This window comes from Methylobacterium gossipiicola (assembly GCF_900113485.1).
GTDB lineage: Bacteria > Pseudomonadota > Alphaproteobacteria > Rhizobiales > Beijerinckiaceae > Methylobacterium > Methylobacterium gossipiicola.
In genome coordinates this window covers 56250-112439 of sequence record NZ_FOPM01000013.1, presented here as the reverse complement: position 1 = coordinate 112439, position 56190 = coordinate 56250, and the positions used below count along the sequence as shown (strand labels likewise).

Below are 56190 nucleotides of genomic sequence, written 5' to 3'. Positions count from 1 at the left end.
TAGGGATCGCGCAGGTCGAGGGGAATCGACACGAAGCCCGTGCGGCGCTCCCCCCGGTTCAAGCCGAGGATCACCTTGGCGACGTCGATGTTGGACCGCACCACGTCGACCAGGACCGTCCCGGCGAGGCGGAGGATCACGCCCGGCGCGCGGGCGCGAACGGCGTCGGGCCGCAGGGCCAGCATGACGAAAGGCACGAGCCAGCCGACGAGGCCCGCGAGGAGGAGCGTCGCCGGGGTCACGGGGGCGTTCAGGAGCAGCCACATCACCGCGAGGGCGAGGGACAGCAGGGGGTGGGGCAGGAGCCGGCTCATGGCGTGCCCTCCCCGAGGACGGCGTGGATGTAGCCGGCGGCGTTCGACAGCCCCTCGACGGCCCGGTCGGTGTAGGCGAGCCCCGTCCCGCCCCACAGGCTGAGGCCAAGACAGATTCCGAGAAGTCCCGCGAGGGCGGTGAATTCCAGGGGGCCGATCACCGGATCGGGATCGTCGTGCGGCACCCAGAACCCCAGGATGCCGAGGCGCACGAGGGGCACCAGGGTGCCGAGGCTGGAGACGGTGAGAAGAAAAATGAAGGCCCAGGCTGAGCCCGGCATCGCCCCGGCGGCGAGGCCGGAGAACATCGCGAGCTTGCCGATGAAGCCGGCCAGAGGCGGCAGGCCGGCGAGCATCAGGGTGCAGAGCAGGAAGGCGCCCCCGGCGATGGCTGAAGCCGCCGGGATCACCCGGCCGGTCTCCGTCGCCCCCTCGTCGTCGAAGGGATCGCGGTACTCGTCGGCGAAGACCGCGAGGGACGCGGCGGCGGGATCGCGCCCACGCTGGAGGATCTCGCCCAGCAGGAACAGGGCCGCCGCCGCCAGGGTCGAGCCAACGAGGTAGAATAGGGCGCCCGACAGGGCCGCGCGGTTGCCGGTCCCGAGGGCGCCCAGCACCGTGCCGGACGAGATCATCACCGCATAGGCCGCCGCCCGCATGACGTCGCGGACGCCCAAAATCCCGAGGGTGCCGTACGCCACGGTGGCGAGGCCGACGGCGAACAGCCAGCCCTGGCCGAACCCCTCCGAGACCCCGGCGCCGAACAGCAGCAGGCTCAGGCGCACCACGACGTAGACCCCGACCTTGCTGAGGATGGCGAGGACGGCCGCCGCCGGCGCGCTCGCGGCGGCATAGGTCGGCGCCAGCCAGAACCCGAGGGGCCACGCGCTGCACTTGATGAGGAAGGCGAGGCCGAGCACGGCGCAGCCCGCCTCGACCAACACCACGTCTTCGCTCCCCGGACCCGACAGGCGCCGGGCGAGGTCGGCCATGTTGAGGGTGCCCATGGTCCCGTAAATGAGGCTGACGCCGACGAGGAAGAACAGCGACGCGATGAGGTTCACGGCGATGTAGGCGAGCCCCGCCCGGATGCGGGCTTCGCCGGAGCCGTGGAGCACGAGGCCGTAGGAGGCGGCCAGCATCACCTCGAAGAACACGAACAGGTTGAACAGGTCTCCCGTCAGGAAGGCGCCGTTCACCCCCATGAGCAGGAGGAGGAACAGTGCGTGGAAGCGCGGCCCCGCCCGGTCCCAGCGCGCCACGGCGAAGACCAGGGCGAACAGGCCGAGCACCGCCGTGAGTAGCAGCATCAGCACGGAGAGCCGGTCGGCCACGAGGACGATGCCGTAGGGCGCCGCCCAGTTGCCGAGGCGATAGATGAGGGGCGCGTCCGTCACCTGCGCCGCGAGGGCGAGGGCGACGACGAGGAGCGCCGCCGCCGTGGCCAGACTCATCGCCGCCTTGAGGCCGCTTCGCCGCTCATCGAGCAACAGCATGATCCCGGAGGCCGCGATGGGCAGCACGATGGGCAGGACGAGGAGGTGATCGCTCCAGGCGCTCATCGGCCGGACTTCCCCAGACCTTGCTCGCGCCGACCGGGCTCCTGGCCATCGACGTGGTCGCTGCCGGTGACGCCGCGCGCCGCCAGCAGGACGACGAGGAACAGGGCGGTGAGGGCAAAGCTGATGACGAGGGCGGTGAGCACCAGGGCCTGAGGCACCGGATCGGCGATCCCGGCCGCGTCGGTCCCGGAGGCCAGGACCGGCGCGGCCCCGACCTTGAGGCGGCCCATGGCGAAGATGAATAGGTTCACCGCGTAGGTCAGCAGCGACAGCCCGAGAATGGCCTGGAAGGTGCGCGGCCGCAGGAGCAGCCACACGCCCGAGGCGGCGAGCACGCCGATCCCCAGGGACAGGACGAGTTCCATCGGGTCTATGCCTCCGGCTCGGCCGCCGCCTCGCGGGCGCGGCGCAGGGATTGCCGCGCCAGGGCGACGAGCATGAGGACGCTGGCCCCCACCACGAGGACGACCACGCCGAGATCGAAGGCGACGGCGGAGGCCATGGGAATTTTACCGAGGATCGGCACCTCGGCGTACTGGAAGGTGGCGGTGAGGAACGGGCGGCCGAACAGCCACGGTACCGCCCCGGCCAGCCCGGCGACCAGGAGGCCGAGGCCGATCCACGCGATCGGCCGGATGCGCAGACGGTCCTCCACCCATTGGGCGCCGCGCGCCATGTACTGGAGAATGAACGCGATGGTGAGGGCGATGCCGGCCGCGAAGCCGCCGCCCGGGAGATCGTGCCCGCGCAGGAACAGGTGCAGGGCGAAGACACAGACGAACGGGAACAGCCAGGTGATCACCACGGTGGGGATCAGCAGGGCGTCGGCGGCGGTGTCCCCGACCTCCCGGTCGGCGCGGGCCCGGTCGGCGGCCTCCTGACGGAGTTGCTGCCGGGGGCGTTCCAGGCTGTCGGCGGCGGGGCGGAACCGCCGCAGGAGGGCGAACACCGTGAGGCCGACGATCCCGAGCACGCTGATCTCGCCGAGCGTGTCGAAGGCGCGGAAATCCACCAGCAGGACGTTGACGACGTTGCGCCCCCCGGCCTGCGGATAGGCCGCCTCCACGAACCAGCGGGCGATGCCCTCCGGCGCTGGCCGGGTCATCACCGCGTAGGCGAGGCTTGCGAGGCCCGTTCCGACAGTCGCCGCGACGACGAAGTCGGTGACGCGGCGGCGGCGGGCGCGACGGTTCTCTTGCTGCGTCACCACGATGGCCTCGTCGCGTTTCGGCAGCCAGCGCAGGCCCAGAAGCAGCAGCACCGTGGTGACGATCTCGACGAGGAGTTGGGTGACGGCCAAGTCCGGCGCCGACAGCCAGACGAAGGTGAGGCTGCCGACGAGGCCGGCGCCGCCCGTGAGCATCACGGCCGAGAGGCGGTGATACTTCGCGCGCTCGGCCGCCCCGAGGGCGCAGGCGCCGCCGACGAGCCACAGCAGGGCGAAAGCCGGATCGATCCCGGCGAGGGACGGGGGCGCGAGCGTCGGCCAACCGCGCGCGAGGGCGACGGACAGCCCGGCGATCAGGGCGACGAGGAACAGGGTTCGCAGTTGCGCCTGGAGCCGCGTGGCCCCGAACATCCGCTCGAACCAGCGTGCGCCCCTGACGAGGCCGGTCATGGTCCGCTCGAACAGGAAGCCGCCGTCGAGGCGGTGCATCAGCCAGGGGCCGCCGCGCGGGTTGGTGTTGATCCGGCGGCCGAACGCGAAATACAGGCCGACGCCGCCGGCGAGTGCCCCCATGCTGAGGGCGAGGGGCGCGTTGACGCCGTGCCAGATGGCGAGATCGTAATCGGGGCCGCCATTCCCGAACACCGCCCGGGTGGCGACTTCGAGGGCCGGCCCGATGGTGAGGTTCGGCACCAGCCCCACGGCGACGCAGGCGAGCACCAGAACCTCGATGGGGAGCCGCATCCAGCGCACGGGCTCGTGGGGCGCGTGCGGCAGATCGTGGGGCGGCGCCCCGAAGAAAGTCTGGCGGATGAAGCGCAGGGAGTAGAGCACCGTGAAAGCGGACGCGACGGTCGCCAGCACCGGCAGGGCGAGCTGGACCGGATGGTCGCCGACGTTGTCGACGGCCTCCGACAGGAACATCTCCTTCGACAGGAAGCCGTTGAGGAGGGGCACGCCCGCCATGGCGGCGGCGGCCACCATGGCCAGCGTCGCCGTGTGGGGCATCGCCCGCCACAGGCCGCTGAGGCGGCGCATGTCGCGGGTTCCGGTCTCGTGGTCGATGATGCCGGCGGCCATGAACAGCGACGCCTTGAAGGTGGCGTGGTTCACGGTGTGGAAGATCGCCGCCACGACGGCGAGGCGCGAGTTGAGGCCGAGCAGCAGGGTGATGAGCCCGAGGTGGCTGATCGTCGAATAGGCGAGCAGACCTTTCAGGTCGTGCTGGAAGATGGCGCTCCAGGCGCCCACCAGCATCGTCGCCATGCCGGCGGTGCCGACGATCCAGTACCAGGCGTCGGTCTCGGCCAGCACCGGCCACAGGCGGATCATGAGGAAGATGCCGGCCTTCACCATGGTGGCCGAGTGCAGGTAGGCGCTGATGGGGGTCGGCGCCGCCATGGCGCGGGGCAGCCAGATGTGGAACGGGAACTGCGCCGACTTCGTGAGCGCCGCCGCCAGGACGAGGACGAGGGCGGGCAGGTAGAGGGGGCTCGACCGGATGGCGTCGCCGGAGGCCAGCACCACGGCGAGATCGTAGCTGCCGACGATGCGCCCGATCACGACCATGCCGGCCAGCAGGCACAGGCCGCCCAACGCCGTGATGGTCAGGGCCATGCGCGCCCCGTCCCGCGCCGCGCGGTTGTCGTACCAGTAGCCGATGAGCAGGAACGAGAAGACGCTGGTGAGCTCCCAGGCCATCACCAGCTGGATGAGGTTGCCGGCCAGCACGAGGTTCAGCATCGCCCCCACGAAGGCGAGGAGGAACGCGAACAGGCGCGGCACGGGGTCCTCAGCCGCCATGTAGTAGCGCGCGTACAGCACCACGAGGGCGCCGATACCGAGCACCAGCACGGCGAACAGCCACGCCAGCCCGTCGAGGCGCAGGGTCAGACCGACGCCCAGAGTCGGCAGCCAGTCGAAGGTCCGCACCACCGTACCGGCGCCGACATGCGTGAAGAGCGCGCCGATACACGCGAGGGCCGCGAGGGTCACGCCTCCGGCGAGGAGGGCGGCGGCGTTGCGCGCGTCCCGGGGCAGCAGGGCCACCGCCACGCTGCCGAGGAAGGGCAGGAGGGCGGCCGTGACGAGGAGGAACTCGGCGGGCATGGGGCAAGGGTCTCGGGGGACTGGGGCCTCGAATGCGGGGGCCTTGGAAAAAGCGATCCTGCCCCGTGCTCTGAACGAGTTTTCCCGGTTTGTCGCCCCGGGGATCACGATCCGGCCGTTCGATGAACCGGACGGTCCGTGGCGCATTGGACTTTGAACAGCCCGCCGTCCCACGCCCGGAGTCCATCATGAACACGTCCCGTCGGAGCGTCGCGCTCCTCTTCGCCCTCCTGTGCGGGGCGGGCGCCGTGGGGTTCGACGGGGCCGCGCGGGCGGCCGAGGGGGCGGACGCGACCCCGCGAGCGCAGTTCCGGACGGCGCCTCCGGCCGGGGCGTTGCGAGTGTCGAAGGTCCTCGGGGTCGATGTCGTCGGCCAGGATCACGTCCGCGTCGGAACCATCGCGGACGTGCTCACCGACGCCGAGGGCCGGATCGAGACGGTGGTGATCGGCGTCGGCGGCGTCCTCGGCATCGGCGAGAAATACGTCGCGGTGCCCTTCGGCCTGTTTGCCTGGAACGTCGGCGACGTGCCGCTCACGGGCAAGCCCACCTCCGTCGCCACCCCGCAGAACGCCCCGAGCGCGGAAGAGGCGGCCAAGGCCGGGCCGGCGACGATGCCGGGGAGCGACACCACGCGCGAGGTGCTGGGCGCCGTGCAGAACCACCATACCGGCCGCGTCACCGATACGACGGGGACGGTGGAGGCCAGCACACCGCCGGCCGAGCCCGCGACCGTCCTCGCCGGGGCTTCGGGCAACGCCCCCGTGCGGGCGGAGGTGCGGATGACCAAGGCCGAACTCGCCGCCGCCCCCGCCTTCCGGTTCGACGGCGACCCCAAGTGACCGTGAGGCAAGCGACCATGACACCCGATCGCATGACCCGGCTCGCGGCCCTCCTCTGGCTCGCCTTCCCAAGCCTTGCCCTGGCTCAGACGACGAACCCCGCCCCGCCGATCCCCACGACGGGACCGGCGGGCTCGAATTCCACCGCCAACACCCTGGCGGCGACGGATTTCAACTGGGTTTGGGTCAGCCTCGTGATCATCGTCCTCGGGGCCGCCCTCTGGTACGTCGTGCGCAAGCGCCAGTCGCGCTGAGCCTTACGGCGTCCGGGCGGTCGCGCTCGGGAAGAACAGCTGCTCGCCGCCGATCCGGTAGGCGGCGATGGACGCCTGCCCCTCGGGCGAGACCAGCCAGTCGATGAAGGCCTGGCCCTCCTTCGCCTTCACGGTGGGATGCTTGTCCGGATTGACCAGCATCACGCCGTAGGGGTTGAACAGACGCTTGTCGCCCTCGACCAGGATCGCGAGGTCACCCCGGTTCTTGAACGACAGCCAGGTTCCCCGGTCGGCCAGGATGTAGGCGTTCAGCGCGGAGGCGGTGTTCAGGGCCGGGCCCATGCCCTGGCCGACATCGCGGTACCAGTCGCCCTTGACGGCGGGGAGGTCGATGCCGGCCTCCTTCCAGCTGCGCAACTCGGCGCTGTGGGTGCCCGAGCGGTCGCCCCGCGACACGAACGGCGCCTTTGCGGCGGCGATCTTCGTCAGGGCGGCGGTGATGTCCGTCCCCTTGGCGCCGGCCGGATCGGATTTCGGTCCCACCAGCACGAAGTCGTTGTACATCACGTCGAAGCGCGCCTTGGCGAAGCCCTGCGCCACGAAGGCATCCTCCGCCGGTCGGTCGTGGACGAGGACGACGTCGGCGTCGCCCCGGCGCGCCGCGTCGAGGGCCTGACCGGTGCCCAGGGCCACAACCTTCACGGCGATGCCGGTCTTCGCCTCGAAGGCGGGCAGGATGTGCTTGAACAGGCCGGATTGCTCCGTCGAGGTGGTGGAGGCCACGACGATGGAGGCGGGCTCGGCGTGCGCGAGCGTGGCGGTGCCCAGGAGGGCGAGAAGCCCGAGGGTCAGGAAGCCGCGGCGAGGGACGACCAAGGCAGTTCTCCATCGAGATAGGCGCGCGCCTGCGGCGTGCGCGGGGACAACAGGGTGGCGCGGGTCGGGCCGTGCTCGACGGCCCGCCCTTGCGCGAGGACGATCACGTCGGCGGCGAGGCGGGCCACCTGCGCGAGGTTGTGGGAGACGAGCACCACCTTGGTGCCCTCCGCCGCCATCTCGGCGACGAGGGCCTCCACGAGGTCCGTTGCGCCGGGATCGAGGTTCGCCGTCGGCTCGTCGAGGAGGAGGAGATCGGGCCGGGCCGCCCAGGCGCGGGCGAGCGCCAGGCGCTGCTGCTCGCCGCCCGAGAACCGGGTCGCCGGGTCGTGGGCCCTGTGGGCGAGGCCGACCCGGGCGAGGGCCGCCGCGACGCGCCCCCGGCGCTCCGTCCGGGGCAATCCCAGGGCGGCGAGCCCGAGGGCGACGTTGGCGGCGGCGCTCGCCCGGATCAGGGCCGGTTTCTGGAATACGAAGGCCCGGCGCTTGGCCTGTACGGTCAGGCTGCCGCTGTTCGGGGCGAGGAGGCCGTCGATCACCCGCAGGGTCGCGCTCTTGCCCGCCCCGTTGGGGCCGACGAGGGCGGTGATGCCGCCGGGCGGGATCGCGAGGCTCAAACCATCGAGGATCGTGGTGCGGTTGAGGACGAGGACGATGTCCGTGAGGGTGATGCCCGCCATCCGGGTCAACCATAGGCGCGGACGGCGTGTCCGCGCAGGAGGGCCGCCACGGCATTCACCGTGACGACGAGGGCGATGAGCACGACCCCGAGGGCGAGGGCGAGACTGAGGTCGCCCTTCTGGGTCTCGAGCGAAATCGCCGTCGTCATGGTCCGGGTATGGCCGTCGATGTTGCCGCCGACCACGAGAACGGCCCCGATCTCCGAGATGGCCCGCCCGAAGGAGGCGAGGGCCGCCGTGACCAGGGAGAAGCGGGTGTCGTAGATGAGCACCCCGGCCCGGCGCGGGGCCGACAGGCCCAGGGACCGCAACTGCTCGCCGAGGTGATCCTCCGCATCGGCGATCACCTGCCGGGTCAGGGCCGCGACGAGGGGTGTGGCGAGCACCGCCTGGGCGGCCACCATGGCGGTGGGGGTGAACAGCAGGCCGAGGGACCCGAAGGGGCCGGAGCGCGACAGGACGAGGTAGAGCACCAGCCCGACGATGACGGGGGGCAACCCCATGAAGGCGTTGAGCAGGCCGACGAGGGCGCCCCGTCCCGGGAACCGCGCCACGGCGAGGACGGCGCCGAGCGGAATGCCAAGCAGCAACCCGATGGTGACGGCCGAGAGGCTGACCCGCAGGGACAGCCACGCAATGGCGACGACGTCGCGGTCGAGGGTGGCCAGCCGGGCGAACGTCTCGCGGATCGTGTCGGTCATGACGCCCGGAGGTTGGAGATACGTTCCGATGCTATGTCCGACACGGGGAGATCAATAGGAAGCACACTTCCGATGCCGTAGGGCTACCAGAGCCCGGTGTGCGGATGGAAGACGAGGGCATCGCCGGGTGTCACGCCGGTGGCGTCGTCCGGCAGCTCGGCGAGGCCGTCGCTTCCCGTGAGGGAGGTGAGGAGGCCCGCCCCCTCGCGGGGGAAGTTATGCGCCTCCACGAGGCCGTCGGGGCCGGTGGCGAGGCTGACCCGGACGAATTCCCGCCGGCCCGCCTTCTTGCGATAGGCAAAGGCGGCCCGCACGGTCCGCGGCTTCGGGGGCGGCAGCACCATGCCGCCGAGGCGGGCGAGGAGGGGGCGCACCACGAACAGCAGGGTGACGTAGACCGCGACGGGGTTGCCCGGCAGGCCGACGAACGGCGTGCCGTCGACGAGGCCCATGGCGACGGGGCGCCCCGGCTTGATGGCGAGGCGCCAGAACAGCAGCTGGCCGACCGTCTCCACGGCGGTGCGCACGTGGTCCTCCTCCCCCGTCGAGACGCCGCCGGAGGTGAGGATGAGGTCGTGGTCGCGGGCGGCCTCGGCGAGGCGACGGGCCAGGGCTTGCGGCTCGTCGCGTAGGATGCCGAGGTCGTGGACGGAGGCGCCGAGGCGGGTGAGGAGGCTTGCCAGCATCACCCGGTTGGAATCGTGGATGGCGCCGGCCGCGAGGGGCGTTCCGGGCTCGGCCAGTTCGTCGCCCGTCGAGAACAGGGCGATGCGCAGGCGGGTGCGCACGGGCAGGCGGGCATGGCCCGTGGCGGCGGCGAGCGCCAGATCCGGCGGGACCAGCCGGCGGCCCGCCGCGATGATCCTTTCTCCCCGCGCCACGTCCTCCCCGGCCGCGCGGGCGTTGGCACCCCGCTTCAAGCCGGTCGGCAGCAGGACCGCATCGCCGTCCCGGCGCACGTCCTCCTGCATGAACACCGTATCGGCCCCCGGCGGCAGCACGGCGCCGGTGAAGATGCGCACGGCGCCCCCCGCCGCCGCGACGGCTTCGGGTGCCGCCCCGGCGGGAAGCCGGCCGCGCACGGGCAGGCGGGTCTCGCCATCGCAAGCCAGATCGGCGAACCGCACGGCGTAGCCGTCCACGGCGGAATTGGCGAAGGGCGGCACGCAGTGACCGGCCACGACGTCCTCGGCCGCCACCCGTCCGTCTGCTTCGGCGAGCGACACCCACTCCGTTCCGGCGAGGACGGGCAGGCGCGCAGCGATGAGATCCGCCGCGTCCTCGATCCGCATCAGGGCTCCGCCGAAGGCGAAGCAATCGTCACTCAGCTGCGCCATGCGGCCTCCCGAGGCGGTCCAGGGTCGCGTCGAGGGCTTCGGCGCGGGCGAGCACGAGATCGGCGAGGCCGGCGATGTCGTCGAGGTCCACCACCGGGATGCCGGCCTGCGGAAAAGCGGTGTCGCTCGCGATCCCGACGATGCGGGGATCGTCGGGATGGAGCGGGGGCCGGCCGTTGGCGGCGCGGTGGACCTCGATCTTGGCGTGGGCCTCGCGCTTGAAGCCCTCCACGAGGGCGAGGTCGCAGGGCGACAGTTTTCGCAACAGATCGGCGAGGCCGGGCTCGGCGCCGTCCGCCACCTCGTGGATCTGGACCCAGCGCCGGGCGGAGGAGACGATGACCTCGCCCGCGCCCGCCGCGCGGTGGCGATGGGAATCCTTGCCCGGCTGGTCCACGTCGAACGCGTGATGGGCGTGCTTGAGGGTGGCGACCCGCAGGCCCCGGGCGACGAGGGCCGGGATCAGGCGCGTCAGCAGGGTGGTCTTGCCCGCCCCGCTCCAGCCCACGAGGCCGATGATCCGGGGTACAGTCATGGGGCCGCCTCCATCGCAAAGCCGAGGCCGCGCAGGGCCGCGCGCGTCGGCGCCTCGGCCAGCACCGCCAGGAAGGCCGCCACGGCCGGCTTGTCGCGGGCGATCTCCGCATGGGCGAAGTCGTAGCGCTCCTGGGTCAGGGGCAGGAAGCCGAGGCCATAGGCGCGGGCCACGGTGGCGATGGCGACGCCCCAATCGGCCCGCCCCTGGGCCACCGCCGCCGCCACGGCGTTGTGCGAGCGCGGCTGGTTCCAGAACCCGGCGGGACGCTTGGCCCCGAGGAGACCATCGACGAGGGCGCGGGTGCCCGAGCCGACGTTGCGGTTGACCATCACGGCATCGGGCCTCGCCACGGCGGCGGCCACGGCCGCCCGCGCGTCGCCGCCGTCGAACAGCGGATCGCCGGGCCGGAACACCACGCCCTGAAGCCGGCCCCAGCCGGGCACGAGGCTGAACCCCTCGGCGAGGAACGGCGCGTTGTAGCGACCGGTCTCGGGATCGAGGAGGTGCAGGGCGGCGAGATCGCATTCGCCGCGCTGGAGGGCGGCGAGGCCCCCGGCGGACCCGACCCAGAGGGTGCGGGTCCGGACACCCCGTTCGGCCAGGAGACCGACGACATGGTCGAGACCGACGCAATGGCTGCCGATGAGGATGAGGTCGGGCGGGCGGAGGCCGGCCCCGAGGCGGGTGACCGACACGGTCTCGCCGGCCTCGACCCCGGAGCGGGCAGCCGGAACCGCGAAGAAACCGTCGGCCTGCGAGAAGGCCGTGACGGCGCCCGATCCCTTCGAGACCGGCAGGGCGGCCAGCCCCTCGGGCGTCCGCGTCAGGGCCGCCATCACGAACTCGGTCCGGCCGAGTTCGGAGGCGACGCGCTGGGGCAGCACGGCTTGAACCGCCTCGTCCTCGCGCGGCGGCAGGCCCGCCAGGGCGCGGATCAACGGCACCACGAGGTCGTGGAACGTGAACATGGCCGAGGTGGGAAACCCCGGCAGCACCACGATGGCCTTGCCGTCCGCCACGGCGAGGCAGAGGGGCTTGCCCGGCTTCAAGGCGACGCCGTGCACGAGGATGCCGGGGGGGCCGAGTTCCCGCAGGATCCGGTGCGAGACGTCGCCCGCGCCCTTCGAGGTGCCACCGGACAGGACGACGACGTCGGTCTCGGCGAGCGCTTGGGCGAGGGCCGCCGACAGGGCCACCGCGTCGTCGCGCACGATGCCGAGGCGCACCGCCTCGCCGCCATTCTCCGTCACCGAGGCCGCCACGATGGGGCCGTTGGAATCGTAGAGCCCCCCCGGAGGCAGGGGCGCCCCGGCCGGCACGAGTTCGTCGCCCGTGGACAGGACCGACACCCGGGGCCGGCGCACCACCGGGACGGCGGCGAGGCCGCAGGCGGCCAGCATGCCGATCTCCCGCGCGGTGATGCGCAGGCCCTTGCGCAGGACCGTCTCTCCGGCGGCCATGTCGCTCCCGGCATAGCCGATGAACTGGCCCGGCCGCGCCGCCTGGACGAGGTCGATGGCAAGCGCGTCCTCGAAGAACTCGGTCTGCTCGACCATCACCACGGCGTCGGCGCCGCGCGGAATGACGCCACCCGTGGCGATGGGGGTCGCGGTGCCGGCGTCCACGGACAGACTCGGGGCAACGCCGCAGGCCAGGATTTCGTGGTTGAGGCGAAGGCGCCGGGGGGCCGCCGCCCCGGCCCCTTGCGTGTCGGCAGCCCGCACGGCGAAGCCGTCCACCAGGGCCCGGTCGAAGGGCGGCACGTCGATGGGGGAGGCGATGTCCCCGGCAAGGACACGGCCCAACGCGTCCGCGAGGGGCACGGTCTCGGCCGGCAGGGCGGCATGGGGCACGGCCGCGCGAAACCGCGCCGACGCCTCCTCGCGGCTCACCACGGTCAGAAACTGCTCCTGCCGGGCGGCGGCCGCGAGGCGGGCGCGGAAGGGGATGTCGTCCGGACTCGTCACAGGGGCAGGATCGCGCATGGCGCCCCCTCGGGATAGCCCTCGTGTTCGGGACCGACCAGGATCGCCGCCTCGGCCTCGGCAAGACGCGACAGGGCGAGATCGACGCCGCCGAGGGGATCGACGCCGCCGGCCCGGCGACGCACGAACACGACGTCGCTCATCCCGATGGTCCCGGTGACCTTGCGCAGGAGCGGCGCGGTCTCGGGCTCCGGCGGACGGGCGCCGGTGAGGGCGGCGCCAAGAGGGCGCCCGAGGGCGAGATAGGCGGCCAGCGCCGCTTCCGGGCGCCCCGGCAGCAGCAGGACCGCGCGGTCGCCGACCCGGCCGAAGGCGGCGGTCTCCCCCGGCCGGAGGGCGATGCCGTGGGCGAGGACGGTGCCGGCCCGCGCCAGGGCGGCGACGCTGTGGTCGGTCCGACCGGGGCCGGTGCCGCCGAGGACGAACGTCGCATCGGCCCGACTATCGGTGAGAGCCGCCGACAGGGCCACGGACTCGTCCGGGGCGGCGACGGTCTCCCCCGGGACCATGCCGTCGCGGGCGATCAGGTCGGACAGCATCGCGACGACGGGCGAGGCGGCTCCCGTGGCGACGAGAGCGATGCGGGGGACGCGTACGGGAAGGGTGTCACGCCCCGCCGCCGCCAGGGTGAGGCGATGCAGCGGCGTGATCCGTGCCCCGGCCGCGACCAGACAGGTGCCGGCCTTCACATCCTCGCCCCCGCGCCGGGCGCCGTCACCGGGGGGCGCGTCCGCCACGAAAGCGCGGCCCTCCAGGGCTTCGGGCGGCAGGACCGTGCAGGCGCCCTCGGGCAGGCGCCCGCCCGCCTCGACCCAGACCGGCGGCGTCGACAGCAGAACCGGCGCATACGCGGACGCCCCCGTGACGGCATCGGCCGCCACGGCCCAGCCGTCGCGCAGGGCCGAGGTCGCTTCGGGCCAGTCGCGCTCCGCGATGAGGTCGCGGGCGGCCGTGAAGCCGAGGGCCGCGTGGACGGATCGCCCCTCTTCGGCCACGGGTACGATCCCGGCGACGAGGCGAGCGACCGCCTCGGCCAAGGGCATCAGGGCCGTCGAGGCGTGCCGCATTGCGTCGATCATGCCGCCGTCGCGGGGGCGGGTGATCGGACGATCCCGGCTTTCGAGAGGGCAGGGCCATTCATGCCCCTGCGATGCGCCATCGGCCGACGTTGATCAAGCGGGGCGGCCCGCGCCGTCCGAGGCGACGTCGCGCGGCACAGGGCCCCAGGCTGAGGCCGGGACAGGATGCACGCGCCTCGTCTATGGTCCCTCGAACCGAGACGGAACGAGGGCGGGTTCGACACGACGATGCAGCACCCGCGTTTCCTTCGATCCCTGATTGTCGCGACCGCCCTCCTAACCATGCCCGCCCTGGCGCAGATGCGCGGGCATGGCGGCCCGGTACGGGCCTTGGGCGTGCTGCCGGGCGGCGAGATCGCGGTCTCGGGCGGCTTCGACCAGGCGGTGATCGTCTGGGGCATCCCGACGGGCACGGCGCTCAGCGTCCTGCGCTTCCACGAGGGAGCGGTGAACGCCGTGGCCGCCCTACCGGATGGCGGCTTTGCCACCGCCTCGGAGGATGGCCGCATCGCCGTGTGGCGGATCGGGCGGCCGGAGCCCGAACGGGTCTTTACCGAACATACCGGGCCGGTGACGGGGCTCGCGGTGTCGCCGGACGGCCTCGCTCTCGCCTCCGCCTCCTGGGACGGGACGGCGCGCATCCGGCCGCTTTCGGGCGGGCCGACGCGGGTGTTGGCCGGACACGCGGGCAACGTCAACGCCGTGGCGTACCTGCCCGATAGCCGGATCGCCACGGCGGGCTACGACGCCACCCTGCGGATCTGGCCGGCCGAGGACGGCAACGCCCCGCCCGTGGTCATCACCCTGCCGGCGCCCCTCAACGCCGTGGCGGTGGCCCGCGACGGCGCAATCGCGGTGGCGGGCGGCGACGCCACCGTACGCCTGCTCCGTCCGGACGGCCGCGAGCGGGGCGCCGTCGAAGTCGGGCCGAACCCGGTCATCGCGCTCGCGCTGTCGCCGGACGAGACCCGGATCGCGGCGGCCACGGCGGGCGGCACCGTGGCGGTGGTGGCCCGCGAGAGAGGGACGGTGCTGCGCCGCCTCGTCGGGCCGGGATTGCCGGTCTGGTCCGTCGCCTGGCGGGGCGACGAACTCGTCACCGGCGGGAGCGACCGGCTGGTCCGGCGCTGGAACGCCGCCACGGGCGAGCCCATCGGGGCCTTGAGCCTGCCGCGCCCGTCCGATCCCCTCGCGGCCTTCGCCGGGGATCGCGGCGCCGAGGTCTACCGCGCCTGCGTCGCCTGCCACGCCCTAACGCCGGAGGACGGGCCGCGCGCCGGCCCGACGCTCGCCGGCATCATCGGCCGCCGCATCGCCACCGCGCCGGGCTATCGCTATTCCGAGGCGCTGAAATCCATGGACCTCGTCTGGGACGCCGCCACCATCGCCCGCCTGTTCGAGGTCGGCCCCGCCCGCTACACGCCCGGCACCCGGATGCCGGAGCAGACCATCACGGCGGCCGAGGACCGCGCGGCCCTGGTCCGATTCCTTGAAAAGGCGACGGCGCTGCCCTGATCCCGTCAGGGCCGCCGGACCATGTAGCGAGCGTAGGGGCCGTAGCCCGCGAGCTTGTCCGCCAGAGCAGCATCACCCAACTCTTCGCGAAATCCCGACGCCGCCCAGAAGGCGGCGGAACGGTTCACCGCCACGAGGGCGATGGCCCTCTGCCCCGCCTGGGCGACAAGGTCGGCAATCGCCGCGCGGGCGTGCCCCCGGCCCGCCGCCTCGGGATGCAGGCCGAGATCGTGGAGATAGACGGCCTCCCCCGCTCTCCACTCCTCCGGCAGGGGCCGGTCGAGGGGCGGAATGCGGCCGAGCGGCCAGGGATAGGCGATGCAGTAGCCCCGGATCGCCTCCGCCCCGCCGCAGGCCAGTACGCGGCAGAGGTCCGGGGCGGCTTGCAGGCGTTCGGCGAAGCGCTCGGGCGCCTCGTAATGGTCAGGGAACAGGGCGTTCGCCAGCTCGACGACGGCGGGGAGATCCATCGCCGCCATGGCGCGCCAGCGCAAAATAGTGTGCCTCATGTGGTCTTCGCTTGACCCACCCCGTACGTCTCAAGCGCGGGCTCCCTCTCCTGAAAGGAGAGGGGACCCACGCGCTCATTCAAGCGCCGATCGTTCAACGGTCAGCCGCCTCAGACGCTTTCGCCCCGCTCGCGAAAATAGTCCTCCGTCGTGCGGGTGCGCGTCTGTTCCGGCCCGGCATGGGGGTCGAAGCCCTGGTTCAGGGCGGATTCCACGCGGCAATCCTCGCACATCATCAGGGCGTTGATGCGGTCCGCCCCGCCGGTGCCGGAGAACATCCAGTGGCGCTCGCGCAGCTTGGCGATGACCCGCTCGATGGTGCTGCGGGTGCCGAACGGCTTGTCGCACGCGATGCAGCAGAACGGCTCCTCCTCCTTCACGATCCGGCGCGGCGCCGTCCAGGCATCGAAGTCGAGGCCGGGCTTGAGATCGATCACCGATTCCGGGCAAGTCGCCGCGCACAGGCCGCACTGGACGCACAGGCTCTCCTCGAAGGCGAGGAGCGGCCGGTCGGCGCTGTCCGAGAGGGCGTTCGTCGGGCAGGCGCCGACGCAGGCGAGGCACAGGGTGCAATCCTGCGTGCGGAAGTCGAGACCGCCGAAGGGCGCCCCGGCGGCGAGCGACACATACGCGGTGGGCCGGGGCGCCGCCTCGTACATCTCGCGTAGGGCGAAGCGCAGGACTTCGCGCTTGCCGCCAACGGGGTTGAACCGGCTCGACCGGGCCGAGGCCATGCCGGGCGCCGCCTCCGCCAGGGCCGCCGCCAGGGCATCCGGATCATCGGTCTCGATGACCGAGACCACGGGCGCGCCCGCGCCGTAACCGAGGGCCTGCCCCAGGGTGTCGGCCAGGGCCGCCGTGCGGTGAAGACTCGCGAGATCGTGGTGGGGCCGGGCGCGGGCCAGCACGCGCACGTCGGCGGCACCGTAGGCGAACAGGGCCGCGAACACTTCCGCGCCGAGCTGCGTGATCTCGTTGACGCGCACGGGCAGCACCCGCGCGGGCAGACCGTCGCCGTGGCGGGCGAGGGCATCGATGAGCGGTTCGCCGTGGTCGCCGTCGTGGAACAGGATCGTCGGAGCGGTGCCGCCAGCCTGTGTGTAGGCCAGCATCAGGCTGCGGAGGCGCCGCATCAGGGCGTCGGCGGGGGGCACGGCATAGGCGGCCGCCCCCGTCGGGCAGACGGCGGCGCAGTTGCCGCAGCCGGCGCAGATCGCCGGGTCGATGGCGACGGAATCGCCCGCCGACGCGATGGCGCCCGTGGGGCAGACGTCGAGGCAGCGGGTGCAACCGGTGATCTTCGAGCGGGAATGGGCGCAGAGATCGGCGCGGAACTCCACGAACCGGGTCTTGTCGAAGGTGCCGACGAGGTCGGCCGCCGCCGTGATCGCCCGTTCCACCGCCGCCGGATCGCGCGGATCGGCCCGCAGGTAGCCGCTGCGCAGGTCATGGGCGGGAAACAGCGGCGTGCCGCCCGTCAGATCGAGGACCACGTCGCAGGTGGAGGTGGCGCCGTCGCGGCCTGGGCCGAACACGAGATGCGTGCGCGAGGAGGGGGCGGGCAGGGCGTAATCGTCGATCCGCAAGGTGAAGGCCCCGAGGCGCCCGGTGGCCCCCGCCACCGTGCCCTTGAGCACGGGAAAATCGTTGCGCCGGGGCGGCTCGACGGCGTCCGGCCGGGTCAGCAGTACGGTGACGTCGAGGGCGTCCGCCAGCCGCCGCCCGGATTCGATGGCCAGGGCGTCCCGTCCGTAGATCAGTGCGACGCCCTGGCTCTCGATGGGAATCGTGGCGACATCGGGCACGGGTTCGGCGGCGGCGGCGAGGATGGCCGCCATCTTCGGCCCGGCCTGCGTCGCCTGCGTCGACCACCCCGCGGTCTCGCGGATCTTGGCGTAGGCGACGCGGTCCTCCGCGCCCATCTCCTCGGCGACCTCGTCGAACAGGGGCGCCTGCAGGGTGCAGGACACGGTGACGGGCACACCGAGCGTCAGGGCCTCGCGGAACCGGTCGAGTTCGCGGCCGCAGAGCTGGTCGGCGGTCTTCAGGGTTCCGCCGCAGCCGCGCGCGAGGGCGGACGCGTCGAGGGGCATGGTCCCCTCGCAGGAACAGGCGAACACGATGCGATCGGACACGTTTGACCCTGAGGCATTGGGAACGGGCGCGGCCCCTTCGCGGGGCCGAACGCATCCGTTATATAATCGAACGGTTCAAAACGACGAACGGACCAATTGACCGCACCGGGCGCTCCCCGTCGCAGGCGGGTTTTCGAATCCTCAGACCCCGGCCCCATGACCGTTTCAGCCAAGACCGACCCGGCCGTCCTCGTCCTGCCGCCGGCCTTCACCGGGGTGACCGTCCCGGCGACGGAGGACGCCTTCACGCAGGCCCGTGCCCGCGCCGAGGCGGACGCGGGTGAGGCGGCCGGAACCCTCGTGATCGTCGAACGGACGGACTTGCTCGATCTCGCCGTCATCCTGGCGCCGGGCGAACCCCTGGCCTCGGCGCGGCGCGCCTTTCTCCTCGGCATGGTCGCCCTCATCGACGCCGTGGGGGCGTACGGCCCACCGGAGATGCCCATCACCCTGATCTGGCCCGGGACCCTGATGTTCGACGGCGCCCGCCTCGGCGGCGGACGCCTCGCCTGGCCGGAGGAATGCGCCGAGGATGCCGAGCCGGATTGGCTGGTGTTCTCCGCGACCCTCATCGTCTCGAAGGCGCAGTGGGGCGATCCGGGCCTCACCCCGGGCTCCACGGCCCTCGACGAGGAAGGATTCGGCCGCGATATCCGCCTTGCCCTCATCGAGAGCTTTGCCCGCAACCTCATGAAGGCGTTCGCGACGTGGGAGGAGGACGGGTTTTCCGGACTTGCCGCGCGCTACCTCGCCCACCTGCCGGCGGCCGTCGGGGCGAGGGCTGGGATCGACGGCAACGGCGATGCCGTGCTGGAGCGGGATGGAGCGACCGAGCGGCTGGCCCTGGCCCCAAACCTCGACGAGCCCGCCTGGCGCGACCCGGCCACCGGCATGGTGCGCCTGTGAGCGCCCTCAAGCTGCCCCGCACCCTGCGCCTCGATCCGTCCGACGCCTTCGTGTTCACGCAGGCCGCCGAGCCGGGGGAATGGGCTGTCACCGGCTCGTTTCTATTCTGGGACCGTGATCCGGCGAGCCTGACGGGCAAGGAGCGCGTCGCCTTCCGTTCGGGCTTTCTCGGCGTCGCCTCCTTCGGGTTCTCGACCCTGGTGGTGGTGAGCGAGGCGAGCGCGGCCGAACGGGACGGGGCCGTCGCGACGCTGGCCGATCACCTCCAGACCCGCCTCGGCGCGCCGGATCGCGCGGTGGCCCTGGCGGCGGCACGGGAGGAGATCGACTTTGCCGCCTCCCTCTGCGACCTGCCCGTCGGAACCGTGGTGGCGATGCACCGCACCGAGACCGACGGGCAGATCGCCGAAGCCTTCCGGACGTTGCACCAGAAGCCCGGCGGCGAAGATCGACTCCATGCCGGCGCCCGCGCCTTCCGTTTCGTCGAGACCGACGCGGACGAGCCCGAGGAACGGGCCGACCTCATCGGCCTCGCGCGGGGCCGGACGCCATGAACACCCCCGACGCACGCGAGAAGGACCGTTCCCCGTCATGACCGAGTTCTGGGTGTCGAGCGGCCACCATCTCACCCGGCGCACGGAAGGCGGGGGGCTCGCCGCGACGGACGAACTCATCCTCGCCTACCTCGCGCGGCCGGAACTCGTGCCGCCGGAGGAGGCCTGCGCGGCCGAGCGCGCCCTCTACGCTAGCCTGGGGGCGGAGCCCCGCCGCGCCGTCGCGCCGGGGGAACTCGCCGCCATCGCCGATGCCGATGCACGTGAGAACTGGGCCGTGCTCCTCGCCTTCCGCGACCGGCTCCTCGGGGCGCGCTCCCTCGAGGCCGCCTATCTCGGACTCGTGCGGGAGGGGCTGCAGGGAACGCCGTCCCTGTTCCTCAATCAGCTCGTCCACCTCATCCTGCGCAACGCCCTGGATGGCTGCGACGACCCCTACGTGCTGCGGGCGGCCGAACTGTTCTTCCGCACCCAGCGGGTCAGCCGGCACGAGGGGACGGTGCTGCTGGCCGATGCCGAGGTGATCGAGGCGCGAGAGGGCACGGCACCGCTTTCGCCCCTCGTGTCCATGCTGGGCAAGGAGGCGGCCAACGAACTCGACGTGCTGAACGACGAGAACGCCTGGAGCTACTGGAGCCGCTCCGACGCCTTCACCATGGCGCTCAACCTCGGCACCAGCGCCAAGAGCCGGGAGGGCCTCGCCCGCGTCATCGAGGTGTTCGTCCGTCACCTCCTCAACATCGCGGTGCGGGTCGTGCCCCTCGACCGGCTGGAGGACACGGACTGGCGCTGGTTCGTGGGCCTCGACGCCGAGGGCACGCGCATCGGCAACGCCCTGTGGCGCGGCGAGACCGTCGATGCGGCGACGCAGGAGCGCGTCATCGCCCTGTTCGGGCTCACCTTCGTCGATCCGGCCGAGGTCGATCCGAATGTCGGCGACAGGCCGGTCTATCTGCTGCTCGCGGGAACGCCCGCCAACCTCGTCCAGGTGAAACCGCAGAACCTCGTCGCCGGCCTGCCCCTGCGCGCCGAGCGGCCCGCGGCCTGAGGAGACGCGTGATGTCAGAGCACAAGCCCGACAACCATTTCGAGGTCGGCGTCGTGGTGGAGAAGCGCCGCCTCAAGGGGCCGTGGGCGACCCATGCGTGGCTCCCCGTCGCGATCCTGCCCGCCGCCCCCGCCGCGCCGCCGGGCACCCGCCTCTCCGGCACGGACGACGAGGGCACCTTCTACGCCGGCGCCTACGACGTGCACCTGCACCCGGCCGAAACGGCGCATTACCGCGACAACCTCGTCTCGGGCCGCCCGTCCCTGTGGGTCGCCCTGCGCAAGCGCGACGACGAGGATTATACCGTCGCGGCCGTCACGGCCGATCCCTACGAGGGGGAATCCATGGCGGAGGGGATCGGCGAGGTGGTGGAGGCCGTGCCGATGCCGCCCGACCTCCAGGCGAAGCTCCTCGCCTTCTTCGAGGCGCACCACATCGAGCGCACCTTCGAGAAGCGCAAGCGCGACCGGGCCGACCCCGAGGCCCTGGCCCGGCAGGCCGGCGGCGCCCGAAAGGGGAGGCGGGAATGAGCGACGGCTTCCTCGCCCGCTGGGCCCAGCGCAAGCGCGCCGTCCGCCGCGCCGAACGGCCCGAGACCTCGCCGCCGGAGGCCGAGACGGCCCTCGACGGAGCCGTGCCCCCGGCGGACGGGGCCGCGCCTCCCGACACGACCGACGAAGCGGTGGACCAAGACGTCCTGGCCGATCTGCCGTCGCTGGCGGACCTCACGGCCGAGACGGACCTGACGCCGTTCCTGCGCGCCGGCATCCCGGCGGCCCTTCGCAACGCCGCCCTGCGGAAGATGTGGTCCGTCGATCCGGCCATCCGCGACTTCGTCAGCGAGGCGCGGGAATACGCCTACGACTGGAACACCCCCGGGAGCGTGCCCGGCCTCGGGCCGCTGCTGCCCTCCGACGACGTCAAGGCCATGCTCGGCCGGATGTTCAACGCTCCGCCGTCCGAGGAGCCGGAGGATGATTCGGGCGCGGCCGAGACGACGCCGCCGGACCCGGTTTCCGAGTCCGACACGGCGCGGATTTCCAGCGTCGCCGACGTCCCCCTCGTGCCGGATGGCTCCCCCGTCGAAAGCACACCCGAAGCCGTTCCTGCGATTTTCGCCGATGAAACGCCGGCAACGATAAAGACAGTCGTTACAAAGCAAAGACTGCGACGCCATGGCGGCGCAATGCCGAGCTGAACCGTAGAATCCCGATTGCGCCTGTCTCGAACGCTTTTTATACTAGCTCCAAAGTAGACGATCCGGCCGGGGTTGGGCCGGGATGAGTTTAGGGTCAGGATGCGTTCCGTTGCGGTGGCCACCGATCACGCGGTCGAAGATCTTCACGACGACCGGGCTCGGGTGAGCGGGATCGTCGACGAGGTCGATCACGGACGCGCGCAGCTCTACGACCTCCTCGCCGTGGTCCTCGGACGGGCGCCGGACGGTGATCTGCTCACACTCCTCGGCGGCCTCGACGGCGACGACAGTCCCCTGGGACAGCCCCTCGCCGCCGTGGCCCGGGCGAGCCGCGAGGTGACGGCCGAAGCACTGGCGCGCGAGTATCACGACCTGTTCATCGGCGTCGGACGCGGCGAACTCCTGCCCTACGCCTCCTACTACCGCACCGGCTTCCTCAACGAGCGACCGCTCGCCCGCGTGCGCGACGATCTGCGCGAACTCGGGATCGAGCGGGATCCGGCGATGACGGAGCCGGAGGATCATCTCGCGATCCTCCTCGATTGCATGGCCGGCCTCGTTTCCGGCCGGATCGAAGCGGAGCCCGACGCCGCCCGCGCATTCTTCGGGCGGCACCTCGAGCCCTGGGCCGGACGTTTCTTCGGTGACCTGGAGCTGGCCAAGGCCGCGCGCTTCTACCGGGCCGTCGGGAGCCTCGGCCGCGCCTTCGTCGAGATCGAGACCCAAGCCTTCGCGATGGACGCCTGACCGTGCGCCGTCTTCGGAATTCATCGGGATGCGCCCATCGCGCATCCCTCGCCGTTTGAGGAGTGTCGACCATGCGACAGGACCAGAAGGACACGCAGGACGGGCTCGGTCGTCGCCAGTTCTTCCGCGCCCTCGGCGGCGGAACGGTGGCGGTGGCCGCCGGCGTCGCCGCCACGCCGATGACCGCCACGGACGCCCAGGCCTACGATCCGGGGCAGGACGAGACCAAGGGGCGCTACCGCCTCACCGACCACGTGAAGGCGTTCTACCGGACCAACGGGTACGAGACGCTCGTGAACAACACCAACGCCGCCGACAAGAAGTGAGGCAGCCATGCTGACGAAGCGTAAGGGTGGCGCGGCGAGCCACACCAAGCACCAGGCCGTGGCCGCCGGTCTCGCCGCCGGGGTTCTCGATCGGCGTTCGTTTCTGCGGAAATCCGGCCTGACGGCCGGCGCCCTCGCGGCGGCCGGCTCGCTCCAGCTCGGTGCCGTGCGGCAGGTGAAGGCCGCCGGCTCCTCCGCCGTCGGTCCCGAGACCGTGGTGAAGAAGAACGTCTGCACCCACTGTTCGGTGGGCTGCACCGTTACGGCGGAAGTCGTCAACGGCGTCTGGGTCGGCCAGGAGCCGTCCTACGCGAGCCCGATCAACCGGGGAACCCACTGCGCCAAGGGCGCGGCCATCCGCGAGCTGGTCTCGTCGGACCGGCGCCTCAAGTACCCGATGAAGCTCGTGGCCGGGCAGTGGCAGCGCATCTCCTGGGAGATGGCCATCGACGAGATCGGCGACAAGCTGCAGGCGATCCGCGCGAAGAACGGCGCCGACTCGGTGTACTGGCTCGGCTCGGCCAAGTTCACCAACGAGGCCGCCTACCTCATGCGCAAGTTCGGCGCCTTCTGGGGCACCAACTCCGTCGACCATCAGGCGCGCATCTGCCACTCGACCACCGTGGCGGGCGTCGCCAACACCTGGGGCTACGGCGCCCAGACCAATTCGTACAACGACATCCGCAACGCCAAGACCATGATCATCCTCGGCGGTAATCCGGCCGAGGCGCACCCGGTCTCCATGCAGCACGTGCTGTCGGGCAAGGAGATCAACCGCGCGAACATGATCGTCATCGATCCGCGCTTCACCCGCACAGCGGCGCACGCCACCGAATACGTCCGCATCCGCTCAGGAACCGACATCCCCGTCGTCTGGGGCATCCTCTGGCACGTGTTCCAGAACGGCTGGGAGGACAAGGAGTTCATCGCCCAGCGCGTCTACGCCATGGACGACGTCCGCAAGGAAGTCGCCAAGTGGACGCCCGAGGAAGTCGAGCGCGTCTCCGGCGTGCCCGGCGAGCAGTTGAAGCGCGTCGCGGAGAAGTTCGCCAAGGAGAAGCCCGCGACCCTGATCTGGTGCATGGGCGCGACCCAGCACACGGTGGGCACCGCCAACGTGCGGGCGCTCTGCATCCTGTGTCTGGCCACCGGCAACGTCGGCAAGCCGGGCACGGGCGCCAACATCTTCCGCGGCCACACCAACGTGCAGGGCGCCACCGATCTCGGCCTCGATGTCACGACGCTGCCGCTCTATTACGGCCTCGTCGAGGGCGGCTGGCGGCATTGGGCCCGCGTCTGGGACGTGCCCTACGAGTGGCTGCAGTCGCGCTTCGACGAGGTTCCGGCGACCGCCGGCCGCAAGGCCCGGACCCGCAAGGAGAACATGGAGGCCCCCGGCATCACCTCCACCCGGTGGTTCGATGCCGTGAACCTGCCCCCCGAGCAGATCGACCAGCGAAGCCCGCTGAAAGCCTTCATGGTGTTCGGCCATGGCGGCAACACCGTCACGCGCCTGCCCGAGGCCGTGGAGGGCATGAACAAGCTCGAATTGCTGGTGGTGGCCGATCCGCATCCCACCACCTTCGCGGCCTTGGACGCCCGGCAGGACAACACCTATCTCCTGCCGATCTGCACCTCCCTTGAGATGGAGGGATCGCGCACGGCCTCGAACCGCTCGATCCAGTGGGGCGAGCAGATCGTCGAGCCCGCCTTCGAGTCGAAGAACGACTACGAGGTGCTCTACCGCCTCGCGACGAAGCTCGGCTTCGCCGACACGCTGTTCAAGAACATCAAGGTCGAGAACGGCGTTCCGCAGGCCGAGGACATCCTCCGCGAGATCAACCGTGGCGGCTGGTCGACGGGCTATTGCGGCCAGAGTCCCGAGCGCCTGAAGGCGCATATGCGCAACCAGCACAAGTTCGACCTCATCACCCTGCGCGCGCCGAAGGACGACCCGGAGGTGGGCGGCGACTACTATGGCCTGCCATGGCCGTGCTGGGGCAAGCCCGAATTGAAGCATCCGGGCTCGGCGATCCTCTACAACACCTCGCTCCACGTGAAAGACGGCGGGAGCACCTTCCGGGCGCGGTTCGGCACCGAGCGCAACGGCGCGACCCTGCTCGCCGAGAACTCGTTCACCAAGGGCTCCGACCTCACGGACGGGTATCCCGAATTCACCTTCGGGGTGTTCAAGAAGCTCGGCTGGGACAAGGACCTGACGCCGGACGAACTCGCCACCATCCTGAGGATCGGCGGTGACAAGCCCGACACGATCAGCTGGGCCACCGACCTGTCGGGCGGCATCCAGCGCGTCTGCCTCGAGCACGGCGTGATCCCGTTCGGCAACGGCAAGGCCCGCGCTAACGCCTGGAACCTGCCCGACCCCGTGCCGGTACACCGCGAGCCGATCTACACCCCGCGCCCCGACCTCGTGGCGAAGTATCCGACCCGGCCCGACGAGCGGCAGTTCCGCATGCCGAATATCGGTTTCTCCGTGCAGAAATCGGCGGTGGAGCGGAACGTCGCCCGCGACTTCCCCATCATCCTCACCTCCGGCCGCCTCGTCGAATACGAGGGCGGCGGCGAGGAGACGCGCTCCAACCCGTGGCTCGCCGAGCTTCAGCAGGACATGTTCATCGAGATCAACACCGGGGATGCCACCGAGCGCGGCATCAAGGACGGACAGTTCGTCTGGGTGACGGGCGCCGAGAACAACTCGAAGGCCAAGGTGAAGGCCCTGGTCACCGACCGCGTCGGCAAGGGCGTGGCGTTCATGCCCTTCCACTTCTCCGGTTGGTACGAGGGCAAGGACATGCGCGACTACTACCCGAAGGGCACCGACCCGGTGGTGCTCGGCGAGAGCTCGAACTCGGTCACCACCTACGGTTTCGATCCTGTGACGGGCATGCAGGAGACGAAGTGTACCCTATGCCAGATCAAGGCCGCGTGAGAGGAGCGCATCGACCATGGCCCGTATGAAGTTCCTCTGTGACGCCGACCGTTGCATCGAGTGCAACGCCTGCGTCACCGCCTGTAAGAACGAGCACGAGGTGCCCTGGGGCATCAACCGCCGCCGCGTCGTGACGTTGAACGACGGCAAGCCCGGCGAGCGCTCCGTCTCCATGGCGTGCATGCACTGCACCGACGCGCCTTGCGCCGCCGTGTGCCCGGTGAACTGCTTCTACACCACGGCCGATGCCGTGGTGCTGCACTCCAAGGACATCTGCATCGGCTGCGGCTACTGCTTCTATGCCTGCCCGTTCGGCGCGCCCCAGTATCCGCGCGTCGGCAATTTCGGCTCGCGCGGCAAGATGGACAAGTGCACCTATTGCTCGGGCGGACCGGAGCCCGACCTGTCGCTCGCCGAGTACGAGAAGTACGGCTCGAACCGCCTTGCCGAGGGCAAGCTGCCCCTCTGCGCCGAGATGTGCTCGACGAAGGCCCTGCTCGCCGGCGACGGTGAGATGATCGCCGAGATCTACAAGCAGCGCGTGATCAAGCGCGGCTACGGATCGGGCGCCTGGGGCTGGAAGACGGCTTACCGCGAGACCGTGGCGATCTGATCGCCGATCCACGACGGGAGGCGCCGCGAGGGCGACGCCTCCGCGATGATAAGAACCCGAAAGGAACGCCGATGCGGCGGGCAGTCACGCTCTTCAGCACCCTCGTCCTCGCGACGACGCTCGTGGCCACGCCGGCCGTGCTCGCGCCCGCCTGGGCGCAAAACCCGCAGCAGCAGGATGGGCTGAACCCCATGGGCGCCAAGCCCACGGCGGATTCGGTGAACGAAGAATTCCTGTTCAAGCAGGCCGACAAGATCACCGGCCGTGTCAGCATCCCGGACCGCAAATCCGCCAACCTGATCCAGCCGCAGGGGCGGGAATACCGCGCCTTCCGCGAGTCGTGGCTGCCCTGGATCGGGGCGCTGGGTATCCTCGGAATGGTCGCGGCGCTCGCCGGGTTCTTCTTCTGGCGCGGGCGCATCCTGACCGACGACACCCAGGAATCGGGCCGCAAGATTCTGCGCTTCAACGCCTTCGAGCGCTTCGCCCACTGGATGACGGCGACGTGCTTCATCATCCTGTCCCTGTCGGGCCTGAACTACATCTTCGGCAAGCGCCTGCTGATGCCCGTCATCGGCCCGGATGCCTTCGGTGCCCTGGCGCAATGGGCGAAGTACGCCCACGTCTACCTCGCATGGCCGTTCATGCTCGGCGTGGTGATCATGGTCGGGCTCTGGCTGAAGGACAACATCCCGAACCGGATCGACTGGGCCTGGATCAAGGCGGGCGGCGGCCTCATCGGCAAGGGTCACCCCCATGCCGAGCGCTTCAACGCCGGCCAGAAGGGCGTGTTCTGGATGGTCGCGGGCTTCGGCGCCGCCATGGGCGTCACCGGCCTGATGATGCTGTTCCCGTTCACCCTGGTGGACATCAACGGCATGCAGGTGATGCAGGTGATCCACTCCCTCATCGGCATCGCCTTCATCGTCGGCATCCTCGCCCATATCTACATCGGAACGCTCGGCATGAAGGGCGCCTACGACGCCATGGGCAGCGGCGAGGTCGATCTCGCCTGGGCCCGCGCCCACCACGACCTCTGGGTCGAGAAGGAGCAGGCCAAGACGGCGAGCGGCCCGCAGCTCGCAGGTCGCCGGCCCGCCCCGGCCGAATGATCCCGCTCGAGTCATCACGAGACGTCCGAAGCCTGCCGGAAAGACCCGCCATGAAAGCCTTCGCCGCCGCCGTCATCGCCGCCATCGCCCTTGGCGTGGTGGCGATGTTCGCCCTCACCAGCAGCCAGAAATACGCCTATCAGGCCTTCGCGACCTCGGGCGCTCGGGTCTCTGAGCCGGGTACCAATCTCGTCGGTTCCAAGTGGAACGGCCTGCCGCTCCTCGGCGACGCCACGGCGGAGGATCGCGCCAAGGTCCAGGGCGAAGCCTCGCACCCCAAGCGGTCCTGATTCCGTCCCGCTCCTTGAGGAAACCAACATGCTGAAGTCCCTGTCGCAGGTCGGGCTCCTCGCGGTCGCCGGCCTGATCGCGCTGCCGGCCCTCGCCCAGGAGGCGCCCCCCGCGCCGGCCGGTGGCCCGGCCAACCTCTGCAAGGAATTGCTGACGTTCGTGACGGCGCCGGAAGCCAAGAAGCAGGAGGCGGCGACGCCGCAATCCCAGGCGACGGCGGTGTCGAACCCCTCCGGCAAGACCGAAGGCAAGCCCTCCGTCGCGGGTGGCGAGCCGCAGCAGAAATCCGGCCTGAGCGGCGCGACGGAAGCCAAGGACACCGTGGCTCCCGGCGACCGCAAGGCGGCCCTCGCGCAGGCCAACGCCGCCGCGAAGGGCGCGGCCGCACCGGCCGCGTCGCCGCCGCCGCCCAAGCCCGATGCCGCCACCATCGCGCAAATCGAGGCCGCCAACGCGAGCAACGATCAGGCGAGCTGCCGCGCCGCGGCCCTGACCCTGCGCAAGGCCGGCGTGCCGATGCCGCCGCCGCTCCTCGCCCTCGCGGCCCTCGACCTCAAGTTCCAGACCGGCCGCTGAAGCAACGGCGGCGCCTACGAGGCTGAAGGGTCCGGATCGGCGGCCTGGAGCGTCGTGCGGTCGACCTCGTCCCGCACGCCGCGTCCGGCCATGAGGATCTCGCAGAGAAATGCCGCGATGGCCGCGATGGTGCAGACCAGCGCCACGCCGAAGCATCCGAACAGAAGCGTGGCCGTCGTCGCCTCGCGGAGCGTCCCGACGTAGAGGGTCAGCACGGCCACACCGGTCATGATGGCGCCGGCGGAGGCGAGGACCACGGCCGCGTCGAGGACGAAGGAGCGCCGGCGCAGATACGCCAGTTGCCGCGACACCCGCCGGGTTTCCTCCGGCCCGGCCCCCTGCAGGCGGGAAGAAGCGGCATCGACCTTGTCGGCCACCCGCCCGAGGCGCGTCGAGAACACGTTCAGCAGCGTCGCCAGGGCCGTCAGGAGAAAGGCCGGGGCGAGGGCGGTCTGGATGATATGCGCGATGTCGCTTGGGGCGAGGGGCGGGGCGGCAGGAAACATGCGGGCTCGCAGGAAGGGCAGCGGGCGAGGGGGCCGGATCAATCCCGGAAGAGCTTGCCCGAATAGACCACCGGTCCCGTCGCGACACCGCCGGGGGCGCCGCCGGCGGGTTCGACGGTGACGGCGAGCACGGCCTTCTCGAGGCCGGCGGCATCCCGCACGGCGTTCGGCATGGGTATGCTGGCCCGGCCCGGCTCGACCAAGCCGAGGGAGCGCGGCGCGGCGCCGTCGGCGATGTACCAGAGTTCGAGGCTCTTCTCCCGGGGCATGTCCATGGCCACGGAGCGGACCTCCGCGAGGCCGCGCCGCGTATCGACGCGCACCACCAGGGCCGGCATTTCGCCGCCCCGGTTGACCACGGCCACGTACTGGCCCGCCTCCGGGTCGACGGGCAGGAACCGACCGAGGCCGAGCACCAGGGCGAGGCCGGCGGCCAGGGCCGAGGCCCCGATCGCCCCGAGGCGCCAGCGCCGCAGGCGACGGGCGAGATCCGTCACCCGCGGGTCCTCCACCGCGGGGGCCACGGTGGCGCGGATGCGCAGCCACAGGCCCGGCGGGGGGGCGATCTCGGGCGTTGCCTCGTCGAGGGGCGCGAGGCGCGTCTGCCAGCGCGCCACGGCGGCCTGGAGGCCCGCATCCGATGCCAGGGCACGGGTGAAGGCGACGCGTTCGGCCTGGGGCAGGGTGCCGAGCACGTACTCGGCGGCTTCGATGTCGCGGTCGGGCAGGCTCGCGCCGGTGGGACCTTCGGTCATGCGTTGGCTTCCAGGCAGGAGCGCAGACTCGCCAGCCCGCGATGGAGCCAGGTCTTGATGGTGTTCACCGGCCGCTCGAACCGCGCCGCCAGTTCCTCCCGGGAAAAACCATCGCAATAGGCCAGCACGAGGCACTGCCGGTGCAGGTCGTCGAAGCGCCCGAGGCAGAGGGCGAGGGCGCCGCGATCGAGGATGTCGCTCTCGCCGTCGTACGGATCGGGCACGTTGTTCATCCAATCCTCGCCGTCGACGAGATCCGTCAGGGGGGTCTCCTTGCGCGCACGCACCCGGTCGATGGCCCGGTTGCGGGCGATGGCGCACATCCAGGTGATCGGGCGGCCGGCCGTGGGCACATAGGCCCCGGCATTCTGCCAGATCCGGAGATAGACATCCTGAAGCACGTCTTCCGCCGTCTCACGATGACGGACGATACGCAAAACCACCCCGAAGAGTTTCGCGGCCGTCTCGTCGTAGAGCGCCTTGAGGGCCGCCTGATCCCCGCCCGCGACGGCAGCCAGCCGCGCCTGAAGCGACGCGTCGCCCTGGGAGACATCACTAACCACGTCGCACCGCCGACGAACGCACCATTTCCATCCCCCGCTCGTTCGCCGTCGATCCGGCCCCAATCCACCGCCTTGCGGCGCGGACGGTTCCGGACGTCTGCTCGATCCCTCGACGCAGTACCACGCGGCGGACTGCTCTTTGTCGGATCATTCCTGAAACTTTGGCTGCGAACCTTCCGTAAGTCACCCCGATCGCCCCATCCGGGACATCAGAGGAGACACACGATGCACACCATCACCGTCCGTCGCCCGCTGGCTTCCAAGCTCGCCGCCTTCGGTCTCGCCCTCGCCGTCGGCGCGGCGCTTCCGGCCGCCGCCCTGGCGAAGAACCCCATGGTCGGCGGCGCGCCGATGTACGCTTCGAAGACCATCGTGGAGAACGCCGTCAACTCGAAGGATCACACCACCCTGGTCGCCGCCGTGAAGGCCGCCGGCCTCGTCGACACCCTGTCGGGCCCCGGCCCGTTCACGGTGTTCGCCCCCACCAACGCCGCGTTCGCCAAGCTTCCGGCCGGCACCGTCGAGACCCTGGTAAAACCCGAGAACAAGGCGACGCTGACCAAGATCCTGACCTACCACGTCGTCCCCGGCACCTATACGGCCAAGGATCTCACGAAGCTCGTGCGCGACGGCGGCGGCGAGGCCCAGCTCAAGACGGTGGCGGGTGAGCCCCTCGTGGTGCAGACCAAGGGCAAGAAGGTCTACGTGACCGACACCAAGGGCAACACCGCCACGGTCACCATCGCCAACGTGATGCAGTCGAACGGCGTGATCCACGTCATCAACGGCGTCCTCCAGCCCTGATCCCGTCGGGGGCGATGGTCCCCGGGCGCCAGTCCTGACGACGGCCCTCCGGCTCCGGTCGGGGGGCCGTTTCCGTTCGCAGCCGGGATCCCGGACCACGGGAGAATCCGCGGCCCGGCGCGCCAACGGCGACCGAACCCGGTGAAAGCGGATCGCCGAGGCGCGGGCGACGAAAGCGGCTTTCACGAAACGCCCGTCCTGCCATGGGGCTCACGTTCGGCGCCCGTCACCGAGCGTTCGAGGCGATCTCGAAGACCCGTGCGACACCGATGCCCCGGCGCGGGGAGGAGATTATCGCACGGCCATCATGGCTTCGCCGAAGCACTGGACGAGGCGGCCTTCGAGCTTCGTGTCCATGCTCTCCAGCACCGAGAGGGCGTCACGGACGGGCATCGGCTTCCTGTAGGCCCGCCGCTCGGTGAGGGCGGCATAGATGTCGCAAATCGTCAGGAGCCGCACGGTGTCGCTGATGGCGCTCCCGACGAGACCATCGGGATAGCCAGACCCGTCCAGCATCTCGTGGTGATGGCGCACGGCGCCGAGGGTGAGGTCGTCGCAGCCGCTGTCGCGCAGGATCTCGTACCCGATCACCGGGTGCGTGCGAATGATCGCCATCTCGTCGGCATCGAGGCGGCCGGGCTTGTTCAGGATCGCCTGGGGGATTCGGGCCTTGCCGAGGTCGTGCAGCAGGGCCGCCCGCACGAAATGCTGCCGATCCTCTTCGCGAAAATGCAGAAAGTTGACGAATTGCGCGGCGACGCCGGCCACCAGGAGGCAATGCTGGTACGTCGCGTCGTCGTGGGTCCAGACGGTGTCGAGCCATCGATTGAGGCCACCGTCGCGGACGGCCGCGAGGATCGGGATCAGACCCGCCTCGACGGCACTGAGCACCACGCCCCCCTCCCGCGCGCCGTCGAACAGGGTGGTGAGGGCTTCCGTGGCGCGCAGGATCCCGCGATCGGTCACGCCGCTCGCGCGCTCGGCCTGCGCACCGACCTGATCCCGGATCACCTGCGCCACGAGGGCCGGCGCGGTGTAGGCCGGGAGACAGACCGTGGCGCCGAGTTCCCGGGCCTGCCTCAAGGCGCCATCGGATGTCGAGCGCATGAGGCAGACCACGGGAATCCGCTCCCTGTTGTCGATGGACACCAGGGAGCGCAGCCGTCGGATGGACTCACGCCGGCTCAAGGTCAGGTCGGAAACGATCGCGATGGGCTTGGTTCCGAAAGCGGGCTTTCGGTCGCCGAACATGACCTCGCAATGCCCGACGGTCTTCAGAATCGACTCGAGAGGCCCGCTTTGATCCGGACGATCGGTCAGAAGGAAAATCGCGCCGTCATTCATGTCCGTGCGTCCAAAGCTCTACGCCGCCCTTTTGCGCCTTCTCGTCCTGCGGTCCCGCGTTTCATCGCGAGGTCGGTCCCCTGACGCAGATCTCCGCGAGACCGGCGCCGAGCCGCTGTGGATCTCCCAAGGAGCCCATGTGGCGTCGGATAGTTGATCCATGTGTGGATTAAAGAAACCGCTACGCCGAAACGTTCGGATAGTCCCACAATGCGACAGAACCCGGTCCCGATACGCTCGGTGGCACCAATCTCATGCGAACGATGCGCGTGGACACCGGGCTATCCCTGCGGAGGGGACGCCGCCGGAACCCGCGAACGGCTGGATGGGAACGGCCAGACCACACTGGAGAGACTGGCGACCCCGGTAGGGCTCGAACCTACGACCTGCCGCTTAGAAGGCGGCTGCTCTATCCAGCTGAGCTACGGAGTCAGGGTGCCGGGATCGTGGTAGCAGGCCCCCTTGCGCCTGTCACCAAAGACTCGGCCGTGGGCGGGCCCGCCTCATGACTCGGACTTGGCCGACGGGGAGGCGAGGCGGTTCGAGTTTTTGCAGCGCGGCAATGCGGGAACGTGGGGGATTCCACAGGGTTTGAGAGCCTAACAGAGGGATCGAGCCCATGAAGATCGTCACCGCCGCGGATCTCATCGTCGAAACGCTGGCGCAGGCGGGGGTCCGCCGCATCTACGGCCTCGTCGGCGACAGCCTGAACGCCCTGACCGAATCGCTTCGCGCCCGCGCGGTCATCGATTGGGTGCATGTCCGCCACGAGGAGGTCGCCGCCTTCGCGGCGGGGGCCGAGAGCCAGCTCACCGGGGAACTCGCGGTCTGCGCCGGGTCGTGCGGGCCGGGCAACCTGCACCTCATCAACGGTCTGTTCGATTGCCACCGCTCGCGCACGCCGGTCCTGGCCATCGCGGCGCATATCCCCTCCGCCGAGATCGGCTCGGGTTATTTCCAGGAGACGCACCCCGAGACCCTGTTCCGGGAGTGCAGCCATTACTGCGAACTGGTCTCCGATCCGTCGCAGCTGCCGCAGGTGCTGGAAAACGCCATGCGGGCGGCCATCGGCCTCTCCGGCGTCGCCGTCGTGGTGATCCCCGGCGACGTCGCCCTGGCGGATGCGCCGAAGCGGGGCATCGCGCCCAATCCGGGGCTGATTCCGCGTAAACCCGTGGTCCGCCCGGCCGAGCGGGATCTGGACACCCTCGCCGACCTCCTCAACGGCTCGGGCCGCGTCACCCTGTTGTGCGGTCGCGGCTGCGCCGGGGCACACGCCGAGTTGCTGCAACTTGCCGAGGCCGTGAAGAGCCCCATCGTGCATGCCCTCGGGGGTAAGGAGTTCGTCGAATACGACAACCCCTACGATGTCGGGATGACCGGCCTCATCGGCTTCTCGTCGGGCTACGCCGCCATCATGGGCTGCGACACCCTGCTGATGCTCGGTACCGACTTTCCCTACCGGCAATTCTATCCGGCGGATGCGAAGATCGCCCAGATCGACCTACGCCCCGAGCAGCTCGGCCGCCGCTGCAAGCTCGACCTCGGCCTCGTCGGGGACGTGAAGGCGACGCTCACCGCCCTGTTGCCGAAGCTCACCGTGAAGGATGATTCAAGGCATCTCGACGCCGCGCTGAAGCACTACGCCGAGGCCCGCGAGGATCTGGACGACCTCGCCACCGGCACGCCGAAGCGGGGCTGGTTCGGCCTGAAATCCGGCACCGGGCCGATCCATCCGCAATACCTCACCAAGCTCCTGAGCGAGGCCGCATCCGAGGACGCGGTCTTCACGGCCGATGTCGGCACGCCGACGATCTGGGCCGCCCGCTACCTCAAGATGAACGGCCGGCGCCGGCTCCTCGGCTCGTGGGTGCACGGCTCCATGGCCAACGCCATGGCGCAGGGCATCGGCGCGCAGGCGGCGCAGCCGGGGCGTCAGGTGATCTCGCTCTCGGGCGACGGCGGCTTCGCCATGCTGATGGGCGATCTCCTGACCCTGCGCCAGGAGAAGCTGCCCCTGAAGGTGGTGGTGTTCAACAACGGCACCCTCGGCTTCGTCGAGATGGAGATGAAGGCCGCCGGCTATATCGAGACCGGCGTCGCCCTCGACAATCCGGACTTCGCCGCCATGGCGCGGGGCGCCGGCATCTTCGCGGTACGGGTCGAGGATCCGGCGGAGTTGTCGGCGGCCGTCGCGCAGGTTCTGGCCCATGACGGTCCGGCCCTCCTCGACGTGGTGGTGGCTCGTCAGGAACTGTCGATGCCGCCGAAGATCGACGGCCAGCAGGTGAAGGGCTTCAGCCTCTACGTTCTGCGCGCCGTCATGAGCGGACGCGGCGATTCGGTCCTCGACCTCGCCAAGACGAACCTGCTTCGCTGAACCGAAGACCTCGTTTCGAAAGTTTTCGGGTGGGCGGTCCTGCGGGATCGCCCACGGGCAGACGGGCGGGCGTAAATCTTGCAGACCGCTCGGCAACAGGAGATCCGCCCATGCGCTACACCCTCGGCTGCAGCCTGTCGTACAATATTCTTTCGGATACGACCTTCATCTTCAATCTCGAGGTCGCGAAGCTGCGGAGCGCTGAGATCTTGAGCGAATCCCTGATCCTGAAGCCGGACCTGAAGCGTGAGGTCTATATCACGCCCGATCTTCAGAACCGCTACATCGGGGTCAACGTCCCGACGGGGCCGTTCTCCCTGGACTACAACGCCGAGGTGGATCTCACCGTCCACCGGGCCGATCCGGCGACGATCAACGAGACGCCCATCGGGCAATTGCCCCTCGACATCCTGCCGTTCCTGCTGCCGAGCCGCTTCGTCTCGTCGGACCGCCTGACGCCCTTCGCGCAGGCCGAGTTCGCCGCCCTGCCGAAGGGGCACCAGCGCGTCAACGCCATCTGCAACTGGATTCACGACCACATCGCCTATCAACCGGGCGCCAGCGACGGCGAGACCACGGCCCATGAGAGCCTGCTCAAGCGCGCCGGCGTCTGCCGCGACTTCGCGCATATCGGCACGGCCTTCTGCCGGGCGCTGGGCATCCCCGCCCGCTTCGTGAGCTGCTACGCCCATGGCCTCGTGCCGAGCGATTTCCACGCGGTGTTCGAAGCCTATCTCGATGGACGCTGGTGGCTGTTCGACGCCACGCGCCAAGCCGATCTCGACGGGCTGATCCGCATCGGCGTCGGCCGGGACGCCGCCGAAATCGCGTTCTCGACGCCCTACGGCAACATGCAGCCGGTCAACCAGCAGATCCGCATCGTCCGCTCCGACGGCCTCGGCAGCCCGCCCCAGCGCACCGTCGACGCCATCTCGACGGAAATCCCGAGGCCGCATGCGGGCGCGGCCTGACCGGCACGGCGGTTTCACGGACTTTTAAAACGCCGTGGCCAGGGTTCGGACGACGGAACGGAGTTCGAGGCTCCACCGGTCCGAAACGGGACTGAACACCATGCGCACGGCCCCGGCGGGCAGCCCTGACGACCCGGCGACGACCGTGCCCATCGGCGCGGACGCCGCCCCGTCGCGCCTGCTTCTCGGGACGATCCTCGCCCTGCTGGTCCTGCTCATCGCCTCCAAGGCCGTCGACCTCGCCGAACCGGCTTCGGCGGGGCGGGGGGCCTCCCTCATCGATTTCGATGCGTTCCGCATCGCGGGACAACTCGTCTGGCGCGGCGCGATCGATCAAGCCTATCGCTTCGAGACGCTGGTGGCGTTCCAGCGGCGTTTCGGGGAGCCGAACGCCTTCCTGCCCTGGACCTATCCGCCGGTCTTCAACCTCGTCGTGGCGCCCTTCGCCCTGCTGCCGCGAAGTCTCGCCTATACGCTCTTCATCGGGGCCACCCTGGCGGCCTATCTCCTGGTTCTGCGGCGTCTGGCGGGGTCCCATCTCGGTCCGCTCCTCGCCCTGCTGTTTCCAACCCTCGCCGTCACCGTCGCGTGCGGACAGAACGGTTTTCTCACCGGCAGCCTCATCGGCGCGGCCTGCCTGTGCTTGCTGCGACGCGATCCCCGCGCCGGGCTTCCCCTCGGCCTGATGGCGATCAAACCGCATCTGGCCGTCGGCTTCGCGGTCCAGGCCCTGATGACCCGCGATTGGCGCACGGCCCTCGTCGCCGCGAGCGTCGCCCTGGCCTTCGCCGGGCTCGCAACCCTGATCCTCGGCACCAGCGTCTGGGGGGCGTTCCGCGACGGCGTCGCGGAGGCGGGCGTCTTCCTCGAACGGGGCCTCTATCCGCTCTACCGGATGATCTCGGCCTATGCCGCCCTGCGGAGCCTCGGCACCCCGGCCACGGTCGCCCTGGCCGTGCAAGGCGCCGTCGCCGTCGTCGCCCTCGGTCTCGTGATCCGCGCCATTCGGCGCCGGATGCCCATCCATCGGGTCGTCGGCCTCGCCGCCCTCACGAGCCTCCTGGTGAGCCCCTACGCCTACGATTACGATCTACCGATCCTCGGCGTCGGACTCGCGCTCCTCGGCCCCGATCTCCTGGCGCGCACCGAGCCCCGCACGCGGCTGGTCCTGTTCGGCCTGGTCTGGGTTGCGTCCGGTTGGGGCCTCGCGATGACCGGACTGCTCCACCATCGCTACGGAGGAGCCGACATCCCCATCGGGGTGATGGCACCGTCCCTGGGCGGCCTCGCCCTGGTGGCGGCGATCGGTCTAATCTGGTGCATCCTGTCGCGCGCTCCCGCCGAAGGGTGAGCCCGGGCAACGATGCCGCCAGCGCGTCGAGCGGCTTGGCCCCTCCGAGCGCGCCGCCTCGGACCTGCCGTCAATTCGGCTTGGGCGTTCCCACGGGAGCCGTGACCGGCGTCGCGGCCTGCTTTTCGGGGTTCTTGAGCTGGCTGTAGGCGATGTTGGAGAAGCTGCCGATCACCGCGTGCCAGCCGAGGGTCTGATACGCGGCGTCGTCACGTCCGGCCTTGCAGAAGGCCGTGGTGACGCCGTTGACGATGTCGTCGTCCTTGGCCCCCGGGGCCGCCGCCTTGATCCGGGGCAGGAGGGCGTCGAGGCGCGGGATGAACTCCGCCGGGGCGATCCCCTTCAGGGCCTCGGCCGCGCCGGATTCGTCGATGGCTTTCGCCACCTCCGGCTGGGCGATCTCGGCGCAGGGGGCGGTACCGGCCAGCATCGTCTGCGTCTTCTCGCGAGCCGTCGCCACGATACCGCGCTCGGTGATGACGGGCGCGCTGTTACCCCAGGCATTGCGGACGTAGTCGGTGACATCGGCCACCTCGGCGTCGGTCATGCCGGCGCCGATGGCCGGCATCGGCGCGTAGCCGTTCTGGGCCGCGAGACCGCCGAGGATGACCCGGATGACCGTCTCGGGCCCCTTTGCCTGGACCGAGGTGTTGCCGGCCAGCGCGGGAATCGCGCCCTCGACGCCCTTACCGTCGGGCTTGTGGCAAGATGAGCAGTAGCTGAGATAGGTGCCGGCCCCCGGCGCACCGGCGGCATTGAACGCCTGGAGGTCCTTGGTCTTGTAGCTCTCCTTGGCCTTCTGCGTCCGCAGGTACGCGACCATCGCCTTGAGGTCGGCGTCGGTCATCTTGGAGAGGGATTCCTCGATGGTCTGGCGCATGGGGCCGGCGGCGACGCCGGGGCGGTCCCCCGGGGCGGTTCCGGTCTTGAGGTAGGTCACCACCTGATCGTCGGTCCAGGCGCCGATGCCGGTGTGATCGTCGGGCGTGATATTGGGGGCGTACCAGCCGTCGATGACACCGCCGCCGAGCTTGCCCGCCAGCCCGCTGTTGCCGACGATCTTGTTGGCGTTGTGGCACATGCCGCAATGGCCCAGGCCCTCGACGAGGTAGCCGCCGCGATTCACCTCCGCGCTCGCCTCCGGGTCCGGCTTGAACTCGCCCGCCGTGAAGAACGCCGTGCGCCAGGTGATGAGAGCCGTGCGGATATTGAACGGAAATGGGATCTCGGAGGGCTTGCGGACTTCGTGGACGGGTTCCAGCGACTGCAGATAGGCGAAGATCGCGTCGGCATCGGCGCGCGTCACCTTGGTGTACCAAGCGAACGGAAAGGCCGGATAGAGATAGGACCCGTCCTTGGTGATGCCGTCGTGGAAGGCGCGGTAGAAGTCGTCGGCGCTCCAGTTGCCCAGCCCCGTTTCCTTGTCGGGGGTCAGGTTCGGCGTCCGGATCTTACCGATGGGGGTATCGAGAACGTAGTTGCCGGCGAACGGTTTACCGCCGGGGGCGGTGTGACAGGCCACACAATCGCCGGCCGTGGCGAGGTACTCGCCCCGCTTCACGAGATCGCTCGTGCCCTCCTGGGCCCCGGCGGAGACAATGGCGGAACACAGGAACAGTCCGGGACCGAAGCCCAAGGCGACGAGACGTTGCATCACACCTGAACTCCGCCCGAATTGAAAAGTGGAACTATGTTAACTCATGCCTCGGGAACGCGACGGTTTTCGGCATTGTTCCGCCGGCAGATCCCGTTGCTTTGCCGCAGGCGGCGCACGCTCCGGTGGCATTTCGCAGACGAAGACCGAGTTCGGCTGCGTGGGCGAGAAACGCTCCCAGCAGGCACGCAGCGACGGCCCACCAGGGCGCCCCCGTCAGCGCCCCACGGACAGCCAGCATCAGGCTAGCCCCGGAGGCGAGGTTGAACAGGAGGGGCCGGAGGGCCGAACGCCGACGCCCCCACATCATCAGGAAACCCGCCTCGCACGCCACGAGGACCAGGATGGCGTCGATGACGTGCCCGGAGGCGAACAGCCCAGCCATCGCTATCCGGCTCCGAACGGGCCGTTGAGCCGCACGATGGCGCGGTTCAGCACGGCCGCGATTCCGACCCAGACGAGGTAGGGCAGAAGGAGAACCGCCCCGAGGGTCGAGACCCGCAGGGTCACGAGGATGAGGGCCAGGATCGACAGCCACAGGAGCACGACCTCGGCCAAAGCCCAGTCCGGCCGGCGCATCCGGAAGAAGATCGCGCTCCAGGCGATGTTGAGGACGGCATTCACCCCATAGGCCACGAGGAGCGCGCGGCGCGGCTCGGGACGCGCATCGGCATTCCACGCGATGACGGCCGAGACCGCGGCAAGCGCGAAGATCGTCGCCCAGATCGGCCCGAACGCCCAGTCGGGCGGCTTCCAGGCGGGGCGGCGCAGGCCGTGATACCACGGTCCGAGGGTGGTCAGCACCCCGCCGGCCACCGCCACCACGAGGGCGACCCCAACCGCGACGGCAATGGAGATCCAGTTCGCGGCGTTGGATTCCATCAGGGCGAGACCCACCGGAACAGGTGCGCGAGATCCTTGAAGAAGATCCGCAGATGCGCGACGGGCTTCGCCCGGACGAGTTCCTTGTTCATGTAGGACTCCCAGGTCAGCTGCTGGACGTCCTTGTCGCGACAGATGGAGACGAAGCGCTCGCGCAAGGCATCGCTGCGGTACCAGACCCCCTGCATGATGCGCAGGATGAGGAAGACCCGCCCGTGCAGGCGCATGAACCTCCTGCGGGCGAGGGCGAGCGCCGAAACCTTGCCCGTGGCGAGGAACAGCTCGGCCGCCTCGGCGGCCAGGCGGCCGCCGAGCATCGCGTAGTAGATGCCCTCGCCCGAGGCCGGGGCGACGAGGCCGGCAGCGTCACCGGTCAGGAGCACGTCGCGGCCATTGTCCCACTTGCGCAGGGGCTTGAGGGGGAGGGGGGCGCCTTCGCGGCGCACGGTCTCGCCGGAATCGAGGCCGGTGGAAGCCCGCAGGTCCCGGATGGCGCCGCGCAGGGAGAAGCCCTTGCGGGCGCTGCCGCTGCCGATGCTGACGGTGTCGCCGTGCGGGAAGACCCAGGCGTAGAAATCCGGCGAGAGCCTGCCCTGATAATAGACGTCGCAGCGCGTGGCCTCGACGCCGCCGCCCTCGGGCGGCAGGCGGACGATCTCGTGATAGGCGAAGACCTGCTTCATGGCGGCGTGGCCCGGAATCTCGGCGCGCCCCACGGGGGAACTCGCGCCGTCGGCGCCGATGACGAGCCGGGCGCGGGCCTGCCGCGCCGTACCGTCCTGCCGATACTGGACCGTGGCGCCCCCCTCCGCGTCGCGCATGATGCGCTCGAAGGTCGCGGCCCGCAGGTCCGCTCCGGCCAGAACCGCCCGGTTGCGCAACCACGGGTCGAAGTGTTCGCGATCCACCATGCCGACGAAACCGTCGCCGATGGGCATGTCCACGCGCTTGTCCTTCGGCGACACCATCCGGGCCGAGCGGACCTTGGCGACGAGGAGGCCGTCGGGAATGGCGAAGTCGCGGATGAGGCGCGGCGGAATCGCGCCGCCGCAGGGCTTGATCCGCCCCGGCTTGTCGAGGAGCAGCACCCGCCGCCCCGCCCGGGCGAGATCGGTGGCGGCGGTGGCCCCGGCGGGGCCGCCGCCCACCACCACCACGTCGAAGACTTCCGGTTCGGACAGGTCGGCCTCGGACAGGTTGGACATGGGCATCACCTCATGGACAGGCGCGGCGTGAACGGCACGAGTTTGGTGCGGTGGGGCCGGGCTGAGGCCGGCGCAGGGGCGATGCGCAGGGCGAGGACGGCGCCGACGAGGAACAGCCCGGCTTCCGCCGCGAACACGCTGCCGTAGGCCTGGACCGGCGGCAGGACGAGGCGAGCGGCATCCACCGCCACGGTGCCGAGGAAGCCTCCGGCCCCGAAGGCGATGCCCTGCGCCGCGCCCCATACGCCCATGCGCGTGCCGCGCTCGGCCTCGCCGCCCATGCCCGCGAGCGCCATCATCGATCCGATGGCGGCGACGGCGAAGACGCCGTTGCACAATCCCAGGGCGAATACGGCGCCGCGCAGGGGAAAGTCGGGGCCGGCGAGGCCGCCGCCCGCGATGGCGAGGAGCGACGCGGCCGAACCGACGCAGCCGAGCGCCGTCCAGAGTTTGAGGGAGCCGAGGATGGGGCCGCCAATGCCCATGGTCAGGCCCGCAACGAGCAGCATTCCGGCGAGGACGCCGCCATGCTGGAGCCCCGAAAGCTTGGTGGTGCCCCCCGGCGTCATGGCGAAGACGAGGCCGGCAAAGGGTTCGAGGATGAGTTCCTGGGCGCTGTAGGCCAGCATGGCGACGAAGATGAACACCGTGAAGCGGCGCGAGGCCGGCTCCGACCAGACCCGGGTGAGCACCGCGCGAAACGGCCTCTTGGCTTCCACCGCCGGGCCATCACCCTCGGTCCGGGTGGGCTCGATGCCCCGCACGGCCAAGAGGGCGACGAGGAAGGCGAGGGCCGACACCGTGCCCGAGACGGCGACGAGGCGGGCGCCGGAGAACGGATCGAGGAAATGCCCGGCCAGCGGCGCCGTAACGGCGAAGCCCGCGATCATCATCACCCAGACCACGGTGGCGGCCGCGCCCCGGCGCCGATCCTCGACTCCGGTGGCGAGGAGGACGAGGAGCGAGGTGCCGGCGGCCCCCACGCCCATGCCCACGATGAGAAAGGACAGGACGGCGAGGGCGAGACCGGCGGCGAGATGGATTTCGGCGAGGGCCGTGGCGACGGCCGCCCCGAAGCCACCGAGCGCCAGGGCGGCCATGCCGCCGACGATCCAGGGCGTGCGACGCCCGTGCACGTCCGAGCCGTAGCCCCAGCGCGGACGCAGGATCTGCACGGCGTAATGAAGGGCGACGAGGCCGCCCGGGACGATGGCCGGGAGCGCCAGTTCCACCACCATCACGCGGTTGAGGGTCGAGGTCATCAGGACCACGATGGCCCCGAGGGCGGTTTGAACCAGCCCGAGCCGAACGATCTGCCACCAGCCGAACGCGAACGGTGCCATTCACCGGCCTCCCTGGTGCCATCGCGCGAACCATCGAAGGCTCGCCCCAGGAGTGACGCTAAAGAACGACACTCTTGCGTGTCAAGTTTGATTTACAGGCATCGCGACTCCGCAGGTCGCGCCCGGTCTAGGCCTCGTCCGGCGAATCCGGCCCATCGAGGTCGCCGATGCCGTAGCGGCGCAGCTTGGCATAGAGACCCTGACGGCTGAGGCCGAGCATCTCGGCCGCCGAGGCGCGGTTGTCCCGGGTGATGCGCAGGGCCGCCTCGATGCACAGGCGTTCGATGAGATCGGTGGATTCCCGCACGAGGTTCTTCATCGACACCCGTCCGACGAGTTCCGTCATCTGCTCGACGGACCGGGGCAGTTCGCGCCCACCGGACGTCACGGGAGCGGCGCGACGCGGCACGGCCCGAAAGGTGAAGCCGAAACAAGGCTGGGCTCCCCTCTGCACGGCGACGGCGGCGACCTCGACTTCTTCCACGGCGCCGTATTCGCCGCGAAAGCGCGTCGCGTAGTGCCGCACCGAGCCGTGCTGGGCGAGGGTGGAGAACAGGGCGGTGGCCTCGGTCTCGTCGCGGCCGAGCCAGCGGTCGAGGGGCTCGCCGCGCACCTGCTCCTCCGTGGCGAGTTGCGCCAAATCGAGGAAGGCGAAGTTGGCGACGAGGATCCGCCGCCCCGGATCGGTGACCACGAACCCCTCGGGCAAGTCGCGCAGAACGTCGAGGGTGCCGGCGCCCGAGCGACTCGGCCCGGTCTCGGCCGCTTGATCGGAACCGGCTCCCAAGCGCAGGAGCACGCTCGTGGCGCTGTCCTGACGGAACAGGGACGCCGAGACCCGCACGACGCCGCGCCCCTGGCCGAGACGGGCCTCGAGGTCGCTGGCCTGTCCCGTGATCCGCAGGCCCGCGAACAGGGTTTCGAGATCGCGGGCGCTGGTCGCGTCGAACAGATCGACGGCATCCTGGCCCAGGATGCGCTTGTCGGCCTTGCCGAAGAGGCGCGCGGCGGCGGGATTGACCTCCGTAACCCGCCGCGTCGCCGCGTCGACCACGAGGACCGCCTCGGCCCCGAGCTGGAACAGCAGGCGATAGCGGGTCTCGGCGCCCCGCAGGCGCAGGTAGTCGCGCTCCAGGGCCTGCTGCGTCTCGGCGAGGGTCCGCTGGAGGGAGGCCATGGCCCGCAGGTTGCGCCCGATGACGATGACCGGGCCGTCATCCTTCAGCCGCATGGCGGCATAGCGGATAGGCAGGTCGATGCCCGTAGCCGAGACATGGTTGACCTGGCGCCAGCGGGTCACCGCGCCCGGGCCGGCCTCCTTCAGGAGGGCCGCGATCTTCGGGCGGCTCTCGACGGTGACGGTGTCGGTCCAGCGCTGGCCGAGCCAGGTCTCGCAGCCCTCACCGGCGAGGTCGCTCCCCCCGAAGGCCGCGTCACGGATCACCCCCTCGGCATCGACGACGAGGGACAGGTCCGTCGCGGCCGCGACGAGAAGCCCAGCGGCCCGCGCATCGAGGAGTCCGAGGGATTCGTGAAGCGCCGCGAACGCGCGGCTCGCGGCAGGAAGCGCCAGGCTGTTCAAGGTGCACCACGTCGTGATGTGGTCGGGCGGGTCTTTCAGCAGGGTCGAGCCGCGAGATCAAGCAAGCTGTCGGCGATGCTGATCGCTTGGCGTGCGTCACCCGCGGTCGCATCCGCACCGACGCTTGTGTAGAGACTCGGATCGGCGACGAAGACCGCCCCGCCGACCATGACACGAACGCTCGGATTCCGCGAATGCCGTTTCAGGGCGGCCACGACCTCGCCGAGGGACGGCAGCAGCGTTTCGCAGGCGAGGGACACGCCGACCACATCGAACCATGTGGTGCGAATTCTGTGCAGGGCATCGCCGTCGGGGTCCCGCACGGCCGTGGCGACGTCCCATCCGGCGTCGCGGAAGAGTTGCTCGACCACGGCGAGGCCGAAGCCATGAACCTCACCCGGACACGACATCAACAGGATGCTGCGTCCGTGCCGATGCAGCGGGGCCTCACCCCCGAAGCGGCGTGTGATCGTGTGCATGACCCGCTGAAGCCGGCCCATGGCCACGGTGACCTCGGCGAAATCGCACAGATCCTCTTCCCAGAGAACGCCGAGGTGGCGCGCCGTGGGAGCGAGGAGATCGAGGAGTAGGTTTTCGAGGGTGAGCCCCCCGTCGATGAGCGCGGCGATCCGAGCCTCGACAGCCTCCCCGGCGGGCGCCAGGATCAGGGCGCAGAAAGACTCGATCGCCTCCACACCAAGAGAAATAGTACCACCTTCGCCCCCCTGCTCGGGACGATGGGCGATCATCAGACGCGGAATGATTTCGGCTTCGATCAAGCTGGCGAGATCGTCTCCCCACCGGATGTCATGCACGGTGGACCGAATACCGGGATCGAACTCGGAAGGACAAGGATCCGCCCCCCCGAAACCACGACTGTCGTACACGAAGCCTTCCAAACACTGCCGCATCTCATCCATTGGATTCCCCCCAATGTTTCCGATGGCATTCTTGCTTCGCTACGATCTTGAGCGCCGAGCTTCCAAGTTGAGGGTCGGTCGAACCGGGATGTGCGATACCATAAAGGGATCTCCAACCCCGAACCGATGCGGCGTGACGATACGCCTTGGAACCATTTTGACAATCCCAGATCTATAACTATTTTGCATTCAATTCGTCAATGAGAATGGGCGTAAAGCCAGCTTGACACCCATTCGGCGGGTTCCTAACCTCCTTCAACGAACCGCCGGCTGCAGGCCGGGCGGACGCAGCGAGGGGGCGGGACGATGGCTCGAGGAGGGCGCACACCGAGACGGCCCCTCTACGATGCGCAGCAGCGGGCGCGCCGCGACGCCACCGTCTGGACCCTGGTGCAGGGCATCCTCGCGCCGCTCCAGTTCCTCGTGTTCCTCGTGAGCCTCGCCCTCGTCCTGCGCACCCTGGCGACGGGGGAGGGCGCCTGGGCCGCCAACGCCTCCATCGTCGCCAAGACCGGGCTGCTCTACGCCATCATGGTCACGGGCTCGATCTGGGAGAAGGTCGTCTTCGGGCGTTACCTGTTCGCACCGGCCTTCTACTGGGAAGACATGGTCAGCATGCTGGTGCTGACCTTGCACAGCGCCTATCTGCTGGCCCTGGTCACGGGCGGGCTCGACACCGGCGGCCTGATGCTCCTGGCGCTCGCGGCCTACGCCTCCTACGCCGTCAACGCGGCGCAGTTCCTCCTGAAGCTCCGCGCCGCGCGCCTCGACGTCGCCCCGTCCTTCGAAGCGGAGGGCGCGCGATGAACGCCCACGCTCCCATCCCTCAGGCGGATGCCGGCTGCGGCGTCGCCATCCGCCAGGAGCGCGGCCAGCGGGCCGTGTTCTGCGGGCTCACCGGCATCGTCTGGCTGCACCGCAAGATCCAGGACGCGTTCTTCCTCGTGGTCGGCTCGCGCACCTGCGCGCATCTCATCCAGTCCGCCGCCGGGGTGATGATCTTCGCCGAGCCGCGTTTCGCCACCGCCATCATCGACGAGCGCGACCTCGCCGGCCTCGCCGACATGAACGAGGAACTCGATCGGGTCACCCGCCGCCTCATCGAACGCCGTCCGGACATCCGCCTGCTCTTCCTCGTCGGCTCCTGCCCGTCGGAGGTGATCAAGCTCGACCTGCCGCGCGCCGCCCAGCGCCTGTCGCAGAGCTTTGCCCCGGACGTGCGGGTACTGAGCTATTCCGGCAGCGGCATCGAGACGACGTTCACCCAGGGCGAGGATGCGTGCCTCGCCGCCCTCGTGCCGGATCTGCCGCGCGCCGACGCGCATGAGTCTCCGTCGCTCCTCGTGGTCGGCGCCCTCGCCGACGTGGTCGAGGACCAGTTTGCGCGCCTGTTCGCCGGGATGGGCCTGGACCTGGTCGCCTTCCTGCCGGCGCGGCGGGCCGGGGCGATGCCGTCCGTCGGGCCGAACACCCGCATCCTCCTCGCTCAGCCGTTCCTCGCCGACACGGCCCGCGCCCTCGAAGCCCGTGGTGCCACCCGGCTGGCCGCGCCGTTTCCCCTCGGCGCCGAGGGAACCACCGCGTGGCTCCGGGCCGCCGCTGACGCCTTTGGCGTCGATCCTCGGATGTTCGCCGAGGTCACCGCCCCGGGCCTGCGCCGGGCCGAACAGGCGCTCGCACCCTACCGGACGATGCTGGCTGGGCGCCGGGTGTTCTTCTTTCCCGATTCCCAGCTCGAACTGCCGCTGGCCCGCTTCCTCGCGCGGGAGCTCGACGCCGAACTCATAGAAGTCGGCACACCCTACCTCCATCGCGGCCACATGGCGCCGGAACTCGGCCTCCTGCCCGCCGGCACCACGGTGGTCGAGGGCCAAAGCCTCGACGCGCAGATGGATCGCTGCCGTGCGGCCCGGCCCGACCTCACCGTGTGCGGCCTCGGCCTCGCCAATCCGCTGGAGGCGGAGGGCCTCGCCACCAAGTGGTCCATCGAGCTGCTGTTCACCCCGATCCAGGGCTACGACCAGGCCGGCGACCTCGCCGAGCTGTTCGCCCGCCCCCTCGTGCGCCGCACCCGGCTGGAGGTCTGAAGGCCATGCAGCTGACGCTCTGGACCTACGAGGGACCGCCCCATATCGGCGCCATGCGGATCGCCACCGCCATGCGCGGCCTGCACTACGTGCTGCACGCGCCCCAGGGCGACACCTACGCCGATCTTCTCTTCACCATGATCGAGCGGCGCGACGCCCGCCCGCCGGTGACCTACACCACGTTCCAGGCCCGGGACCTCGGGGCCGACACCGCCGCGATCTTCCAGGATGCCGTCTCGGCCGCCTACGAACGGTTCCGGCCGGAAGCCATGATCGTCGGCGCCTCCTGCACGGCGGAGCTGATCCAGGACGATCCCGGCGGCCTCGCCCGGGCGCTCGCCCTGCCGATCCCCGTGATCCCCCTCGAACTCCCGGCTTATCAGAAGAAGGAGAACTGGGGCGCCTCCGAGACCCTCTATCGCCTGGTCCGGGCGCTCGCCGGGCGCACGCTCGAACCGTCCCCCCGGGAGGGCCGGCGCCCCCGATGCAACATCCTCGGACCGACGGCCCTGGGCTTTCGCCACCGCGACGATCTCGCCGAAATCCAGACGCTGATGGCGGCTCTGGGCATCGACGTGAACGTCGTCGCCCCCTGGGGGGCGAGCCCCGCCGACCTCGGACGCCTGGGCGACGCCGATTTCAATGTCGTGCTCTATCCGGAGATCGCCCGCGCGGCGGCCCAGCATCTGCAAAAGACCTTCGGCCAACCCATGGTCGAGACCGTGCCCATCGGGGTCGGCGCCACGACCCGGTTCGTCGAGGAAGTCGCGGTGCTGGCGGGGGTCGATCCCGCCCCGGTTCTGGCCGGCGCCCCCTCACGGCTTCCCTGGTATTCACGCTCCGTCGATTCGACCTACCTCACGGGCAAGCGGGTCTTCGTCTTCGGCGACGCCACCCATGCCCTCGCCATCGCACGGGTCGCGGCGACGGAACTCGGCTTCAAGGTGGTGGGGCTCGGCACCTACACCCGCGAATTCGCCCGGGAGGTGCGGGCGGAAGCCGCCCTCCACGGCATCGAAGCGACGATCACCGACGATTACCTCGACGTCGAGGCGGCGATTCAGGCGGCGCAAGCCGAACTCGTCCTCGGCACCCAGATGGAGCGCCACGTCGCCAAGCGGCTCGGCATTCCCTGCGCGGTGATCTCGGCGCCGATGCACGTGCAGGACTTCCCAGCCCGGCACTCGCCGCAGATGGGCTTCGAGGGTGCCAACGTCCTGTTCGACACCCTCGTCCATCCCCTGATGATGGGGCTCGAGGAACACCTGCTCGGCATGTTCCGCGAGGATGCCGAGTTCCACGATGGGGCCGCGCCATCGCACCTCGCCCGGCACGGGGCGGCCCCGGCCGCGCCCGCCGCCCCCATCCCCCCGTCACCGATCCCCGCGCCGCCCGACGGCGTCGTGGCCGCCTGGGAGGCCTCGGCCGAGAAGGAACTCAAGAAGATCCCGTTCTTCGTGCGGGCGAAGGCCCGCGCCAACACCGAGCGGTTCGCCCGCGAGCGCGCCCTGTCCCGCATCACCGTCGAGACGCTGTACGATGCAAAAGCGCATTTCGGCCGCTGAGCCCATCCCCCTGCGCGTCGTCATCGTGACGATGGACACGCATCTCGCGAGTTCCGTGGAGCGGGCGCGCCGCAGCTTGCGCCGCGACATCCCCGGCCTGTCCCTCGTCCTGCATGCCGCCACCGAGTTCAGCACCGATCCCGAAAAGCTCGCGCGCTGCCGGGCCGACATCGGAACCGCCGACATCCTGCTCTGCGCGATGCTGTTCATGGAGGACCATTTCCAGCCGGTCCTGGCCGACCTCGCGGCGCGACGCGACGCCTGCGACGCCCTCGTCTGCATGATGAGCGCGACGCCCGCCACCCGGCTCACCCGCGTCGGCGCCTTCAGCATGGACGGCAGCCAGAGCGGGCCGATGGCGCTCCTCAAGCGCCTGCGCGGGGGGGCGAAGAAGGGGGCTGCCAACACCGGCGCCGAGCAGATGCGGATGCTCAAGCGTCTGCCCAAGATCCTGCGCTTCATCCCCGGCACCGCCCAGGACGTGCGGGCCTACTTCCTCACCCTGCAATACTGGCTCGCCGGATCGGACGAGAACGTCCTCAACATGATCCGCGCCTTGGTGGATCGTTACGCGGACGGCCCCCGCCGGATCTACCGCGGCACCCTCAAGGCGAGCCCGCCCGTCGAATATCCGGAAGTCGGGGTGTACCATCCGCGCCTGCCCGGTCGGATGGGCGAGGAGGCGTCCGCCCTGCCGGGGCTCCACGGCCGGGGCAATCGCGGCACCGTCGGCGTGCTCGGCCTGCGCTCCTATATGCTCGCCGGCAACGCCGCCCATTACGACGGGGTCATCGACGCCCTGGAGGCGCGCGGCCTCACGGTGATCCCGGCCTTCGCCAGCGGCCTCGACGCGCGCCCGGCCATCGAGCGCTACTTCCTCAAGGACGGGGTACCGGTCATCGACGCCCTGGTGTCGCTCACGGGCTTCTCCCTCGTCGGCGGCCCCGCCTACAACGACGCGGCGGCGGCGGAAGGCATCCTCGCCCGCCTCGACGTGCCCTACATCGCCGCCCACCCGGCCGAGCTCCAGACCCTGGAGCAATGGGGCGTCTCCGACCGCGGTCTCCTGCCCGTGGAAGCCACCATGATGGTGGCGATTCCCGAACTCGACGGCGCCACCGGGCCGATGGTGTTCGGCGGCCGCTCCGACAAGTCGGGCCAGCCCTGCCGGGGTTGCCACGTCGCCTGCGTCTTCCCGGCGGGCGAGGACGACCGCGACATGCATGCCTGCGTCGAGCGCGCCGGGATGCTCGCCGCCCGCGTCGAGCGGCTGGTGCGCCTGCGCCGCTCGGAGCGGGGCGAGCGCAAGGTCGGCATCGTCCTGTTCAACTTCCCCCCGAATGCCGGCAACACCGGCACCGCCGCCTACCTGTCGGTGTTCGCCTCCCTCCACAACACCCTCACGGGGCTTAGGTCAGCGGGCTACACCGTCACCGTACCGGAGAGCGCCGACGCCCTGCGGGAGGCCGTGATTCATGGCAACGCCGCCCGCTACGGCGCCACCGCCAACGTCCACACCCGCATCCCCACCGACAGCCACGTGCGGCGCGAGCGGCATCTCTCCGAGATCGAGGCGCAATGGGGACCGGCGCCGGGGCGCCAGCAATCGGACGGGGCGTCGATCTTCGTGCTGGGCGCCGAGTTCGGCAACGTCTTCGTCGGCATCCAGCCCGCCTTCGGCTACGAGGGCGACCCGATGCGGCTCCTGTTCGAGAAGGGCTTCGCACCGACCCACGCCTTCAGCGCCTTCTATCGCTGGCTGCGTGAGGATTTCCGGGCCCATGCCCTGATCCATTTCGGCACCCACGGGGCGCTGGAATTCATGCCCGGCCGCCAGACCGGCCTGTCCGCCGCCGACTGGCCGGACCGCCTCATCGGCGACGTGCCCAACATCTATCTCTACGCCGCCAACAACCCCTCCGAGGGGGCGCTCGCCAAGCGCCGCTCCGCCGCGACCCTGGTGAGCTATCTCACCCCGCCCATCGCCCATGCCGGGCTCTATCGCGGCCTCGTCGATCTCAAGGGCTCCATCGAGCGCTGGCGGGGTCTCGAGCCGGAGGCCGAGGCCGAGCGCGCCGACCTCGCCGTGTTGATCCAGGCCCAGGCGGCGGTGGTGGAGTTGGCCGCCGCCGAACCGGCCTGGAGCTGGCCCGAGACCGAGATCGCCCGCATCGGCCGGGCAGTGCTCGATCTCGAATACACCCTGATCCCGCACGGGCTCCACGTCGTCGGGGCGGCGCCCTCGGCGGCCGAGCGGATCGACATGCTCCTCGCCATGGCGGAATCCACCCACGGCGTCCGCCTCGCCCGCGACAGCGTCGCCGCCCTGGTGGCGGGGGCGAGCCCCGAAGCGGCCCTCCGGGCCGGCGGTCCGGTGCCCCAGGCCACCGACCTCGCGATCCTGCGCGACCTTGCGACGACGGACGCCCTCCTGGGGCAGGACCACGAGATTCCCGCCCTCCTGCGGGCGCTGGATGCTCGGTTCGTCCGCCCCGCCCCCGGCGGCGATCTCCTTCGCACACCGGCGATCCTACCGACGGGGCGCAACCTCCACGGCTTCGACCCCTTCCGCATCCCCAGCGCCTTCGCGGTCCGGGACGGCGCCGCCCAGGCCCAGCGCCTCCTCGACCGTCACCTGGCCGACGGCCTGCCCCTGCCACGCTCCATCGCCATCGTGCTGTGGGGCACCGACAATCTCAAGAACGAGGGCGGCCCCATCGCGCAGGTGCTGGCGCTGCTCGGCACGAAGCCGCGCTTCGACGGATACGGCCGCCTCGCCGGCGCCGAACTCATTCCCGTCGAAGACCTCGGGCGCCCGCGCATCGACGTGGTCATCACCCTCTCGGGGATCTTCCGCGATCTCCTGCCCCTGCAGATCAAGCTCCTCGCCGAGGCCTGCCTCCTCGCGGCCTCGGCCGACGAGCCGGTGGAGCGGAACTTCGTCCGCCTGCACGCCCTCGAATACCAGCGCGTCCACGGCGGCGATCTCGAAACGGCGGCGCTCAGGGTCTTCGGCAACGCCGAGGGCGCCTACGGCTCCAACGTCAACCACCTCATCGAGAACGGGCGCTGGGACGACGAGGACGACCTCGCCGAGACCTATTCCCGCCGCAAGGGCTTCGCCTACGGTCGCGACGGACGCGCCGTACAGCAGACAGGCCTCTTGAAGAGCGTGCTGGCCGATGTCGAACTCGCCTACCAGAACCTCGATTCCGTGGAACTCGGCGTCACCACCGTCGATCATTACTTCGATACGCTCGGCGGCATCAGCCGGGCGGTGAAGCGGGCCAAGGGTGGGGTCGAGGCGCCGGTCTATATCGGCGACCAGACAAGGGGGGCGGGCTGCGTCCGCTCCCTCACCGAGCAGGTCGCCCTCGAGACCCGCACCCGCATCCTCAACCCGAAATGGTACGAGGGCATGCTCGCCCACGGCTATGAGGGCGTGCGCCAGATCGAGACCCATGTGACCAACACCATGGGCTGGTCGGCCACCACCGCGCAGGTGGACCCGTGGGTCTACCGCGAGATCACCGCCACCTTCGTCCTCGATCCGGCCATGCGCGAGCGGATGGCGGCCCTCAACCCGACGGCCTCCGCAAAGGTCGCCAACCGCCTGATCGAGGCGCACGAGCGCGGCTTCTGGCAGCCCGATCCTGCCATGCTCGACGCCCTGCGGGACGCGGGCGACGAACTCGAAGACCGCCTCGAGGGCATCACAGCAGGGGTCGCCGCATGAACATCGCCATCCGCAATCCGGTCGCGTCCCGCCACGCAGAGGGCAGCGTTCAAGTCGAACTCGACCCGAACCTCAAGATCGGCACCGCCAAGGTGTTCGCCGTCTACGGCAAGGGTGGCATCGGCAAGTCCACCACCTCGTCGAATCTGTCGGTGGCCTTCTCCAAGCTCGGCAAGCGCGTCCTCCAGATCGGCTGCGATCCGAAGCACGATTCGACCTTCACGCTGACGAAGCGCCTCGCTCCCACCGTCATCGATGCCCTGGAGGCCGTGCAGTTCCATTCCGAGGAATTGCGGATCGAGGATTTCGTGGCGGAAGGCTACAACGGCGTCATGTGCGTCGAGGCCGGCGGCCCCCCCGCCGGCACCGGCTGCGGCGGCTACGTCGTCGGCCAGACCGTGAAGCTCCTGAAGGAGCACCATCTCTTGGAGGACACCGACGTCGTCATCTTCGACGTGCTGGGCGACGTGGTCTGCGGCGGCTTCGCCTCGCCCCTCCAGCACGCCGATCAGGCCCTCATCGTCACCGCCAACGACTTCGACTCGATCTTCGCCATGAACCGCATCGTCGCGGCGATCCACGCGAAGGCGAAGAACTACAACGTGCGGCTCGGCGGCGTCATCGCCAACCGCTCGGCCAAGACCGACGAGATCGATCGCTTCAACGCCGCCACGGGCTTGGAGCGCATCGCCCACTTCCCCGACCTCGACGTGGTGCGCCGCTCGCGCCTGAAGAAATCGACCCTGTTCGAGATGGAGCCGACGCCCGAACTCGTCGCCGTCACCGACGAATACATGCGGCTGGCCGCCCATCTCTGGGCCGGGGGCAAGCCGCTCTCCGCGCTGCCCATGAAGGACCGCGACCTGTTCGAATTTCTTGGATTTGATTGAGGGCGCACGCCATGACCAGCACCACCTACGCCGAGCGCCGCGGACAACTGACCCAACACTTCGACCGCACGGCCGTCGACGCCTGGGCGCGCCTCACCTCCGACGCCCCGGTCTCGAAGATCCGCGCCACCGTGCGGGCCGGCCGCGACGCCATGCGGGAAACCCTCCTGTCGTGGCTGCCGCAAGACCTCACCGGTCGGCGCATCCTCGATGCCGGCTGCGGCACAGGGGCGCTGAGCATCGAGGCGGCCCGGCGCGGCGCCGAGGTCGTCGCCATCGACGTCTCGCCAACCCTCGTCGGCCTCGCCCGCGAGCGCCTCGCCGAACGTCCCGAATCCGCCCGCATCGACTTTCGCGTCGGCTGCATGCTCGACACCTCCCTCGGGCGCTTCGACCACGTCGTGGCGATGGATTCCCTGATCCACTACGCCACCCCCGACATCGTCCGGGCGCTCGCCGAACTGTCCTTGCGTACGGACGGCTCGCTCGTCTTCACCGTGGCGCCGCGCACGCCGCTCCTCACCCTCATGCACTGGACCGGACGGGCCTTCCCCCGCGCCGACCGGGCGCCCGCCATCGTGCCCGTGGCGGAGACCACCCTGCGCCGCCGGGTCGCCGCCGAACCGGTCCTCTCGTGCTTCGGCCTCGCGCGGACGCACCGGGTCAATAGCGGTTTCTACTTGTCGCAGGCCTTCGAGCTGACCCGCCGGTCCCAGGACGGGAGGGCCACGCGGTGACCCGCCGGCCTGGAGACGGGATGGGCACCATGGCGAGGGGGCTCATGCGCCTCGGGCCCGGCCTCCTGCCCTTCGCGGATGCGGCCACCGCCGAGCTGCCCCTGGGGCGCCTGATGCGCCTCGCCCTGTTCCAGGTCACCGTCGGCATGGCCGCCGTGCTGCTCATCGGCACCCTCAACCGGGTGATGATCGTCGAGCTTGAGGTTCCGGCCTGGATCGTCGCCGTGATGCTGTCCCTGCCCCTCGTCTTCGCGCCGTTCCGGGCGCTCGTGGGCTTCCGCTCCGACACCCATCGCTCCGTGCTCGGCTGGCGCCGGGTGCCCTACATCTGGTTCGGCACCCTGCTGCAGTTCGGCGGCCTAGCCATCATGCCGTTCGCCCTCCTGATCCTGTCGGGCGACACCACCGGGCCGGCCTGGCCGGGGCACGTGGCGGCGGCCCTCGCCTTCGTCCTCGTGGGTGCGGGCCTGCACACCACCCAGACCGTGGGTCTGGCGCTGGCCACCGACCTCGCCCCCGCCCATGTGCGCCCGAAGGTGGTGGCTTTGCTCTGCGTGATGCTCCTCGTCGGCATGCTGGTGAGCGCCGTCGCGTTCGGTCTGCTGCTCGCCGACTTCTCTCCCTTGCGCCTCATCAAGGTGATCCAGGGCGCGGCCGTGGTCACCCTCGTGCTCAACGGCATCGCCCTGTGGAAGCAGGAGGCCCGCGATCCCGCCCGCACCGACCGGCACGCTCCGCGCCAGACCTTCTCGCAATCCTGGGCCGCCTACGCCAACAGCGGCCTCGCCCGCCGGCGCCTCGTCGCCACGGGTCTCGGCACCGCCGCCTTCTCCATGCAGGACATCCTGCTCGAACCCTATGGCGGCCAGATCCTGCACCTGCCCGTAGCCGCCACCACGGCGCTCACCGCGATGCTGGCGGCCGGCGGCGGCCTCGGTCTCCTGCTCGCCGCGCGCTGGCTCGGCCGGGGCGGCGACGCCTTCCGGGTCGCGGCGGCCGGCTCCGGCACCGGCATCCTCGCCTTCTCGGCGGTGATCTTCGCCGCTCCCCTCGCGTCGATCCCGCTCTTTGCCCTGGGCGTCACCCTCATCGGCCTCGGCGGCGGCCTGTTCGCCCACGGCACACTGACGGCCTCCATGGCGAAGGCCGGCCCGGAGGAGACGGGCTTGGCGCTCGGCGCCTGGGGCGCCGTGCAGGCGAGCGCCGCCGGGATCGCCATCGCGGCGAGCGGCATCCTGCGTGACCTCGGCTCCTATCTCGCCACATCCGGCGCCCTGGGTGAGGGGATGAACCAGCCCTCCACCGGCTACCTCATGGTCTACCACCTCGAGATCGCCCTGCTGTTCGCGACCCTGGTCGCCATCGGCCCCCTCGTGCGCGATCCCGCCACGCGGCGCCGCGCAGCGACCTCGTCGCAAGCCTTGCCGCACCCATCCGTCTGAGAACCGGGAGATACGCCATGCCGAGAGGTGAAATCACGGGCTACGTCGATGTCGCGCAGGTGGTGCTCTACGCGTTCTGGATCTTCTTCGCCGGGCTCATCTTCTACCTGCGCCGCGAGGACCGGCGCGAGGGCTACCCCCTGGAGGTCGAGGGCATCCCCGGCCGGCGCGCCACGCCCGATCCGATTTTGATCCCGACGCCGAAATTCTTCCACCTCTCCGACGGCAAGGTGAAGACCGCGCCGCCGCGGGAAGGCCCCAACGCCTGGAACTACCGGGGCCACAAGCACGAGGTCTGGCCGGGCGCCCCCCTCGAGCCCGACACAGACGGCATGCACGACCAGATCGGCCCCGGCTCCTTCGCCGACCGCGACAATGCCCACGATCACACCTGGGACGGCGAGAAGCGCATCGTGCCCCTTCGGGTGGCCGAGCACTTCGTCGTCCACGAGGACGGCCCCAACCCCATCGGCATGACGGTATTCGGCGCCGACCGGCAACCGGCCGGCACCGTCTCGGACCTCTGGGTCGACCGGGGTGAATCGATGGTGCGCTACTACGAGGTCGAGCTCGGAGCCGGTGGGCGGCGGGTGCTCATGCCCAACACCTTCTGCCGCACGGGCCGCTTCACCCGCACGGTGAAGACGGAAGCCCTCCTGGCCCACCAGTTCGCCGACATTCCCGCCCACGCGGACCCGGATTCCGTCACCCTCTACGAGGAGGAGCGGATCATGGCGTTCTTCGGCGCCGGCACCCTCTACGCCACCCCCGGCCGGCAGGAGGCCTACCTATGAAGCGACTGGCTCTGATGCGCCCGCGCGAAGCCTCCCACGGCGTCCCCGCCAACCGGTTCGACGCTCCGCCCGGCCTGCCCGCTCCCCTGCCGGCCGGCGAGCACATCCTCTGGCAGGGCCGCCCCGGCAGCCGTGCCCTGGCGGTCCGCGCCCTGCACGTGCGTCTGGTCGGCCTGTGGTTCGCCGGGCTCGCCCTGTGGGCATCCGTCCCCCCGGTGGCCGAGGGCCGATTCCGCGACGCCGCCCTCGCCGCCGGGCCGACGCTGGCGGCCGGCGCCGGCGCCATGGCGCTCCTCGGCCTCCTGGGCTGGCTGTCGGCCCGCACCACCACCTACACCATCACCAACCGCCGCGTGGTGATGCGGGTCGGCATCGCCCTGCCCATGACCCTGAACCTGCCGCTGAGCCTCGTGGCCGGGGCCGGCTGCCGCCACTTCTCCGACGGCAGCGGCGACCTCGCCCTCGCGGTGAAGCCCGGCAACCGCATCGCCTATCTCCACCTCTGGCCCCACGCCCGGCCCTGGCGGGTGACGCAGCCGGAGCCGATGATGCGCTCGGTTCCGGACGCGGCGGAGGTCTCGGCGATCCTCGCCCGTACCCTCGCGGCGGCCCGCGAGGTCGACGAGGAGGCGGCAAGCCCGGTGATCCGGCCACGGGCGCGTGGTCCGCGCCTCGCCACCGCCAGCTGAGGGGAGGAGGCCCATGACCGGACGCACCCTGAACGCCCCCTTCGGCCGAGCGAGCTGGTTTCCCCTCGGCGCGGGGCTTCTCATCGCCTTCGTCGTGGGCGCGA

The 56190-nt window shown here is 70.5% G+C and carries 52 protein-coding genes and 1 tRNA gene (2 of these 53 running past the window's edge); 29 read left to right on the top strand and 24 right to left on the bottom strand.

What is annotated here, in order from left to right; all coding sequences use genetic code 11:
- The 4 genes in view from BM249_RS12970 to BM249_RS12955 are tightly spaced (at most 5 nt apart) and all read right to left on the bottom strand, a layout consistent with a single transcriptional unit that may run on beyond the window.
- Positions 1 to 314, bottom strand: partial view of a Na+/H+ antiporter subunit E gene (locus tag BM249_RS12970; protein ID WP_091972437.1) — the 5' portion only. It extends 175 nt beyond the left edge of the window; the window shows 314 of its 489 coding nt (coding positions 1-314); it begins with the start codon at positions 312 to 314; its stop codon lies beyond the left edge, outside the window.
- The gene (locus BM249_RS12965) at positions 311 to 1876 is read right to left on the bottom strand and encodes a monovalent cation/H+ antiporter subunit D (RefSeq protein ID WP_091972435.1); all 1566 of its coding nucleotides are present in this window, start codon (positions 1874 to 1876) and stop codon (positions 311 to 313) included. The genes BM249_RS12970 and BM249_RS12965 overlap by 4 nt, the downstream gene beginning before the upstream one ends.
- Complete coding sequence (locus BM249_RS12960) at positions 1873 to 2241, bottom strand: Na+/H+ antiporter subunit C (RefSeq protein WP_091972433.1); 369 nt, start codon at positions 2239 to 2241, stop codon at positions 1873 to 1875. The genes BM249_RS12965 and BM249_RS12960 overlap by 4 nt, the downstream gene beginning before the upstream one ends.
- A 5-nt stretch (positions 2242 to 2246) precedes the next feature.
- Positions 2247 to 5153, bottom strand: a complete 2907-nt coding sequence (locus BM249_RS12955; RefSeq protein ID WP_091972431.1) for a monovalent cation/H+ antiporter subunit A — start codon at positions 5151 to 5153, stop codon at positions 2247 to 2249.
- A gap of 188 nt (positions 5154 to 5341) precedes the next feature.
- Here BM249_RS12955 and BM249_RS12950 point away from each other — a divergent pair, with 188 nt between their 5' ends.
- Together BM249_RS12950 and BM249_RS12945 are read left to right on the top strand one after the other, a co-directional pair.
- On the top strand, positions 5342 to 5995 hold the full coding sequence (locus BM249_RS12950; RefSeq protein ID WP_091972429.1) for a PRC-barrel domain-containing protein: 654 nt from the start codon (positions 5342 to 5344) through the stop codon (positions 5993 to 5995).
- A gap of 17 nt (positions 5996 to 6012) precedes the next feature.
- Positions 6013 to 6249 carry a hypothetical protein gene (locus BM249_RS12945; RefSeq protein WP_244528733.1) on the top strand — a complete coding sequence of 79 codons (237 nt, stop codon included), beginning with the start codon at positions 6013 to 6015 and terminating at the stop codon, positions 6247 to 6249.
- A 3-nt stretch (positions 6250 to 6252) separates the two neighbouring features.
- On the opposite strand, the gene BM249_RS12940 is transcribed toward BM249_RS12945, so the two are convergent.
- The 7 genes from BM249_RS12940 to BM249_RS12910 form a co-directional block, all read right to left on the bottom strand.
- Positions 6253 to 7086: an ABC transporter substrate-binding protein gene (locus BM249_RS12940; RefSeq protein WP_091972426.1), complete on the bottom strand. Its 834-nt coding sequence runs from the start codon at positions 7084 to 7086 to the stop codon at positions 6253 to 6255.
- Positions 7059 to 7766, bottom strand: coding sequence for an ATP-binding cassette domain-containing protein (locus BM249_RS12935; protein WP_091972424.1), 708 nt, complete (start codon positions 7764 to 7766; stop codon positions 7059 to 7061). Before BM249_RS12935 ends, BM249_RS12940 begins: the two co-directional genes overlap by 28 nt.
- Positions 7767 to 7771: 5 nt before the next feature.
- Positions 7772 to 8467: an ABC transporter permease gene (locus BM249_RS12930; protein ID WP_091972422.1), complete on the bottom strand. Its 696-nt coding sequence runs from the start codon at positions 8465 to 8467 to the stop codon at positions 7772 to 7774.
- 83 nt (positions 8468 to 8550) lie between these two features.
- A complete protein-coding gene (locus BM249_RS12925; RefSeq protein ID WP_091972420.1) occupies positions 8551 to 9804 on the bottom strand; it encodes a molybdopterin molybdotransferase MoeA in 1254 nt (417 codons plus the stop codon).
- Positions 9788 to 10339, bottom strand: coding sequence for a molybdopterin-guanine dinucleotide biosynthesis protein B (mobB, locus tag BM249_RS12920; RefSeq protein WP_091972486.1), 552 nt, complete (start codon positions 10337 to 10339; stop codon positions 9788 to 9790). The genes BM249_RS12925 and mobB overlap by 17 nt, the downstream gene beginning before the upstream one ends.
- The gene (locus tag BM249_RS12915) at positions 10336 to 12327 is read right to left on the bottom strand and encodes a molybdopterin biosynthesis protein (protein ID WP_091972418.1); all 1992 of its coding nucleotides are present in this window, start codon (positions 12325 to 12327) and stop codon (positions 10336 to 10338) included. Before BM249_RS12915 ends, mobB begins: the two co-directional genes overlap by 4 nt.
- The gene (locus BM249_RS12910) at positions 12306 to 13406 is read right to left on the bottom strand and encodes a molybdopterin-binding protein (RefSeq protein WP_244528732.1); all 1101 of its coding nucleotides are present in this window, start codon (positions 13404 to 13406) and stop codon (positions 12306 to 12308) included. The genes BM249_RS12915 and BM249_RS12910 overlap by 22 nt, the downstream gene beginning before the upstream one ends.
- Before the next feature lie 282 nt (positions 13407 to 13688).
- Here BM249_RS12910 and BM249_RS12905 point away from each other — a divergent pair, with 282 nt between their 5' ends.
- Complete coding sequence (locus BM249_RS12905; protein ID WP_425284829.1) at positions 13689 to 14921, top strand: c-type cytochrome; 1233 nt, start codon at positions 13689 to 13691, stop codon at positions 14919 to 14921.
- A 5-nt stretch (positions 14922 to 14926) separates the two neighbouring features.
- Here BM249_RS12905 and BM249_RS12900 read toward each other — a convergent pair whose 3' ends face one another.
- Together BM249_RS12900 and BM249_RS12895 are read right to left on the bottom strand one after the other, a co-directional pair.
- Entirely contained in the window at positions 14927 to 15430 is a 504-nt protein-coding gene (locus BM249_RS12900) for a GNAT family N-acetyltransferase (protein ID WP_091972413.1), read from the bottom strand.
- A 110-nt stretch (positions 15431 to 15540) separates the two neighbouring features.
- Complete coding sequence (locus BM249_RS12895) at positions 15541 to 17523, bottom strand: 4Fe-4S dicluster domain-containing protein (protein WP_091972483.1); 1983 nt, start codon at positions 17521 to 17523, stop codon at positions 15541 to 15543.
- A gap of 198 nt (positions 17524 to 17721) precedes the next feature.
- Between BM249_RS12895 and BM249_RS12890 the strand changes: the two genes are divergently transcribed.
- The 12 genes from BM249_RS12890 to BM249_RS12835 all read left to right on the top strand — a co-directional run bounded on the left by BM249_RS12890 (position 17722) and on the right by BM249_RS12835 (position 27886).
- Positions 17722 to 18471, top strand: a complete 750-nt coding sequence (locus tag BM249_RS12890; protein ID WP_091972411.1) for a biotin/lipoate--protein ligase family protein — start codon at positions 17722 to 17724, stop codon at positions 18469 to 18471.
- Positions 18468 to 19025: a DUF6505 family protein gene (locus BM249_RS12885; protein ID WP_091972409.1), complete on the top strand. Its 558-nt coding sequence runs from the start codon at positions 18468 to 18470 to the stop codon at positions 19023 to 19025. Before BM249_RS12890 ends, BM249_RS12885 begins: the two co-directional genes overlap by 4 nt.
- Before the next feature lie 37 nt (positions 19026 to 19062).
- On the top strand, positions 19063 to 20073 hold the full coding sequence (locus BM249_RS12880) for a DUF6352 family protein (protein WP_091972407.1): 1011 nt from the start codon (positions 19063 to 19065) through the stop codon (positions 20071 to 20073).
- Positions 20074 to 20084: 11 nt separating this feature from the next.
- A complete protein-coding gene (locus BM249_RS12875) occupies positions 20085 to 20603 on the top strand; it encodes a DUF3305 domain-containing protein (RefSeq protein WP_091972405.1) in 519 nt (172 codons plus the stop codon).
- Entirely contained in the window at positions 20600 to 21271 is a 672-nt protein-coding gene (locus BM249_RS12870; RefSeq protein ID WP_091972403.1) for a DUF3306 domain-containing protein, read from the top strand. Before BM249_RS12875 ends, BM249_RS12870 begins: the two co-directional genes overlap by 4 nt.
- Before the next feature lie 114 nt (positions 21272 to 21385).
- Positions 21386 to 22018 (top strand): TorD/DmsD family molecular chaperone, encoded by a 633-nt coding sequence (locus BM249_RS12865; RefSeq protein ID WP_425284828.1) that lies wholly within the window; start codon positions 21386 to 21388, stop codon positions 22016 to 22018.
- A gap of 71 nt (positions 22019 to 22089) precedes the next feature.
- On the top strand, positions 22090 to 22344 hold the full coding sequence (locus BM249_RS12860; RefSeq protein WP_091972399.1) for a formate dehydrogenase: 255 nt from the start codon (positions 22090 to 22092) through the stop codon (positions 22342 to 22344).
- A gap of 7 nt (positions 22345 to 22351) precedes the next feature.
- Positions 22352 to 25294 carry a formate dehydrogenase subunit alpha gene (locus BM249_RS12855; RefSeq protein ID WP_091972397.1) on the top strand — a complete coding sequence of 981 codons (2943 nt, stop codon included), beginning with the start codon at positions 22352 to 22354 and terminating at the stop codon, positions 25292 to 25294.
- Positions 25295 to 25310: 16 nt separating this feature from the next.
- Positions 25311 to 25907 (top strand): formate dehydrogenase FDH3 subunit beta, encoded by a 597-nt coding sequence (fdh3B, locus tag BM249_RS12850; protein WP_091972395.1) that lies wholly within the window; start codon positions 25311 to 25313, stop codon positions 25905 to 25907.
- 71 nt (positions 25908 to 25978) lie between these two features.
- The gene (locus BM249_RS12845; RefSeq protein WP_091972392.1) at positions 25979 to 27019 is read left to right on the top strand and encodes a formate dehydrogenase subunit gamma; all 1041 of its coding nucleotides are present in this window, start codon (positions 25979 to 25981) and stop codon (positions 27017 to 27019) included.
- A 50-nt stretch (positions 27020 to 27069) separates the two neighbouring features.
- Positions 27070 to 27309: a hypothetical protein gene (locus BM249_RS12840; protein ID WP_091972390.1), complete on the top strand. Its 240-nt coding sequence runs from the start codon at positions 27070 to 27072 to the stop codon at positions 27307 to 27309.
- Positions 27310 to 27337: 28 nt separating this feature from the next.
- Entirely contained in the window at positions 27338 to 27886 is a 549-nt protein-coding gene (locus tag BM249_RS12835) for a hypothetical protein (RefSeq protein WP_091972388.1), read from the top strand.
- Between the two features lie 14 nt (positions 27887 to 27900).
- On the opposite strand, the gene BM249_RS12830 is transcribed toward BM249_RS12835, so the two are convergent.
- Genes BM249_RS12830 through BM249_RS12820 form a run of 3 tightly spaced genes read right to left on the bottom strand, consistent with a single transcriptional unit; the run spans position 27901 to position 29710 of the window.
- Complete coding sequence (locus tag BM249_RS12830; protein ID WP_091972386.1) at positions 27901 to 28392, bottom strand: DUF2721 domain-containing protein; 492 nt, start codon at positions 28390 to 28392, stop codon at positions 27901 to 27903.
- Positions 28393 to 28430: 38 nt separating this feature from the next.
- Positions 28431 to 29147, bottom strand: coding sequence for an anti-sigma factor (locus tag BM249_RS12825; protein WP_091972384.1), 717 nt, complete (start codon positions 29145 to 29147; stop codon positions 28431 to 28433).
- Complete coding sequence (locus BM249_RS12820) at positions 29144 to 29710, bottom strand: sigma-70 family RNA polymerase sigma factor (protein WP_177232406.1); 567 nt, start codon at positions 29708 to 29710, stop codon at positions 29144 to 29146. Before BM249_RS12820 ends, BM249_RS12825 begins: the two co-directional genes overlap by 4 nt.
- Before the next feature lie 225 nt (positions 29711 to 29935).
- Between BM249_RS12820 and BM249_RS12815 the strand changes: the two genes are divergently transcribed.
- Complete coding sequence (locus BM249_RS12815) at positions 29936 to 30514, top strand: fasciclin domain-containing protein (protein ID WP_091972382.1); 579 nt, start codon at positions 29936 to 29938, stop codon at positions 30512 to 30514.
- A 291-nt stretch (positions 30515 to 30805) separates the two neighbouring features.
- Here the strand turns inward: BM249_RS12815 and BM249_RS12810 are convergent, their stop codons facing one another.
- Both BM249_RS12810 and BM249_RS12805 read right to left on the bottom strand, forming a co-directional pair.
- Positions 30806 to 31765, bottom strand: coding sequence for an HD-GYP domain-containing protein (locus BM249_RS12810; protein WP_342029858.1), 960 nt, complete (start codon positions 31763 to 31765; stop codon positions 30806 to 30808).
- A gap of 448 nt (positions 31766 to 32213) precedes the next feature.
- A tRNA-Arg gene (locus BM249_RS12805) sits at positions 32214 to 32290 on the bottom strand.
- Between the two features lie 187 nt (positions 32291 to 32477).
- Between BM249_RS12805 and poxB the strand changes: the two genes are divergently transcribed.
- The 3 genes from poxB (at position 32478) to BM249_RS12790 (ending at position 36560) form a co-directional block, all read left to right on the top strand.
- Positions 32478 to 34238 (top strand): ubiquinone-dependent pyruvate dehydrogenase, encoded by a 1761-nt coding sequence (gene poxB, locus BM249_RS12800; protein WP_091972378.1) that lies wholly within the window; start codon positions 32478 to 32480, stop codon positions 34236 to 34238.
- Between the two features lie 110 nt (positions 34239 to 34348).
- Positions 34349 to 35209, top strand: a complete 861-nt coding sequence (locus BM249_RS12795) for a transglutaminase-like domain-containing protein (protein ID WP_091972376.1) — start codon at positions 34349 to 34351, stop codon at positions 35207 to 35209.
- A 100-nt stretch (positions 35210 to 35309) separates the two neighbouring features.
- On the top strand, positions 35310 to 36560 hold the full coding sequence (locus tag BM249_RS12790; protein WP_091972374.1) for a glycosyltransferase family 87 protein: 1251 nt from the start codon (positions 35310 to 35312) through the stop codon (positions 36558 to 36560).
- Positions 36561 to 36630: 70 nt separating this feature from the next.
- Here BM249_RS12790 and BM249_RS12785 read toward each other — a convergent pair whose 3' ends face one another.
- The 6 genes from BM249_RS12785 to BM249_RS12755 all read right to left on the bottom strand — a co-directional run bounded on the left by BM249_RS12785 (position 36631) and on the right by BM249_RS12755 (position 44146).
- Positions 36631 to 38214: a c-type cytochrome gene (locus tag BM249_RS12785; protein WP_091972372.1), complete on the bottom strand. Its 1584-nt coding sequence runs from the start codon at positions 38212 to 38214 to the stop codon at positions 36631 to 36633.
- Between the two features lie 387 nt (positions 38215 to 38601).
- On the bottom strand, positions 38602 to 39096 hold the full coding sequence (locus BM249_RS12775) for a TspO/MBR family protein (RefSeq protein ID WP_091972479.1): 495 nt from the start codon (positions 39094 to 39096) through the stop codon (positions 38602 to 38604).
- Positions 39096 to 40301, bottom strand: a complete 1206-nt coding sequence (locus tag BM249_RS12770) for a geranylgeranyl diphosphate reductase (RefSeq protein ID WP_091972478.1) — start codon at positions 40299 to 40301, stop codon at positions 39096 to 39098. The genes BM249_RS12775 and BM249_RS12770 overlap by 1 nt, the downstream gene beginning before the upstream one ends.
- A 5-nt stretch (positions 40302 to 40306) precedes the next feature.
- On the bottom strand, positions 40307 to 41644 hold the full coding sequence (locus BM249_RS12765; RefSeq protein WP_091972370.1) for a BCD family MFS transporter: 1338 nt from the start codon (positions 41642 to 41644) through the stop codon (positions 40307 to 40309).
- Between the two features lie 127 nt (positions 41645 to 41771).
- A complete protein-coding gene (gene ppsR, locus BM249_RS12760) occupies positions 41772 to 43226 on the bottom strand; it encodes a transcriptional regulator PpsR (protein WP_091972368.1) in 1455 nt (484 codons plus the stop codon).
- A 35-nt stretch (positions 43227 to 43261) separates the two neighbouring features.
- The gene (locus BM249_RS12755) at positions 43262 to 44146 is read right to left on the bottom strand and encodes a cobalamin B12-binding domain-containing protein (RefSeq protein WP_244528731.1); all 885 of its coding nucleotides are present in this window, start codon (positions 44144 to 44146) and stop codon (positions 43262 to 43264) included.
- 306 nt (positions 44147 to 44452) lie between these two features.
- Between BM249_RS12755 and bchF the strand changes: the two genes are divergently transcribed.
- The 10 genes in view from bchF to puhC are tightly spaced (at most 29 nt apart) and all read left to right on the top strand, a layout consistent with a single transcriptional unit that may run on beyond the window.
- Positions 44453 to 44953, top strand: a complete 501-nt coding sequence (gene bchF, locus BM249_RS12750; RefSeq protein WP_091972366.1) for a 2-vinyl bacteriochlorophyllide hydratase — start codon at positions 44453 to 44455, stop codon at positions 44951 to 44953.
- Complete coding sequence (locus BM249_RS12745) at positions 44950 to 46233, top strand: ferredoxin:protochlorophyllide reductase (ATP-dependent) subunit N (RefSeq protein ID WP_091972364.1); 1284 nt, start codon at positions 44950 to 44952, stop codon at positions 46231 to 46233. The genes bchF and BM249_RS12745 overlap by 4 nt, the downstream gene beginning before the upstream one ends.
- 5 nt (positions 46234 to 46238) lie before the next feature.
- Positions 46239 to 47798, top strand: a complete 1560-nt coding sequence (bchB, locus tag BM249_RS12740) for a ferredoxin:protochlorophyllide reductase (ATP-dependent) subunit B (RefSeq protein WP_091972362.1) — start codon at positions 46239 to 46241, stop codon at positions 47796 to 47798.
- Positions 47773 to 51534, top strand: a complete 3762-nt coding sequence (locus BM249_RS12735; RefSeq protein WP_091972360.1) for a magnesium chelatase subunit H — start codon at positions 47773 to 47775, stop codon at positions 51532 to 51534. The genes bchB and BM249_RS12735 overlap by 26 nt, the downstream gene beginning before the upstream one ends.
- Positions 51531 to 52424: a ferredoxin:protochlorophyllide reductase (ATP-dependent) iron-sulfur ATP-binding protein gene (gene bchL / locus BM249_RS12730; RefSeq protein ID WP_091972358.1), complete on the top strand. Its 894-nt coding sequence runs from the start codon at positions 51531 to 51533 to the stop codon at positions 52422 to 52424. Before BM249_RS12735 ends, bchL begins: the two co-directional genes overlap by 4 nt.
- Positions 52425 to 52435: 11 nt before the next feature.
- Positions 52436 to 53161: a magnesium protoporphyrin IX methyltransferase gene (gene bchM, locus BM249_RS12725; RefSeq protein ID WP_091972356.1), complete on the top strand. Its 726-nt coding sequence runs from the start codon at positions 52436 to 52438 to the stop codon at positions 53159 to 53161.
- Between the two features lie 29 nt (positions 53162 to 53190).
- Positions 53191 to 54603 carry an MFS transporter gene (locus BM249_RS12720; protein WP_425284827.1) on the top strand — a complete coding sequence of 471 codons (1413 nt, stop codon included), beginning with the start codon at positions 53191 to 53193 and terminating at the stop codon, positions 54601 to 54603.
- Between the two features lie 17 nt (positions 54604 to 54620).
- A complete protein-coding gene (gene puhA / locus BM249_RS12715) occupies positions 54621 to 55397 on the top strand; it encodes a photosynthetic reaction center subunit H (RefSeq protein WP_091972352.1) in 777 nt (258 codons plus the stop codon).
- On the top strand, positions 55394 to 56086 hold the full coding sequence (puhB, locus tag BM249_RS12710) for a photosynthetic complex putative assembly protein PuhB (protein ID WP_244528730.1): 693 nt from the start codon (positions 55394 to 55396) through the stop codon (positions 56084 to 56086). The genes puhA and puhB overlap by 4 nt, the downstream gene beginning before the upstream one ends.
- A 13-nt stretch (positions 56087 to 56099) precedes the next feature.
- On the top strand, positions 56100 to 56190 hold the beginning of the coding sequence (gene puhC / locus BM249_RS12705) for a photosynthetic complex assembly protein PuhC (protein WP_091972350.1). Its footprint extends 374 nt past the window's final position; only the first 91 of its 465 coding nucleotides appear in the window; the start codon lies at positions 56100 to 56102; the stop codon falls past the right edge of the window.

Bases quoted from the DNA above. Each gene is read 5' to 3' on its own strand.
- bchF (WP_091972366.1), top strand. From the start codon at position 44,453: ATGGCTCGAGGAGGGCGCACACCGAGACGGCCCCTCTACGATGCGCAG.
- BM249_RS12925 (WP_091972420.1), bottom strand. From the start codon at position 9,804: ATGGCGCAGCTGAGTGACGATTGCTTCGCCTTCGGCGGAGCCCTGATG.
- puhA (WP_091972352.1), top strand. From the start codon at position 54,621: ATGCCGAGAGGTGAAATCACGGGCTACGTCGATGTCGCGCAGGTGGTG.
- BM249_RS12755 (WP_244528731.1), bottom strand. From the start codon at position 44,146: ATGGATGAGATGCGGCAGTGTTTGGAAGGCTTCGTGTACGACAGTCGT.
- BM249_RS12735 (WP_091972360.1), top strand. From the start codon at position 47,773: ATGCAAAAGCGCATTTCGGCCGCTGAGCCCATCCCCCTGCGCGTCGTC.
- BM249_RS12890 (WP_091972411.1), top strand. From the start codon at position 17,722: ATGACCGTTTCAGCCAAGACCGACCCGGCCGTCCTCGTCCTGCCGCCG.
- BM249_RS12855 (WP_091972397.1), top strand. From the start codon at position 22,352: ATGCTGACGAAGCGTAAGGGTGGCGCGGCGAGCCACACCAAGCACCAG.
- BM249_RS12895 (WP_091972483.1), bottom strand. From the start codon at position 17,523: ATGCCCCTCGACGCGTCCGCCCTCGCGCGCGGCTGCGGCGGAACCCTG.
- BM249_RS12910 (WP_244528732.1), bottom strand. From the start codon at position 13,406: ATGATCGACGCAATGCGGCACGCCTCGACGGCCCTGATGCCCTTGGCC.
- BM249_RS12770 (WP_091972478.1), bottom strand. From the start codon at position 40,301: ATGTCCAACCTGTCCGAGGCCGACCTGTCCGAACCGGAAGTCTTCGAC.
- BM249_RS12765 (WP_091972370.1), bottom strand. From the start codon at position 41,644: ATGGCACCGTTCGCGTTCGGCTGGTGGCAGATCGTTCGGCTCGGGCTG.
- poxB (WP_091972378.1), top strand. From the start codon at position 32,478: ATGAAGATCGTCACCGCCGCGGATCTCATCGTCGAAACGCTGGCGCAG.
- mobB (WP_091972486.1), bottom strand. From the start codon at position 10,339: ATGACTGTACCCCGGATCATCGGCCTCGTGGGCTGGAGCGGGGCGGGC.
- BM249_RS12875 (WP_091972405.1), top strand. From the start codon at position 20,085: ATGTCAGAGCACAAGCCCGACAACCATTTCGAGGTCGGCGTCGTGGTG.
- BM249_RS12950 (WP_091972429.1), top strand. From the start codon at position 5,342: ATGAACACGTCCCGTCGGAGCGTCGCGCTCCTCTTCGCCCTCCTGTGC.
- BM249_RS12880 (WP_091972407.1), top strand. From the start codon at position 19,063: ATGACCGAGTTCTGGGTGTCGAGCGGCCACCATCTCACCCGGCGCACG.
- BM249_RS12825 (WP_091972384.1), bottom strand. From the start codon at position 29,147: ATGACCGAAGGTCCCACCGGCGCGAGCCTGCCCGACCGCGACATCGAA.
- BM249_RS12965 (WP_091972435.1), bottom strand. From the start codon at position 1,876: ATGAGCGCCTGGAGCGATCACCTCCTCGTCCTGCCCATCGTGCTGCCC.
- BM249_RS12915 (WP_091972418.1), bottom strand. From the start codon at position 12,327: ATGCGCGATCCTGCCCCTGTGACGAGTCCGGACGACATCCCCTTCCGC.
- BM249_RS12860 (WP_091972399.1), top strand. From the start codon at position 22,090: ATGCGACAGGACCAGAAGGACACGCAGGACGGGCTCGGTCGTCGCCAG.
- BM249_RS12845 (WP_091972392.1), top strand. From the start codon at position 25,979: ATGCGGCGGGCAGTCACGCTCTTCAGCACCCTCGTCCTCGCGACGACG.
- BM249_RS12900 (WP_091972413.1), bottom strand. From the start codon at position 15,430: ATGAGGCACACTATTTTGCGCTGGCGCGCCATGGCGGCGATGGATCTC.
- BM249_RS12955 (WP_091972431.1), bottom strand. From the start codon at position 5,153: ATGCCCGCCGAGTTCCTCCTCGTCACGGCCGCCCTCCTGCCCTTCCTC.
- bchL (WP_091972358.1), top strand. From the start codon at position 51,531: ATGAACATCGCCATCCGCAATCCGGTCGCGTCCCGCCACGCAGAGGGC.
- BM249_RS12720 (WP_425284827.1), top strand. From the start codon at position 53,191: ATGGCGAGGGGGCTCATGCGCCTCGGGCCCGGCCTCCTGCCCTTCGCG.
- BM249_RS12840 (WP_091972390.1), top strand. From the start codon at position 27,070: ATGAAAGCCTTCGCCGCCGCCGTCATCGCCGCCATCGCCCTTGGCGTG.
- BM249_RS12775 (WP_091972479.1), bottom strand. From the start codon at position 39,096: ATGGAATCCAACGCCGCGAACTGGATCTCCATTGCCGTCGCGGTTGGG.
- BM249_RS12810 (WP_342029858.1), bottom strand. From the start codon at position 31,765: ATGTTCGGCGACCGAAAGCCCGCTTTCGGAACCAAGCCCATCGCGATC.
- BM249_RS12870 (WP_091972403.1), top strand. From the start codon at position 20,600: ATGAGCGACGGCTTCCTCGCCCGCTGGGCCCAGCGCAAGCGCGCCGTC.
- BM249_RS12830 (WP_091972386.1), bottom strand. From the start codon at position 28,392: ATGTTTCCTGCCGCCCCGCCCCTCGCCCCAAGCGACATCGCGCATATC.
- BM249_RS12745 (WP_091972364.1), top strand. From the start codon at position 44,950: ATGAACGCCCACGCTCCCATCCCTCAGGCGGATGCCGGCTGCGGCGTC.
- fdh3B (WP_091972395.1), top strand. From the start codon at position 25,311: ATGGCCCGTATGAAGTTCCTCTGTGACGCCGACCGTTGCATCGAGTGC.
- BM249_RS12930 (WP_091972422.1), bottom strand. From the start codon at position 8,467: ATGACCGACACGATCCGCGAGACGTTCGCCCGGCTGGCCACCCTCGAC.
- BM249_RS12945 (WP_244528733.1), top strand. From the start codon at position 6,013: ATGACACCCGATCGCATGACCCGGCTCGCGGCCCTCCTCTGGCTCGCC.
- BM249_RS12795 (WP_091972376.1), top strand. From the start codon at position 34,349: ATGCGCTACACCCTCGGCTGCAGCCTGTCGTACAATATTCTTTCGGAT.
- bchM (WP_091972356.1), top strand. From the start codon at position 52,436: ATGACCAGCACCACCTACGCCGAGCGCCGCGGACAACTGACCCAACAC.
- BM249_RS12835 (WP_091972388.1), top strand. From the start codon at position 27,338: ATGCTGAAGTCCCTGTCGCAGGTCGGGCTCCTCGCGGTCGCCGGCCTG.
- BM249_RS12960 (WP_091972433.1), bottom strand. From the start codon at position 2,241: ATGGAACTCGTCCTGTCCCTGGGGATCGGCGTGCTCGCCGCCTCGGGC.
- BM249_RS12935 (WP_091972424.1), bottom strand. From the start codon at position 7,766: ATGGCGGGCATCACCCTCACGGACATCGTCCTCGTCCTCAACCGCACC.
- puhB (WP_244528730.1), top strand. From the start codon at position 55,394: ATGAAGCGACTGGCTCTGATGCGCCCGCGCGAAGCCTCCCACGGCGTC.
- BM249_RS12815 (WP_091972382.1), top strand. From the start codon at position 29,936: ATGCACACCATCACCGTCCGTCGCCCGCTGGCTTCCAAGCTCGCCGCC.
- BM249_RS12785 (WP_091972372.1), bottom strand. From the start codon at position 38,214: ATGCAACGTCTCGTCGCCTTGGGCTTCGGTCCCGGACTGTTCCTGTGT.
- BM249_RS12790 (WP_091972374.1), top strand. From the start codon at position 35,310: ATGCGCACGGCCCCGGCGGGCAGCCCTGACGACCCGGCGACGACCGTG.
- bchB (WP_091972362.1), top strand. From the start codon at position 46,239: ATGCAGCTGACGCTCTGGACCTACGAGGGACCGCCCCATATCGGCGCC.
- BM249_RS12905 (WP_425284829.1), top strand. From the start codon at position 13,689: ATGCCCGCCCTGGCGCAGATGCGCGGGCATGGCGGCCCGGTACGGGCC.